Source organism: Metaplanococcus flavidus (assembly GCF_042675885.1).
Taxonomy (GTDB): domain Bacteria; phylum Bacillota; class Bacilli; order Bacillales_A; family Planococcaceae; genus Planococcus; species Planococcus flavidus.
Map to the genome: position 1 here is coordinate 1 of NZ_JBHTKI010000015.1, position 57671 is coordinate 57671.

Here is a 57671-nt window from a genome sequence, read left to right on the forward strand (position 1 = left end):
TGTTATGTCCAAAAGAAAAAATAACAAAAATGCCTTTCCGACAAAAAATCGGAAAGGCATTTTCTTTTCTAAGAAACTAGGTGTTCATTATTGGACGCTTACTTTTAATGTCCCTGAATAATAAAAAAACCCCTGTCCGCAGACAGGAGATTTCAGTTATTGACGGGTTCATATACACGGATCGCATCGAGGAAAGCTTCTCCGTATTTCTCGAGTTTATTGGCTCCTACACCATTGACCTCCAGGAATTCTTCAGCGGACTTAGGTTTTCTTGCGCACATATCCTGCAATGATTTATCGGAAAATATAACAAATGGCGGAACACCGCCCTGATCGGCCAGTTCCTTCCGTATTCTACGCAATTCCTCGAAAAGCGGATCGTTTTCGGAAATCTGCCTGGTGGCGACTGCGCCTTTGCGGAGAACCTGACGCTTGCCAAGCAATACATCTCTTCCGCCATCAGGAACATAGATGGTCGGGAACGAACCTTGTTCAACTGCCAGCAATTCCTGCGAAATCATAAATTCAATAAAATTGGACACTTCTTTTGCGCTGTGATGCTTCAGAATGCCATAAGTGGACAATTTATCAAAACCGAAATCCAGAATTTTTTTATTTCGCGAGCCGGTCAGCACCTGTGCCGTCATCATCTTGCCGAATTTCTGGCCCATCCGGATAACACAGGACAAGACCATTTGAACGTCTTTTGTGACATCGAGGCTTTCACGGTCATCGATGCAGTTTCCGCAATGGCCGCAATGCCCGGCTGCAGTGTCACCAAAGTAATGAATGATGAATTGCTGCAGACAGTTTTCAGTGTGGCAATAATCGACCATCCCCTGCAATTTAACGAGTTCACCCGGAATGCGGCTTGGATCCTGTGCCTGGTCGATGAGAAAGCGCTGGGTCTGAACATCCTGCGACGCGTAAAGAACGATGCATTCACTCGGCAAACCGTCACGACCCGCACGGCCCGCTTCCTGATAATAACTTTCCATATTCTTCGGCAACTGATAATGGATGACGTACCTGATATTGCTTTTATCGATCCCCATACCAAAGGCATTAGTCGCCACCATGACCGTCACTTCGTCGTTGAGGAATTGTTCCTGGCCCGCTCTGCGCTGAGCATCCGGCATTCCGGCATGATATTTCGCAGCTTTAATGCCTTTTTTCAACAGCATCTCATAAACAGAATCAACCGTTTTGCGCGTAGCGGCATAAATGATTCCCGCTTCCTTATCATTTTTCTGAACGTATTCTTTCAGGAACCGTTCCCGGTCCTGGCCGCGGATTACAGAAAATGTGAGATTTGCCCGTTCAAAACCGGTCATGATGGTATGACGTTCTTCTATATTAAGGATGCGGCAAATGTCTTCCCGCACTTGCGGAGTCGCTGTTGCCGTGAGAGCCAGCACTGTCGGATTGTTCGGAAACAGATCCATCATACGGCTGATGAGGCGGTAGCTGGGACGGAAATCATGGCCCCATTGGGAAATACAATGCGCTTCGTCCACGGCAATGAGCGGAACATGGACACCCTGCAATTCATTGAGGAACATTTCCGAATCAAGCCGCTCCGGAGCAATATACAATAATTTTACAGCTCCACGCTGCACATCGTACAGAGTTTCCCGCACTTCATCGAAATCCATCGAGCTATTTATATAAGCAGCCGGAATTCCAGCTGCAAGAAGTGCATCCACTTGGTCTTTCATCAATGAAATCAAAGGTGATACAACAATCGTCGTTCCTTCCATGACCATGGCCGGAATCTGATAGCACATCGATTTCCCGCCGCCTGTCGGCATGACACAAATCGAATTGGAGCCTTCAAAAACTTGTGAAATCGCTTGTTCCTGGCCGGTGCGGAATGTTTCATAACCAAAATAGGTCTGCAGTAATTCTCTTGCTTTTTCCAACAATAGTAAACACTCCTAATACTCGTTTCGTACTGGCTAGCTTACCATATTTCCGGTGTTTTTTCTTTCCTCCAACATTAAAAATCGCCGGAAGCAAAAGCCTCCGGCGACATTAATTGCTATATAAGTTAAACTAAATAATTAACACAAATATAACGCTTTTGCGCTATGGCCAGGGCAAAGCTTATGCTCCTGCGCAAGCTCGTCGCAAAGGTGCTCCATCTTCGTATGGCGACCTTGGTTCCCGCAATAAGCTGAGAAAATAGCTTAGATATGGAGCAAAACAGCGAAGACGCCCAGGGAACCAAGCGAAGTGCTGAGATCCACTCGAGCGAAGTGTAACGAGCTCGAGTTAGCTCAGCGCGAGCCAAGAGTTGGCCGAAGGGAGTTCGGCCGAATCTTTGCGACGAAGCTAGCGCAGCGATGCAGGAGCAGCCTTAAAATCGTGCTCCTGCAGTGCTGCGCACTTCGTCGCAAAGACAGTATCCGTGCAGGACACGCCTACTGTCTTCGAAGCTGTTTTGCGGAATATCGGTTATTTTAAATTATCTTGTTCAACATTTAGATATTCAAATTTCAAGATCCCAATGCATTTGTTCTTCCTCTTTCATCTGTTTTTCGGTTTCAGGCGGATAAGCCGTACGGAATTTGTGGTGGTCCTGCGGTATTATTTCCACCATTTTATCGATCATATCTTTGGGGTCATATTGATCCTCCAAAGCCTGATCAGCTTCTTCCATATCTTCTTTTTTCGTGAAATGAATTTTCTCATCATACCATTTCCATTTTGCTTCAGCGCTGCGGTCGTTGAATCCTGTTGCAAATGCACCGGGATTGATGGTCGCAACTTGAACGCCGAAGCCTTCCAATTCTTTTCTCATCGTTTTGGCAATTGCTTCTATTGTATGCTTGGTGGCAGTATATGGACCCACATACGGAGTGGACATGATGCCTGCCATTGAAGACAGGAAGATGATCTTGCCCTTTCCATTTTCGACAAATTTCCGGGCTGCTATCTGCGCGGTTTCCAGTGTGCTGAAGACATTCACTTCAAAGAGTTCGCGGAAGTTCATCATCGGCACTTCGCCGAGTGGACCGCCTTCATTGACTGCAGCATTCGCTACGAAAATATCAAAATCATAGTCGTACATCTGAGCAAGATCCTGCGGATTCTTTATATCCATTTTGAATATTTCCAGTTTTACGTTTTCGGCTTCTGCCGCTTCCATCAAAGATGTAACTTGAGGCGCAGTTTCCACTGGCGCGATTACACGATGGCCTTTCTTTGCAAGACCCAGAGCCGTCCCTTTGGCAAGCCCGCTTCCGGCGCCTGTAATGAATATTGTTTTCGTCATTAATAATCCCTCCTGAATTTTCTGTTCCTACTGGATATCTTCCCGCCAGTACTCGGACTAAACAAAAAAATCCGGCAGAATGCTAATTGAGCATCTTGCCGGATTTTTTTGAATTCGGGTCAATTCCCCCAATTTTTATTGTCAAATTCATCTGCATACTTTGCGTATTTCGCCAATGCGTCTCTTAATGTTTTTTCATTTTTGGCCAACATTCGTTCTCTTGTTTTCTTTCGTTTAAAACGCATTCCATATGCCAATTGCGCTTCTTCAAACGCCTCGTATAAATTTCTGAACTCCCAAGCCACATCACCGTCAGGGTCTTTGAGCAGCGATGCCAGCAAAGATGTTTTCCTGTAGAGTTCTTCTATTGTGCATCGCTCCTGATCCCGGTGCAGAAGGCCTGCTATGATGCTCGCTGGACCCTCTTCGTCAACACCCTGTGAAAGATCGGTCAATAACTGGATCATGGTGCGCCTGTCGCTCGCAAGAGAAAGGACATAGAAGACATGGGGGATGTTTTCGGTAGGGGTATTTTCGATAAATTCATCTATCTCATTTATCAATTCTTTGGGCTTGATGTAATCGATGAGTATTCCAAGCCGGTATGTTTCGTATAAGGAGTATCGTTCCATGGATTAATCGCCTGCTTTTCAAGAAATTAGCTGATCTCTCTAAACGCATGCAGCAGAAGACCATTCAACCACATCGTTTATATCCTTATATTGACTTTATCACAAAAACGGGCAATACCGACAGCGTGAAGCCTGTTGCGCGAGCGTTCATGCGGGTTGATTGCCGTACTGATAAAAAGGAACCGGGAGTTTCCACAAAAAAGCTCACCCCAGACAATGGAATGAGCAATTGTGGCAAAAATCCACATATTTATGAAGTAGCCATACCGAAATTCCCCATGCGCCGCTTTACTTTAATATAAGAGGCGGCTTCTGCTATTTCGTCCCGGTTCAGAGGTTTATCATCCAGCAGTAAATTGTAGTCCGTGGCGTTTTTCGGATTTTGAAGATCCAGGTTGATAGTACGTTCTTCTCTGTTCAATAAATTATCGATCGAGACTTCAAAGTAATCTGCCAAACGGGCAAGATGACTGACAGAAACCTGTTTCTTACCACTTTCGTAAGCCCACACTGTACTTTTTGCAAAACCGATTTCTTCTGCAAGCTCTTCAGTAGAAACTCCTTTTTCCTCTCGTAATTGCTTTATCTTTTTGCTTAAATCATTCATTTGAACTTATGCTCCTTTTTTAATTAAAATTCTAACTATTTAAAATATACTGCAGATTGTATAATTTTACAATATCTTTGAATAATATTTTTTTATATTTTTGAATATTGTGTGAACTTTTTTAATGAATTTTTTTAAAATAAAACTTAATAACCACGCCTATAGAATCAAATCTAAAGGAAAAACCTGGTTATTCATGTTCACTATATAATTATATCAATAAAAAATAATAAGAAGTTAATACCATTACCTTTATTTTAATAAATGTTTAATATATACATATATAGAAAATAAAAAGCAAGAGCTTTCCGCTCTTGCTTTAACTTTTATTAAAATTCACCTTCATTTATGATCATACCCAGCTGCCTTGCGAATGCCATAGCCTGGTTTGGAGAAACTGTGCAGCCCGCCAGCTTTTCGACGGTGACCTGGATCCGCTCAAAACGGTTTGTACTGAAATCAATGCCATTCAGATCGGTTTCGGCAAAACTTGTTTCTTCTAAATCACAGCCTGTAAATCTTGTTTCCTTCAACTCCGCTTCATAAAAATCCGCCTGCCGCAAGGAACAACTTTCAAATTGGGTGAATGTCCAGAGTGAAAATCCGAATGTGGCATAGTTTAATACACTGTCAATAAATAACGTGTGCCGGACTCCTGCTTCTGCAAAATTGGTTCCCATTAACTTGGAGTTTCGAAATTCTGCACGGTGAAACACACACCGGGAAAAGTCAGCGTTTGACAGATCACAATTTATGAAAACAACATCCACAAATTCACTGCGCGGCCAGGCTATGCCGACGAAATTAACGTTTTCGAAAACCACCGTGTCGATGTGCAAAGCGCCAGATGGTTCAAATTCAATAGATTCATGCTGGATTTTGCAATTTGTGATGTAATGGTCGTCAAGCGCCTCTTCAAACAGACTGTGTTTCAATTCTGCCGGTATTTTGGGTTCTGCTCTTTTTAATTTGCTCATAGCGATCCTCCTGCTTTATGTAAATCAATATACTTTCTGGTCCTTCTCTCATACTGTTTTTCAGTAAGTTTACAGCAAAATTCCGTAGGGAATAACAGGAAAAAGCAGAAAAGGAGAGACAGGATGGATAATGTAAAAAGCACCTTTAAAGAAGTAGTTGCTGCCATTATGCCTGTTACCATTGTAGTCATCTTGCTGCAGATTGCAATTATACGCCTGCCGCTGGAAGCTGTGCTTCAATTCCTTATTGGTGTCTTTTTTGTCAGCATTGGATTTTTTCTATTCCTCCTGGGAGTCAATGCAGGTCTTTTGCCGATCGGCGAGTTAATCGGCAAACGCCTTCCGAAAACGAAAAATGCCTGGCTGATCATCGGCACAGGATTTTTACTTGGGATTGTTGTAACGGTTGCAGAGCCTGACCTTCGTGTCTTGGCAACTCAGATCGATAATGTTTCCGAAGGGGAAATCAGTGCGACCATCCTGATTCTTTCCGTTTCACTCGGATTGGCTATTTTTGTGGGCCTCGCAATGGTCCGAACACTTTTTAACATCCCGCTCCACTGGGTATTGATCGGGGGATATGCAGCCATTTTCGGATTATCCTTCTTTGTGCCCGAAGCATTTGTTCCAATTTCCTTTGATGCGGGCGGAGTGACAACTGGTCCAATGGCAGTTCCTTTTATCCTCGCGCTCGGTGTAGGTGTCGCTTCTTCCCTCAGATCCCGTGATTCTGAAGACGGAACAGAAGGTTTCGGCCTGATTGGCCTTGCCTCTATCGGACCAGTTCTGGCAGTCATGATCCTGGGGGTGATTTTCTAATGGAAATCCATGTTTTCCAGGGATTCGGCGAAGTGCTGCAGGAAGTTGCACTGGCGCTCGTGCCTCTGCTCATCTTCTTTGCCATCTTTCAAATCTTCATGCTCCATTTGCCGGTCCAAAGGCTCGTACAGGTGGGCATCGGCTTTATATCGACCTTTCTAGGACTGTCATTCTTCCTGCAAGGCGTGCATGTCGGATTTATGCCGGTCGGCGAATTGATGGGCCAATCGCTCGGTGAAGGAAACACAAGATGGTTTCTCATCTTCATCGGTTTCATTCTCGGATTTGCCGCTACATTTGCTGAGCCTGCCGTCAGCATTATGAACAAAGAGGTCGATGAAGTGACAGGCGGTTATATTTCCGAAAGAGTGATGCTCTATACTTTATCGATTGGCGTAGGTATTTCCATCGCCTTGTCGATGCTGCGGATTCTAGCAGGAATTTCACTATGGTATTTTTTAATTCCCGGATATGCGATCGTTCTCATACTGATCTTCATGTCGAGGGATATTTTTATCGCAATCGCTTTCGATTCCGGCGGAGTTGCAACCGGTCCGATGACTGTCACTTTTATCTCCTCCCTTGCAGTAGGTGTCGCATCTGTGACAGATGGACGGGATGCTTTGGCAGACGGGTTCGGCATGATTGCGCTGGTGGCACTGACGCCGATAATAGCGGTCCTTTTTCTGGGACTTATCTTCAGTAGGAAAGGCGGGAAAAAAACCGATGAATCTCAACCATAAATTAATGATTGCGATCGTTAAAAGAGGCTATTCAAGGCCTGTAATAACTGAAGCGAAAAAAGCCGGTGCCGATGGAGCCACAATCGTTTACGCGGAAGGAGTCGGAAGAAACGAAAAACCCACTTTCCTCGGCCTTCCCCTGACACATGAGAAAGACGTGATTTTCATCGCTTTTGACGGAGACAATGAAGCTCCGATCACCGAAGCCGTAAACCGCGAAGGAAAGCTGGGCAAACCGGGATACGGTCTTGGCTTTACTGTTCACCTCAGCCAATTGCTGGGTGTTCCACACTTGTCCCATCGTGCAGACGATCGAAGAAAAAAGAAAGGGGAGAAAATCATGGACAATGCATTGAATGAATTTCAATTGATTGTGACCATCGTCAATACAGGCGATTCCCAAAAGGTCATCAAGGCGGCCTCAGATGCTGGCGCAGAAGGCGGCACAATTATAAATGGACGCGGCACCGGCGTCAACGAACAGCAATCCTTCATGAATTTCACCATCGATCCCGAGAAAGATGTAATTTTGACTTTAGTGCCTGCCACCTATACCGCTAAAGTGGTCAGCCATATCGAACGGGCAGTCGACCTGAATGCCCCGGGACGTGGAATCGCCTTTCTCATAGATGTCGAAAATGTCTTCGGGGTCAATCATTCATCGTTGGATTTTAAGTAAGCAATTATGTAAGCAAAAGCGCCGCGAATATTTCGCGGCGCTTTCCTTATTTCCGGAACAATGTGATCAACACGATCCAAATGGGATTGTGTTTCCCTTTATCTTTTTTGTGTTTTTTTCGGCGGCCCGCTTCCACTTCCAGGCGAATGTCTTCCATTCTTTGTTTCACTGCCATTTCATCTGTCCGAAACATTAATTTTCCTCCTCAGGCTAATGATTCACAGCATTCTGATTCTTTGCCTCTCTCATTAAGATAACGGATGAAGCCACAAAAGTGTTTGAAGTAAATAAAAAAATCCGGCAAACCGTCGAAACGGCTTGCCGGATTTTCAATTCATCTTATTAATAACGCTCTGCTTCGTGCCCTTTTTTGGAAGCTCCCTGCGCCAATTTATTGGAAGCCGGTTGGCCCATCAATTTTGGTTCGGAATCTTTCATATTATTCATCACTTCCAGTTTTTCCTCGAGATTTTCCCGTACACGGCGACCGTAATCTTCATCCGCTTTTGTGAAATGCTCAATCATTTCGTCCTGAATGCGCGGATCGCAGACAGACAATGCATCGCCAAGGTTATTGATCAGTTCATCGCGTTCCCAATCCTCAAAGCTGCGGTATGTCTCACCCGCCTGCCCGAAGTTATTGGTGCGATCAATCGGCGCTTTGACAAGTTTTGCATTGTACGCCGGCTCATGATCCGGTGTGCCGGTTTTATCCGCTTCCGTAAACCCGCCGAGCACCGAAGGCTCATAGTTGATGGACGGATTTGATGGATTTTCATGCGGATTCTTAACATCCATCATGCCGCGTTGCTGATTGGTGGCAACACGTTTTTTCGGTGCGTTGACCGGAAGTTTCAGGTAATTGGCACCTAAACGGTAACGCTGGGTATCCGAATATGAGAATGTGCGGCCCTGCAGCATTTTATCATCTGAGAAATCAAGACCGTCAACAAGGACACCTGTTCCGAATGCAGCCTGTTCGATTTCAGCATGGTGGTCGACCGGGTTGCGGTTCAGCACCATTTTACCGACTGGCAGGAACGGGAATTGATCCTGCGGCCATAACTTCGTATCATCCAACGGATCAAAATCGAGTTCCGCATGTTCATCATCGCTCATGATCTGAACGAATAATTCCCATTCCGGATAATCTCCATTCTCGATGGCTTCATAAAGGTCCTGAGTTGCATGACCAACATTTTTCGCCTGGATTTCACCAGCTTCTTTCTGCGTCAGATTGCGGATACCCTGTTTCGGCTCCCAGTGATATTTGACGAGAACGGCTTCCCCTTTGTCATTGACCCATTTATAGGTGTTGACGCCGGATCCTTGCATATGCCGGTAAGTTGCCGGTATACCCCACGGTGAAAACAGCAACGTTATCATGTGAGTCGCTTCCGGCGAACGTGCCACGAAGTCGAACATTCGCTGAGGATCAGGAATATTCGATGCAGGATCTGTTTTGAATGCATGAATCATATCCGGGAATTTCATCGCATCACGGATAAAGAATATTTTAAGATTGTTCCCGACCAAATCCCAGTTGCCGTCTTCTGTATACATCTTCACCGCAAAACCGCGTGGGTCGCGTTCGGTTTCCGGTGAATGACGAGATCCCGCCACTGTAGAAAAGCGGACCATTAATGGCGTCTGCTTCCCTTCGCCTGAAAATACTTTGGCGCGCGTATATTTTTCCACGGGCTCATCGCCGACTTTTCCATAAGTTTCAAAATAACCGAAAGCCCCCGTACCGCGTGCATGGACGATGCGTTCCGGAATTTCTTCACGGTCGAAATGAGAAATTTTTTCTATGAAATGATAATTTTCCAATGTAGCCGGTCCCCGATTGCCGACAGATCGTGTATTCTGATTGTCTTTAACCGGATGGCCTTGCCGGGTTGTCAGAGTTTCTTCGTTCTCTCCAGTTCCCATTTTCCGGTGAGTGTCTTCATTGTTTCCTTTCATAATTTGAAACCTCCTCCGCATTCTTGTATCAACTTATAATCTTCCCATTATTGAAATTATTAAACCTGTCTTCCATTGAAAAATCAATATTTGTCTGCAGATGGACAAAGTCGCCCCAATATGAAAAAATTAGAATCAGAACAACCTTAGGAAAGCAGGGCTAATTATGAGTATCGATTTAAAAGAAAGAGGGAGATTCGATCCCCTGAAAGTTTTTTTGAAAGTCTCCGCAGCCTATTTACTCTCTTTATTCCCCTCCCCAAAAGCTGATAAGAAAATTGTCTTGGTCGGTGGCAATCTTGGTGAAAAATACGAGGACAATGCAGCCGTCTTCCATAAATACCTGATCGAAAACCATCACGATAAAGTAACAGCTTACTGGCTGTATGACCCGAAAAAGTCATACGCACAGGATAAGAAACTATCCAATGCGGTTCCTCTCGGCAGTTTCCGCAACTATCGCCTGTTCTTCAAAGCCGATTATTCATTCCACGGACATTCCCTGATGTATGATATAGCACCATCCGTCGATAAATTCCTTTTTTTGAACCGGAAAACCATCATCACCCATGTCAGCCATGGAATTGAAGGCTTTAAAAAAATCCTCATCCAGAAAGAGGACGTACCTTTACTGAAACGGACGGATTTCTTTAATTGCGCCTCCGAATACGAAAAAGATTTAAAGCTGAATGAATGGAAGATTCCCGAGAAGAAATTAATTGTTACCGGTTTCCCCCGTTTCGATCGTTTTGAAACGAATAAACCCGCGCCGGAAGTGAAAAGAATCTTAATGATGATGACATGGCGCGAATGGCTTTTCGACTTAACCGAAGAAGAATTTGTCGAAAGCGATTATTTCAAAAACACATTGGGTCTTGTAAGTCACGAAGGCATACGGAAGTTGATATCGGAAAACGATATGCACATGCGCGTCGCGCTTCACCCGTTTATGCGGAAGTTCGAAAAACATTTCACCGGCCTCGATCATCCCGAAAGCGGCATCGAATTTCAGGATTTCAACCACGCCTCCATCGAAAAGGCCATTGTCGAAAACGATATGCTTCTGACCGATATCACCAGCGTCTCATGGGATTTCCTTTATCTGAATAAACCGATCATCTTCAATATGTTCGATAAAGAGGAATACATGGCGCGCCGAGGCACTTACCTCAGTCTCGATACAGACCTTTACGGCTACAAAGCTGATTCTTTGGAGGAAGTCTATCAATACATGAAGAAAATTGTTGAAGAAAACATCACCACGAACGATTGGTATCCAAAAGCACCGCTGTTCATCGATTATTACGACCAGAACAATTGCCAGCGACTGGCGCAGCGGGTTATGGGGATATAAGAAAAGCGGCGGCGCCCGTTAAGCTCTGAAAGGCATAAGACGATTTGGCGAAGCGGCGTGTTTTCAGCAGCACAGCCAAAGTGGCTTATGACCCGAAGAGCTGGGCCGCTGGAGTCTGGACACAGAAAAGCGACAGCGGCCGGAGAAAATCTCCGGCCGCTCTTTTCATTGGATTACCAGTTCGATCGGGCAATGGTCCGAGCCTTCGATTTCGCTGTGGATTTTCGCATTCTTCATAATCGGTGCCATGCGGTCCGATACGAGGAAATAATCGATGCGCCATCCGATATTGCGCGGTCTGCAATCAGTGCGGTAAGACCACCATGTATAAGCCCCACTCAAGTCCGGATGAAAATAACGGAACGAATCCGTGAATCCGCGTTTCAGGAACTCTGTCATTTTCCCCCGCTCTTCCGGCGTGAAGCCTGAATTCTTTCGGTTCGCTTTCGGATTTTTGAGGTCGATTTCCTGATGCGCCACATTCAAATCACCGCACAGGACGACCGGCTTCAGGCTATCCAGTTCGCTCACATAATCGAGCACAGCTTCCTCCCACTCCAGCCGGTAATCAAGCCGCAGCAAGCCATGCTGGGAGTTTGGCGTATAGACATTCACCAGATAGAAATCATCGAATTCCAGCGTGAGGGCCCGCCCTTCATTCGCATGATTCACGTGGTTTATTCCGTAATGTACGGTCAGCGGCTCCTGCCGGGTGAATACGGCTGTCCCCGAATACCCTTTCTTTTCCGCATAATTCCAGTAAAGATGATAACCGGGCAGATCCATTACGATTTGCCCTTCCTGCAATTTTATTTCCTGCAGACAGAAGACATCCGCGTCTGCTGTCTTAAAAAAATCCATAAATCCTTTTTTTACTACAGCCCGTAAGCCGTTGACGTTCCATGAAATCATTTTCAATGCCATTCTCCTCATTTCACAATCTTTACTCAGTTTACTGGAATTAAAGATTCGGCTCAAATGTTTGTGTTTTATTGCCATCAAACATTTAATTATGTAAAATTTCAGTAAATTTTTTAAAATTGATCTTTTCAGTCTGCAGTTCTTGTACAATGAAAATATCACTCATGAAGGGGAATCAGGAGATGAAAAAGTTCACTAAAACAGAGAAAAGTTGGGCGCTCTATGATTGGGGCAACTCAGCTTATTCCATCATCATCACTACCGCAGTCTTTCCGCTGTATTATAAAGCATCCGCAACGGAGGCCGGAATCAGTTTATCCGACTCCACCGCATATCTGGGATATACAATTGCCATTTTCACATTTATCCTGGCAATGCTCGGGCCGATCCTTGGCACCCTCGCCGATTACGAAGGCTTGAAAAAGAAATTCTTCACCGCCTTCTTCCTGCTCGGCACGATCTCGACAGCGCTGCTGGCTTTCGTGCCTGTCGATAACTGGCTGCTGATGCTGACCTGTTATGTATTTGCCGCACTCGGAGCGACCGGCGCCAATCTTTTCTACGATGCTTTTATCGTCGACGTCACCACAGAAAAACGCATGAACAGGGTTTCCGCTTTCGGTTATGGGCTCGGTTATATCGGCTCAACGATTCCATTTGCAATAGCAATTGCCATTATCCTGCTTGCGCAAAATGAAATCATTCCATTATCAGTAACCAACGCCAGCCGCGCCGCTTTCTTAATCACGGCACTTTGGTGGGTTTCTTTCTCGATTCCGTTGTTCAAAAATGTGCGTCAACGCTATTACATTAAACGTGAACCGAATCCAGTAGCGCAGAGCTTTAAGCGCCTTGGCAAAACCTTGAAAGAAATTCGCCAATACCGGGCGATCGTACTGTTTTTGATCGCCTACTTCTTCTACATTGACGGCGTCGGCACAATTATATCGATGTCGACGGCTTACGGCACGGACTTGGGACTGACTTCAACAAGCCTGCTGATCGTCCTGTTCGCAACGCAAGTTGTTGCGGCGCCTTTCGCAATTCTTTACGGCCGGCTCGCTGATCGCTTTACCGGCAAAAAGATGCTGTATGTGGGGATTTGTGTATACATCGTTGTCTGCATTTACGCGATGTTTATGGAAACAATCGGAGACTTTTGGGTGCTCGCCATGCTGGTTGCTTCCAGCCAAGGGGGCATCCAGGCTTTGAGCCGCTCTTATTTCGGAAAACTGGTGCCGAAAGAAAACTCCAACGAATTTTTCGGTTTCTATAATGTCTTCGGCAAATTCGCCGCCATCACAGGACCGGTTCTTGTGGCCGTCACTTCGCAAATCACCGGCGATTCACGTTATGGTGTATTCAGTCTTGTGATTCTCTTCATTCTCGGGTTGATCGTCCTGTCGCGTGTACCGGAACCGGTTGTGCATGAACCGGTTGATGAGGTTGCGGCTAAATCTTAATATTCATTTTTGCTTGGCTCCCGCCGGAGAATTCTGGCGGGTTTTTTTAGTGACGCAAATTTGGGATTTGATGCCTATCGAGCGTTCAAATTTTTATTTTCAATGAAAGTATAGGCACTTCTTATTTTAAATGCTATGTTCAAAACAAAAAGAGGGATGCCGGTGATTTGGAAAGAGCGTGGAGTTTCGCAGAACAAAGAGAAGTTGGAAGTGCTGCTGCGGCGGCTGCCGAAGCGGCATGCAATGTATGGACAAGCGGAAAATGAAAGTTATGCGGAAGCCGCAGGAATCGGCGGCGAAGAACGGTTCGACCATTATTTCGCCCGGAGTCCGGTGGCTTTCCCGCATATTATGATGCATAACGTCATGCTCCGTTCGTTCCGGGCATTCCAATTGGATTCGCTGATGATTACGCCCTGGTGCATCTATGTATTCGAAATCAAAAATATGAACGGACGCCTGCAGTTCATGGATGCCCCCGTCCAGCTGCTGCAGACAAAAGAAGACGGAACGGTAATCGGCCGCAAATCCCCGATCGAACAAATCATTGAAAATGAATGGCTCCTTGGCGAATGGCTGGAAACGCGCAGAATCATGATGCCAGTGCGCTCAGTATTGGTATTGTCTTATCCTAAGCAAATCGCTGAAAATGTGCCTGCGTCGCAGCCAGTCATCTTCTCTCATCAATTGCCGCGGTTCCTTCACCAGCTGTCCGAAGAACCCCCCATTTTCAATTGGGAGGAAATGAAGTCACTGGCTCGCATGATAGTGGCTGCTTTAGTCACTTTGGACTCGCGGCCGATCTGTACCAATCCGAAATATTCAATAGAGGTGATGCTGCGAGGCGTCTGGTGTTCAGCGTGTGACCGGATTGGCATGGTGCGGCGTTATGGCAACTGGTTCTGTCCTGGTTGCTGTGTCTCAGATAAAAACGCACATCTGCGAACAATCCGCGATTGGTTGCTGCTGACTGGTGAGCCCATGACGAATAAGTTGGGGCGGGAGATTTTGTGTGTGGATGACCGAAGATTAGTGACCCGTTTATTAAAAGACATGAACTTGAAAAAATCGGGTTCTTTCAAAGATTCTAATTATAGTCTGTAGGTTATTTCGAAGTGTTTTATTGGAGTTGGGCGTATTTCGGTCGAAGTTGGGCGTATTCCTATGAAAGTTGGGCGTATTCCTATGAAAGTTGGGCGTATTTCCATAAAAGTTGGGCATAAGTTAAAATCACAGCGATTTCTTGTCCCCGTATCGCATCAAAAAACCGGCACCCCCATATGGAGGCGCCGGTTTTCATATTATTTTTTATCTTTGTCGACAGATTGGACTGTTACATTGCCGCTGTCATTTTTTTCAACAGCTGAGTCGCCAAATTCGACAACTTCGATGCCGCCGCTTTCTTTCTTCTCTTCTTTTTCTGCTTTCTTCTCTTCTTTTTCTGCTTGTTTCACAGCTTTTTCATGTTCTTTTTTTGCTTTCTCTTCTTCTTTTGATTCTTTTTCAACAGCTTTCTGCTGCTTTTTCAACTCTTTATCTTCTTTTTTCTCTTCGCGCTTAGCTTTTAACTCATCAGCCTTGCCTTTGGCTTTTTCAGTCACACCATTGGTCTTTTCTTTGACCTGGCCGACCTTTTCTTTCACTTGATCCAGCTTGCCGGGACCGGAATTTTCATCCGACTGTGACTTCTCTTCTTTCTTTTCTTTCATTTCGGCAGCTTTTTCTTTCACTGTCTGCTGCAATTCCTTGCCGCTTTTCGGTGCCAGCATTAAGCCGGCAGCTGCGCCGATCAAAGCACCAGTAGCCGCTCCGGCGATAAATCCGCCAGCACCGCCGCCTGATTTATTGTTTGACTCGATAGGTGGGGGAGGCATAATTTTCTCGGTCCGAACAAGACGTTCTTCAACCTCTTGGATGATTTCGAATAATGTACGGCCTTTTGCTTCCACTATTGGTACATTCATGTGAAAATCGGCCAAATCCTCCGAATCGCGTACAACTACACAATCATAATCCATGGCGTCTGTTTTATCCTTAAGCATTTCTGCCTTATACCCCAAACTCGCCAATGCGTCCTTGACGGATGTAAACGGCTCTTCAACTGCGATTTTTACCATCAATATCACCACTCCTTTTCCAAAAATGTCTATTACTTTAGTTTCCCTATTGAAGAAAACTTAAACACCAGCAAACCATAATGATTGAAAATTCTTTAAAATAAACCTATATTCTCTAAAAATAAACACCCGCCCCTTCCAAAGGAGCAGGTTGCATATGCATTACGTGGCTTTTGCAGCAGATTGCAATTCTGCAGCTTTCACCCGTTCGCCGGTTTCCATATCGAAGAAATGGACATGCGACATATCAAAAGCGAGAGTCGCTGTGTGTCCTGCTTCGATCAATGTATCCGCATCAACACGTGCGATGAATTCCTGATTGGCATAAATGGCATAGAGGATGGTTTCCGCCCCTGTAAGTTCTGCCACCGTAATTTCCGCTTCAAATTCACTTGCCGGCACACCGGAAAGATCTTCATTGTTTACATGGATATGTTCCGGACGGATTCCGAGTGCAATCGGCTTGCCGTCATAACCAAGATCTTTCAGCATAGCTGATGCTTCAGCCGGAATCGCCACTGATTTATCGTCGACGAGAAAATTGCCGTTTGAAATTGTCCCTTCGAAAAAGTTCATCGCCGGCGAACCGATAAAACCGCCGACAAAACGGTTCGCCGGGAAATCATAAACTTCTTTCGGCGAACCGACCTGTTGAATTAAACCGTCTTTCATAATGACAATTCGTGTCGCCATCGTCATTGCCTCAGTTTGATCATGCGTTACATAAATCGTTGTCGTTTTGAGTCGCTGGTGCAACTTGGCGATTTCCGCGCGCATCTGCACACGCAGTTTGGCGTCAAGATTCGATAAAGGTTCATCCATCAGGAACACTTTTGCATCCCGCACAATTGCGCGCCCAAGAGCGACACGCTGGCGCTGACCGCCTGACAACGCCTTCGGTTTCCGGTCCAGGTAATCTTCCAGCCCCAGGATTTTGGCGGCTTCTTCAACACGCCTTTTAATTTCAGGCTTCTTGAATTTCCGCAATTTCAGGCCAAAAGCCATGTTTTCATAGACTGTCATGTGGGGATATAAAGCATAGTTCTGAAAAACCATCGCGATATCGCGTTCCTTCGGTTCGACGTCATTCATACGCTTGCCGTCGATGAAAAACTCGCCTTCCGAAATTTCTTCCAAACCTGCAATCATACGTAGTGTGGTTGATTTACCGCAACCGGATGGTCCGACAAAAACAATGAATTCTTCATTTTTAATATCGAGATTGAAATCAGTCACAGCCAACGGACCTTTGTCATATCTCTTACCCAGATTTCTGATTTCTATCTCAGCCATGTACCTCGCCCCTTCAAATTCGTTTTCTTTTAATTATAGAGAGTTATTTGTAAATTACAAATACGGGTTGGAATTGGAAAGAGATTGACATATTCTGCAGGGCACTAAAGGTGTCTGATTTTCTATAATATCTTTTGTGAAAAATAAAATCACTCCACCTCTTTCAGTTGATTTGGAAATGTGATTAGAAATCACAAAATATTTCCCAGTATATTCAACTATAAAAGCCCCCCGAATTTTTATTCGGGGGGCTGTTTCGTTATATTATTATACGGTAACTTTAGCCGGCTTTTTCTCTTTTGTGATCTGTTTGCTTCGAAGCTGGCCGCAAGCCGCGTCGATGTCCGCCCCTTGTTCGTGGCGCACTCCGCAATTGATCCCTTTTTTCTTCAATGCATCATAGAAAGCGGCAATCGCTTCCGGTGTGCTTTGCTGATACTGATCGTGTTCGCTGACCGCGTTGTACGGAATCAGGTTTACGTATGAAAGATGGCGCTTGTCTTCAAGCAGTTTCGCCAAATTATTCGCTTCCTCAACATGGTCGTTGACGTCACGCAGCATAATATATTCGAACGTAATGCGGCGGTTGGATTTTTCCAGGTAATAATCGATGGCTGCCATCAATTTCTCAACCGGGTACGCTTTATTGATTTTCATGATGCGTGTACGCAATTCATTTGTCGGTGCATGGATTGAAATTGCCAGGTTAACCTGCAGGCCTTCATCCGCGTAATCATAGATTTTCGGAACGATTCCGCTTGTTGAAACTGTGATGTGGCGAGCGCCTATGGCAAGGCCTTTTTGTGAGTTGACTACATGCAGGAAGTCCATCATGTTAGCATAATTATCAAATGGCTCGCCGATACCCATGATTACGATATGGCTGACGCGATCTCCTTTTTGCTGAGCATCGAAATGTGCCTGCACCTGAACGATCTGTTCAACGATTTCGCCCGCGGTTAAATCGCGGCTCTTTTTCAAAAGTCCGCTGGCGCAGAAACTGCAGCCGATATTACAGCCGACCTGTGTCGTAACACAGACGGAGTTTCCGTATTTAAAACGCATCAAAACCGTTTCAATCAAGTTGCCGTCCTGCAGCCTGAAGAGGAATTTAATCGTGCCGTCAGCAGATTCCTGCTTGACCGCTTCTTCCAATGTGCGAATCGCGAAATTGTCTTCCAATAACTGAATAACTTCCTTGCTCAGGTTATTCATCTCTGAAAACTTCTCGACGCGTTTAATATATAACCAGTCCCATACCTGTTCGGCACGGTACTTTTTCTGTCCATTTTCCAAAAACCATTCTTTTAGTTGGTCTATCGTTAGTCCATATATGGAATTTTTCATTTAAGAGCCCTCATTTCGAATTTCACAATTGCTTATTATAATACTAAAGATCGCGGTTTACAACAACTATTTTCGTTTAAACAGAAAAGTCTGCTTTTTTACAGGCTTAAAAGCCTATGCCTGCGGGTATCAGAATTTATAGAGGAGGTTTTACATATGACTGCAACAGTCACTCACATCGGTCTGGCAGTGCCTGACCTGGACCAGGCCATTGACTGGTACTGCAAAGTTTTCGGCTTTTATGTTTTGGCCGGTCCATATGATTTCGACGAAAGGAATGAACAATTATTTTCCATGACACAGGACCTTCAGGGTTCCGAGGTGAAAAAGATGCGGAATGTCCATCTGATGAGCAATAGCGGCGTCGGAATTGAACTGTTTGAATTTCAGCAACCTGATTTCAACGATGAAAAACCATCGCCGCACGCCGGTTTTTTCCACATTTGCCTGATTGTCGAAGATATTGTGGAATCGATTGAAAAAGTCGTGGTCCACGGCGGCAAGCAGCGCAGCAAAATCTGGAACATCAACGAAGGCAAACCGCATTATCTTGTGTACGCTGAAGATCCCTTCGGCCACATCATTGAACTTTATACCCGCAGCACTGCGGAAGTTTACGGCAATAAATGAAATAAAAAAAACCAGCTTTCTTCCATTAAGAAGAAAGCTGGTTTTTTTAAGTTTGAGAATGTTTTGCTTCCCCTTACACCAATTGCTCTTTCTTTTGCAGCATGGTGCCTTTTTCAGCAAGTGCTGTATGCCATGAGAAAGCTTTTTCGAGTACATGCGGCGTTTGGCCCCCGCGCGTCAGTGCTTCTTCATAATACTCACGCATTTGCGCTCGGTAAGTCGGATGGACGCAGTTTTCGATAACGACTTCAACACGCTGGCGCGGAGCCAGGCCGCGCAGATCCGCATAACCTTGTTCAGTTACGAGCACATCAACATCATGTTCCGTGTGGTCAATATGTGAGACAAATGGAACGACACTGGAGATATTTCCGCCTTTCGCCACCGATTTCGTAACGAAAATTGCCAGTCGCGCATTACGTGCGAAATCGCCTGAACCACCGATGCCATTCATCATTTTCGTGCCGGACACATGCGTCGAGTTCACATTGCCATAGATATCGAATTCAAGTGCCGTATTGATGGAAATCAAACCGAGGCGACGGATAATTTCCGGATGATTTGAAATTTCCTGCGGACGCATGATGATTTTATTGCGGTAATTTTCGAATTCACCGAAGACCTGCTCCATTTTCTGTTCGGAAAGCGTAATCGAACAGCAAGAAGCGAAATCGACTTTTCCTGCGTCGATCAAATCGAATACTGCATCCTGCAGCACTTCCGAGTAGACTTCGAGGTGTTCAAACTCCGAGTCGATCATGCCGTGCAGCACCGCGTTGGCGACAGAACCGATACCCGATTGCAGCGGCGCCAGCTTTTCGGTCAGGCGGCCGTCACGGATTTCTGAACGGAAAAACTCCAGGAGATGGTCGGCCATGATTTTCGTTTCCGCATCCGGCGGCACGATGTTCGAAGGCGAATCTTTCTGCTCCGTAAAGACGATGCCGCGGATTCTTTCCATGTCGACCGGAATACCAATTGTGCCGATGCGGTCTTCAACAGATGTCAGGGGAATCGGATCGCGCTCGCCTTGTTTCCCGGTATCGTAAATATCATGCAAGCCTTCGAAAAGTTCCGGCTGCGCCAAGTTGATCTCAACAATGATATTGCGTGCATGCTTTGCAAAGATAGCCGAGTTCCCGACTGAAGTCGTCGGAATGATCATGCCGTCCGCGGTAATGGATAAGGCTTCGATGATGGCAAAGTCGATTGTTTCAATAACATTGGTACGCACCCATTCCGCCGTATGCGAAAGATGGTGATCAACAAAAAGCATTTCACCGGCATTGATTTTATTGCGCATCGCAGGTTCGGCCTGAAATGGCAGGCGCTTGCCGACAATTCCCGCTTCCGCGAACAGCCGGTCGATATCCGAGCCGAGAGATGCACCGGTAAACACATTGACTTTGAAACTTTCCGTTGCTGCGCGTTCCACCAATGCGAAAGGCACCGCCTTCACATCGCCCGCCCGCGTAAATCCGCTGAGGCCTAGCGTCATGCCGTCCTGTATCCAGGAAGCCGCCTCTTTCGGAGACACCACACGCTCCTGTAATTCTGCTGCTTTGATGCGATCATTATTTTTTGTCATATCAATCACTCGCTTTCTCGAATTTTTTAAGGGAATAAAATCGGTCTGCTTGTAAAAATAAAGCGTTTTCATTATGCCTCTGGCAAATGTAAGCAGATTCCGGCGTTAATTATTAGATAATTTTAATATATTCCGAGAGAGATTTGAGTGATTGATGCGTCGAATAGCAGTTATGCCGCTAAAGCAGAGGATTTAATGCGTGAGCCAGTGGATCCCTTAAAATCTACTGATGATATAAAGAATAAGCATACATATAACGCTTCGGCGCTTTGGACAGTGCAAAGATTATGCTCCTGCGCTAGCTCGTCGCAAAGGAGGCGCCATCTTCGTGGCGCACCTTAGCTCCCGCAATAAGCCGAGAAGATCACTCGTCTTATTGCTCCGCTCAGTCCTAAGCCGCGCCGGTGCTGGGATAATAACTTAGATATGGAGCAAAACAGCGAAGACGCCCAGGGGACCAAGCGAAGTGCTGAGATCCACTTGGGCGAAGTGAAACGAGACCGAGTTAGCTCAGCGCAAGCCCCCAGGCAAGCGAAGCTGTTTTGCGGAATATCGGCTATTATAAATTCTTGGTTCAACTTATATAGTTATTTTCTCAAAACCCCAGCAGCTTCCTGAAATAGCTCGAATAGGTTTGGCTGACCGGTATTCGGCTGCCGTTGTCCATCGCCAGCACGAAAGTCGAGTGCGTGTCCGGATAGATTTCTTCTATATGATGGACGTTGACGATGAACGAGCGGTGGCAGCGGATGAACGTTTCCCGCGGCAATAAAAATTCAAAATCCTGCAGCGAGTTTTTATTGGTGCCGGAAAAGTTTGCCGCGTGCACATGTGTCTTACGGTCTTTCACTTCGAGAGACACCACATCCGCGAACGGCAGCGGCTTCCAGCCATCTGGACTTCTCACAGTTACGACGGACTTGCCTTCCGTATAGGATGGATAAATCGCCATGACACAGCCCGCCAACTTCCCATTTTCTTCAAATGGCACCGCCATGCCGTGATAAGGGACGCCGAACACTTCCCGATCGATGAATTCGGAAGCTTTCTGATTTGTCATTAGCGCTTTATAGGCGATGGTACCTTCTTTTACGGGATCGCCCGCTTTTATTTTCAGATCGACGCGTTTGCTCGGCCTGTAATAGATGTATTGTTCCGTGTCCGAAACTGCGATGGAAATTTCATCGGAAAAGAGCTCTCCCATGACGTCCAGCAGCGAACCGAATGTGAATTTTTCCATACTGGTCCTCCTGTATGCACTGATTGCTTCATTATAAAGCATTTTGGCAATCGATGGTGCAGGAAGAACTATTGTTCACGCATACTGCCTTCTTCAGCAAGGCGCTGATGCCAGGAGAATGCCTTTTCAAGGACATGAGGTGTGTGCCCTCCACGAGTCAACGCTTCCTCATAATATGCGCGTAATTGATCGCGGTAAGCCGGATCGGCGCATTTTTCAATGATCAAACCGGCGCGTTCTCTGGGTGCAAGTCCCCGGAGATCGGCATAACCGAATTCGGTTATAAGCACATGAACATCGTGTTCCGTGTGGTCGACGTGGCTCACAAATGGCACGACACTGGAAATTTTGCCGTCTTTCACCGTCGCTTTTGTCACAAAAATCGACAACCTGGAGTTGCGTGCAAAGTCTCCCGAGCCGCCGATGCCATTCATCATCTTCGTGCCGGACACATGGGTCGAATTGACATTGCCGTAAATATCAAATTCAAGCGCCGTATTGACGGCAATCAAACCAAGACGGCGGATGATTCCCGGATGATTGGTGATTTCCTGGGGACGCAGTACGATTTTATCTTCGTACTTGCCAAAATTTGAATACACTTGCGCCATCTTCTCTTTTGACAATGTGATCGCTGAGCCTGAAGCAAAACGAAGTTTATCTGCGTCGATCAAATCGAACACAGCATCCTGCAGCACTTCCGAATACATTTCCAAATCGTGAAATTCCGAGTCGATCAACCCGTGCAAGGCAGAGTTGGCAACTGAACCAACACCAGATTGAATTGGCGCCAGCTTTTCAGTCAGCCTACCCGCCCGGATTTCCGAACGCATTAATTCCAAAAGGTGGGATGCGATGGCTTCGGTTTCACTGTCCGGCGGAACGATCATTGACGGTGAATCGATCTGGTCCGTAAAGACGATACCACGGATTTTTTCCACATCCACCGGGATGCCAGTCGTTCCGATACGATCTGCAACATGGGTCAGCGGAATCGGCAGGCGTCCTTCGTGTTTGCCGGTATCGTATATATCATGGAGACGGTAAAGCCGCTCCGGCTGTTCCGTATTGATTTCAACAATGACATTTTTTGCGTATTGGGCGAAAATTGGTGAATTGCCGACAGAAGTTGTCGGGATGATCATGCCGTCTTTTGTAATCGAGATCGCCTCGATGATGGCAAAATCCACAGGACCCAGGACGCCGTCACGGATCCATTCGGCTGTATGGGATAAATGATGATCCGTATAAAGCATTGCGCCTTCATTAATTTTTCTGCGCATTACCGGATCCGATTGAAATGGCAGGCGTTTGTTTACGATGCCCGCTTGCGCAAATACGGTATCGATATTGGAACCGAGAGAAGCTCCGGTGTAGACATTCACTTTAAAGGTTTCCTTTTCTGCGCGTTTTGCCAATGCGAGAGGGACCGCTTTTGCATCTCCCGCCTGCGTGAAACCGCTGAGGCCGAGTGTCATGCCGTCCTTTATCCAAGCTGCTGCTTCTTCCGCGCTTATTACGCGTCCCTTTAATTGTTCCACTCCAATGCGCGCCAGTCGATTATCCATTATTCCACACACCTTTCTCATCAGAATGAAATCTGTGATTTGGTTTATCTATACCCACATTGATACCACTTCAATATACCCTTTTACTCTTCCTTCAGAATTCTCCGTTCATTCACAAAATCGCAACATATTTTAAGTATTTTTCTATAACTTAGAGACCCGAAAAAAGTCAAAAAGCCCTTAAATCAAGGTTTCTTAAATTATGAGAAAATTCCTTTTATACAATAACATTTTATCCTTAAATTATGATAAAAAATTGAGTTAAACTCATTGACTTTAACATTTACCTATCATACTATATGAAAAGTTGTCAAAACGATTAGCGTTTGCACAATAATTTTAAAGTGAAAGAGGGCTACTTAATTGTCTAACAGCCAACGTAAAAAAATGTCCATATTGATGATCAATATGTTTATTGCTATAGCAAGTTTCGGAATTGTTGTCCCTATTCTCCCGGCTTATCTATTATCCATTGGCCAAGGCGGCACCGCAGCCGGTCTGATGATCGCGATTTTCGCAGGTGCACAGCTTCTGTTTTCTCCACTCGGAGGCAATTGGGCCGATAAATACGGTCCCCGCAAAGTAATTATTCTTGGTCTTGCCTTATTGACCATCTCGATGCTGATGTTCTTTTCCACCGATTCAATCTGGGTCATCTATGCTTCCCGCGTAGTGGGCGGAATCGGCGATGCCTTCCTGATTCCCGGCGTCTTCACTTATGTGGCCGGCATCACAACTGCAAAGCAGCGCGCAAAAGGTACCGGAATGGTCACTGCCGCCATGTCTCTTGGCCTGGTCATCGGACCTGGATTCGGTGGATTTCTTGCCGACATCAGTTTGAAACTGCCGTTTTTGATCGCCGCTATGGTGACATTCAGTGCTATGATTTTCTCTTTCTTCATGCTGAAGGAAATTCAAGCGAATGAAGAAACCAAAAAACAGGCGGAAGAATTTTCTAAAGATGAGTCGATGCTCGAACAAATCGTCCGCTCTACTAAAATGCCTTATTTCATTCCTTTGGTTATCATTTTCATCATGAGTTTTGGCCTTGTCGCTTATGAATCCGTCATCGGTATGTATTTGACGACGCAATTCGGTTCAACCTCGTCGGACATCGCCTTGATGATCACCGCGACAGGTATCGTCAGCGTGACAGTCCAGTTCTTCGTGGTCGACCGGCTTGTTCGCCGATTCGGCGAAGTCAAAACATTGATCGCTTTTCTTGGACTTGCAACAACCGGCTTCCTGATTTCATTGACTGCAGGAAGCTACGGCGCCTTTTTCGGTGTCTCCCTCGTGATTTTCCTTGCGATGGCCATTCTTCGCCCGGTTCTCAATATTCTGGTGTCGAAAATGGCCGCTGGTGAAATCGGCTTTGCAATGGGCATGGCCACTGCCTATATGAGCCTCGGCAATGTCCTGGGCCCGATTTCTGCAGGCATGCTGTTTGATGTCAACATCAACTACCCGTTCATCCTTGGCCTTGGTCTGTTGGTCGTGACTCTCTCGATTGCCATGGCTTGGCGCAAAACGAATAATGCAAAAACAATGGGCGACGATGCGAACAATGAAACCCACGAAGCTGAACCTTTAACATAAAGGTTCAGTTTTTTATTGGGACCGAGTTTACCTGATTGACAAGAAGTTCGAGCCGGCATAACATGGTAAATTGAGTGTAAAAAATCATGGCTTATTAACGGTAAATGGGGGAGTTTTTTCCTCTCCTCTCGTACATAAATAAAACCTTTTTAAAAAATCGGTCCTCCCTGTTTATTTTATTCACTTATATATAGAAGAAACTCCAACTGCACAACCATCTACAATAAGAAAAGGGGCGCACCATGTCACCAGATCAACGCAAAAAGATCATTATTTTGATGATCAATATGTTCATAGCCATTGCCAGTTTTGGCATCATTATCCCCATTCTCCCGTCCTATCTGCAATCCATCGGCCAGGGAGGCATGGCTGCCGGTCTAATGATTGCGATATTCGCAGCAGCGCAATTCCTGTTCTCGCCGATAGCCGGCAAATGGGCGGATCAGTACGGCCGCAGAAGAATGATCATCTACGGACTGGTCGGCTTGACCCTTTCCATGTTCGTTTTCTACGCATCCGATTTCATCTGGGTGCTTTACTTCTCCCGTGTTATCGGGGGAATCGGCGCAGCCATGCTCGTGCCGGCCATTTTCGCCTATATTGCAGACATCACGACTTTCGACCAGCGCGCAAAAGGCACAAGCCTTGTGTCCGCAGCTATGTCCCTCGGCATCGTCGTCGGTCCGGGAATCGGCGGATTCCTGGCTGATTACAGCTTAAAATTGCCGTTTCTTGTATCGGCATTCGTTTCACTTGGCGCCGTTGTATTTTCCCTCATCCTATTGAAGGACAGCGACGCTGAAAATGCGGACGCCGGACTTGCTATCGACATGACGCAAAAGGAATCCATGCTGTCAAAAATTGCGTCATCCACGAAAAAACAGTATTTCATTCCATTGATCATCACGCTTGTCATGAGCTTCGGTTTGCTCGCCTACGAATCAATCGTCGGTCTTTACCTTGATAATCAATTCAACTCGACTGCCAAAGATATTGCCTTTATGATTACGGCAACCGGTATTGTCAGTGTCATCGTCCAATTGTTCATCGTCGACCGCATCGTCCGCCGTTTTGGTGAAGTGACGATTCTCATCGCATTTCTCGGTGTTGCGGCGTTCGGCTTCCTGTTATCGTTGTTTGCAGGCAGCTACGCGATGTTCTTCGGCGTATCGCTCGTCATATTCCTGGCAACGTCGATTCTTCGTCCAGTGCTGAACACGCTGATTTCCAAAATGGCGGAAGGTGAAGTCGGATTTGCAATGGGCATGAACAATGCCTATATGAGCATCGGCAACGTCATGGGACCTTTGCTTGCGGGCGCCCTCTACGATGTCAACATCATTTTCCCGTTCATCCTCGGTTTGATCATGCTGATGATCACCATTTTCATCACCATGGTATGGCAGCGTTCACGAGCAGTGAAGGTTAAAATTGCAGAAGAGTATTAATTGACTATTTATGTTGAACTAAATAATCAGCATTTATATGACGCTTCGGCGCTTAGAACAAGGGCAAAGATTATGCTCCTGCATCGCTACGCTGCTTCGTCGCAGAAGAGCCAAAGCAAAGATTATGCTCCTGCATCGCTACGCTGCTTCGTCGCAGAAGAGCCAAAGCAAAGATTATGCTCCTGCATCGCTACGCTGCTTCGTCGCAGAAGAGCCAAAGCAAAGATTATGCTCCTGCGCAAGCTCGGCGCTGAGAGGACTCTCTAGAGATATGGAGTAAAACAGCGCAGACGCCCAGGGGACCAAGCGAAGTGCTGAGATCCACTCGGGCGAAGTGAAACGAGACCGAGTTAGCTCAGCGCGAGCCCCCAGGCAAGCAAGCTGTTTTGCGGAATATCGGCTACTATAGATTTATTAGCTCAATAATATGTTAAAAGCAGAAGGAGCCCCGTCTCTTTCTGCTTTTTTTGATGCAAGCCCCCAACCCTCACGCTTTACGCATTGTATAAGTACTTGTATAATTAATATACAACTAACTTATAGAAATGTGGGTCCTGCCATGTACAATATAAAAGCTGCCGCAAAGATCCTCGATATGCCAAAAGTGACCATCCGATCGTGGGAAACACGGTACAATGCGATTACTCCAGCTCGAACAGAGTCAGGCCACCGCCTCTACTCTGACCAGAATCTGGAGGATTTGCAGTGGCTGAAAATCCAGGTTCAAAATAACGGCATCAAAATTAGCGAAGCCGTTAAACTCTTGCATGCATCACGCAAAAAATTCGTGAAGCCTGCCAGTGAGTTGACGGCTCCCACTATGGGATCTCAACCATACGACAAGCAGATCGAAGAACTTTATACCGCCGGAGCCGAAATGGACAGTGACCGTTTCCAGTATTTATTGGATTTGAATTTCTCGATGTTCCATTACCGCACGGTGTTCTTTTCGATTTTGGCGCCATTGATGGTCCGCATCGGTAATGAATGGGAAAACGGCACCATCACTGTGGCCCATGAGCATATGCTGAGCCATCTGGTGCTTCAGCGTTTCACTCAGTTTTTCCGCATCTTCCCGACATCGGATAGTTTGCCAAAAGTGCTGGCGTTCTGTCCGAGCGGCGAACATCATCAGCTCGGCTTGTTGCTGTTCACTTTATTCCTCCGGGAAAATGGGTATTCAGTGGCGTATATCGGTCCGGACACCCCGCTCGAAGGGCTTCCGGAACTTATTGAAAAACAGGATTTCAAATTGGTCGCCATGTCCATCGGGCATAAACGGTTGATGCCTGCTGTTGAAAATTATATTGCCACATTGAAAGCCACCAAGCCCGATCTGCAATTTGTCATTGGCGGACGGTGCCTTGGCCACAATGAAAATAATACAAACCAGTATTATCTTGGCAATACTTATGAAGAGTGGCAGCGCTGGTTGGACGAAACCCAGCCCAGAAGAGCCTGACGCAACCCTTTTCAGACACAGTTGTCTGAAAAGGGTTTTTTTATTTCAAATTAAAAAGAAAAAAAAAGACCTGCTCTTTAGAGCAAGTCGAGGTCCTGATAGGCGGACTGGTATGGTCCGTTGTCTGTCACTTCTGAATGGTAGAGAGCTTTCAAGGCAAAGCCCTTTTCAAGTTCCATGTCTTTCATCAGCGTTTTCAGGCGCTTTTTCAGCTCCGGATTTTCACTGACGAGACGTTCCATCTTCGTTTTCGTATATTTCATAATGCGGTCGCTCCTTTCAGTTGCTGCCGGTTTTATTGTATTGTATCATCCTGCAGCGCTATTTAACGAAAAAACGCACTTGCTATCGGGCAAGTGCGTTTCCTGCTTTATCCCGTATTAACATTTAGTGGGGATGAAGAACCCCACTGAATGAAGTTTCGCTTTATTGCCATAAATCAGCCAAACACCTGGAAAACGTAATTCGCGAGGAACAGCGCGGCGATCACATAAAGCGCCGGTGTAACTTCGCGCCATTTGCCGAGGCCGACTTTCAATACCGGATACATGATAAAGCCAATGGCAATGCCGTCAGCGATACTGTACGTAAACGGGATGAGGACGATGATCAGAAATGCCGGAATGCTCTCGCTCATGTCTTTCATGTCGAGGTTCTTGATGTTCTGCAGCATTAGCGCACCAATGATGATCAGAATCGGCGCAATTGCGCTGTCCGGGATCAATTTGATGACGGGAACGAAAAATGCGGCACCAAGAAACAGCAAGCCGGTTGTAATAGCCGTCAAACCTGTGCGTCCGCCTGCTGCCATGCCAGCCAATGTCTCCACACTGGCGACAGTCGGGCTCGTTCCGAAAATGCCGGAAGCCATCGATCCGATCGACGTTGCCTGGAAAGCGCGCTTGTACTTCTCGGGACGGTCGATGAAATTGACCTGTCCGTGGACGAGACCGATATTCTCAAATATCAACACCATCGACAGCGAGAAAACCGCCACCCAAAATCCCATAGTCAGGAAGCTGGTGAAACTTAGCGCACCGAATCCTGCAAAAGCTTCTGAAGCGCTCATCGCCGGTTCATCCAGTCCGCCGAGATCGATCATGCCGAAGAAAAAGGCGATCAATGTTCCTGCCACAATCGTGATGAGGAAATTTCCCGGCACGTTGCGGATGAACAGGATGATGGCGATGAGGAATGTCAAAGCTGTTGCTAATAGCAGTGGATCGGAAATCGATCCCAACGCCAAAATCGAACCTTCGCCGTTGATGACGATTCCACCTTTTTCAAGGCCCAGCAGCATCAGGAATAATCCCAAACCGACTGTGATCGCCTCTTTCAGCGAATGCGGCACCGCAGCACTCAGCACTTTGGCAAAACGGGTAAACGCCACAGCGACAAAAATGACGCCGGAAACAAATACGACTGCCAAAGCCTCCTGCCACGTGAGGCCCATCGATTGCACCATTGTGTATGAAAACAGCGCGTTGATGCCCATGCCCGGAATCAGCAGAATCGGCACATTGCCCCAGAATCCCATAACCAATGCGCCGAAAACGGAAGCCGCAATCGTGGCGATGATCGCCGCTTCAATCGGCATGCCCGACTCCGACAGGATCAACGAATTAACCGCGATGATGTAGACCACTGTGAAGAAGCCGATCAAACCTGCCAGTAACTCCCGTTTCACCGAAGTACCATTTTCTTCAAGACCGAAAAAACGGTCCATCCATTTATTCATATACATAACCTTCTATTAAATTAGCCCTCTCCCTACCCGCTCTGCCTGAATAAATCCAGGTGAGCCAAGATAGAATTGTAATTCATAAAGGGGGTTCCGTCAAGGGTTTGGGGTTGACAGGTGTGGAGGTTAAAGAAGTGCTGGTTTTCCACCGTTCCCCTGGACGAATTGCAGGATATTTCAAGGTCGGTTTTTCGCATTTCGCTGGTGCGAAATGCTTTGCATTCAGTTTTTAATTCTTCTAAAAATATATTTCCCGGGAAATATATTTTCCTTTTCAAGAAATGCTATACTTCAATTAATCTGTAGAAATGAGGTGTTATATGGAAAGAGAAAAAATGGAATTACTGTCTATGGAAACAGCGCTCAGTTCGTTGATAGGCCGAATGCCTGCAGTTCATTCACAGCTGAACTATCTTAAAGGAAAACTGCACCGGACTGTTGCCGGGAGTCGCGGCGAGGAACGGATGCGTCAGCGATTTATCGAATTCCAGCCGGAAGAAGAAGTTCATGCGCTGTGGGATGTCGGTTTGGCAATCGGGTCATGGAAAACGCAGTTTGACGGCATTGTGCTGACACGGAGAGGCGCCATCGTCATCGATTCAAAGAACATCAGCGGCAAACTCCATTTTGACGACAAGACCGGCGAGTTCTATCGATTTGACGACAATGATGTGAAAGAAGTTTTTGATGATCCGCGCATCCAATTAAATAAAAATATCCGCTTCCTGTCGAAATGGTTTACCCGGAAAAAGATAAATTTGCCAGTCAGCGGTCTAATCGTCTTCACACCCAAGAACTGTGAATTTATTGTCCGGCCAAAAGGCAAACACCTCTGCAAAGTCTATCAAATGCCCGAGTATTTATTTCAAATCCTAAAGGCTTTCCCCCTCGAAGCCAAACCGTCGAATCTGCCGAAAATAAAAAAGCAGATTGTTGGCGGCCATGTCCCCTACCTGAGAACCCCTTTATGTGCTAAATATTATATTGAAGCGAGTGAAATACGGCGCGGCGTTCAATGTATGGCTTGCCGGAATTATGGAATGAAACGAATAAAGAAGAGCTGGCAATGCCCGGGTTGCGCCCACCGCGACCGGCAAGCGCATAAGTTTGCCTTGCGTGAATACTTTTCTCTGATCGATACGCATATCACGAATCAGGCGTTTCGTGAGTGGTGTGGTGTGAGTTCAAGGTCCGTTGCTACCAGATTATTGTCACAGTTTGATTTTGTGATTGATGGAGAATCCAAAGCTAGGAGATACAGTTTAAAGAAGAGAGACTGAAGCGTCTCTCTTTTTTATTTTTGCTGATATTAACGGAACGCGCATAAGTGTCTGCTAATCGCGCGTAAAATGTTTTAACCGTGCATATTTTTTTCTAATCGCGCATATAATTTTTTAATCGCGCGTATTTTTTTCTAATCGCGCATAACATTCCTGTAGAAACAAAATAACCAAAAAAGGAAGCTTTTCGCCAAGTAAAAAGACCCTCATCAACACCTAAATCACTTATTTTCAATAAATTGCCCCTTCTCTACCCCCATTTCTTTTAAAACCCTACTCTTTCCTTAAGATTTTCAATCTTCATCGTATTTCGCCTCAGCGAAATGCAGGCATTCTGCGCTCTTCAGGTTTTTTACAAGCTACAATTCACCCTTCCTGAGAATTGCTTCCAAAATCAAAAACAAAAAACCAAATAATGGATGCTTTTCGCCGGGCGAAAAGCGATAAAACCTGAAGCCCGTACGTTAATACGTTGTGCTGTTTCATCCCATCAAAAAAAGCCACACGCAATTTGCGTGTGGCTTCAGCATTCATTGTTTAAAAGAACATTCCCGCAATCGAGGCGCTCAGCAGTGAAGCAAGTGCTCCGGCAGCAACTGCGCGCATGCCAAGTTTGGCGATATCGGGACGGCGATTTGGAGCGAGTGAACCGAGTCCGCCCAGCAGGATAGCCAGTGAGCTCAAGTTAGCGAAACCACAAAGCGCAAAGCTGACAATAAGGACTGTTTTCGGTGACAGATCCGCCATTTGATCCGTGAAGGATACGTAAGCGACAAACTCGTTAAGAACAAGCTTCTGGCCGATGAAGCTCCCCGCTTGAACAGCTTCCACCCAAGGCACACCGATTGCAAACGCGAGTGGCGCAAAAATGAATCCGAGAATCCCCTGGATTGTCAGGTCTTCAAATCCGACAAAGCCTCCAACAAAGCCAAGTACACCATTCGCTAAAGCGATTAATGCGATGAACGCCAGAAGCATTGCACCAACATTCAACGCTAATTGCAGACCGTCGGATGCACCGCGTGCAGCAGCGTCGACTACGTTTGTGGATTCTTTATCTTTTTCCATTACAAAATCTTTTTCATCGACTTCCTCACGTTCCGGAATCATGATTTTCGCCATGATTAACCCGGCTGGAGCCGCCATGAAACTGGCCGCAAGAAGATATTCAAGCGGAACGCCAAGAAGTGCGTAACCCGCCAGTGTCGAACCTGCAACTGAAGCAAGTCCCCCGGTCATGACTGCAAACAACTCGGATTTCGTCATCGTCGGCAGGAACGGGCGCACGACTAATGGTGCTTCCGTCTGGCCGACAAAGATGTTGGCTGAGGCGGAAATCGATTCCGCTTTGCTTGTACCAAGCAGTTTTGATAACGCACCTCCAAGAAAGCGGATAACAATCTGCATGATGCCTAGATAATAAAGGACCGAGATTAAAGATGAGAAGAAGATGATGATCGTCAGTACCTGGAAAGCGAAGACGAAACCGAATCCTTCTGTATCGGCTGCTGGACCAAACACGAAGGCAATCCCCTCGCCCGCGTAACCGATTACATTATTGACCACTCCGGACAACCAAAGCAGTCCCTGGCGCCCTGTTTCCCATTCAAGTACGATGAACGCGAAACTGATCTGAATCGCCAATCCACCTAAAATTGTCCGTGGCTTAATGGATTTTTTTCCGTCCGACATAAGGAAGGCAAGTCCCAGAACAACGAAGATGCCGAAGATGCCCCATAATATATTCACAACTTCACCTCATAATTAGTATTTTCTCAGAAAATTAGGCAAATAAAACGCTTAACTCATCCGTCGTCTGACATCTTACCAAAGCTATTTAGAGAAGTAAATGTATAATATGTTACAAATCCAGATAAAGTACGTATTTCCAATGACTCCAAATTTGACAATTAAACTGAACCCCGGCAACATGATCTCATTTTTATGCTACTCCGCTTTTATTGATCCTCAGCCGGAGGGTCTGCTTTCTTCAGGAAAAAGGACAAAAAGACACCGACGAGACTAAGAATTCCAGCAACAATAAAGGAGATATTGACGCCACGGATCAAACCTTGGACGCCATATTCCTGCGGATCGAGAGCGGTGCTGGTCATAATCGTGACCAGCAAAGCGGTGCCAATCGAACCCGATACCTGGCGCATCGTATTGCTCATCGCCGTACCATGCGGAATCAGGCGTTCGGGCAACTGATTGAGTCCTGCGGTCGTAACCGGCATCATGACCATCGCAACGCCGAACATCCGGATGGCGTGCATGATCGTCAAATAGGTGAACGAGGTTTCGGCGGTCAGTACCGTAAATTGGAACGTGCTGACCGTGACAATGAGCAAACCGATAATGGCCAGCCATTTCCCGCCGAATGCATCAAAGACCCGCCCGGTGATCGGATTCATGATTCCCATAATAATGGCGCCGGGCAAGAGCATCAGTCCGGATTCCAGAGCGGTGAAACCGTGCATGTCCTGCATATAAATCGGCAGGATCGTCGCGCTGCCGATCATTGAAATGAATACGATGACACTCAGAATGGTAGACACCGTAAAAATTTTATATTGAAAAACTCTGAATTCGAGCAACGGTTCTTTCAATATCGACTGGCGCCGAATAAAGAAGAACAGTGAAACGACGCCAATAGCGATTGACAGAAGAACTGGCAGACTGCCCCAGCCGGTCGTGCCGGCGCTGGAGAAGCCGTAAAGAATCCCCCCAAAACCAGCCGTCGAGAGCATGACTGAAAAGATATCCAATTTCGGAAATGTCTGTTTCGTGACGTTTTTCAAAAAGAAATAAGCAAAAATCAGATCGATCAACGCAATTGGAATCACAATATAAAACAAAGCGCGCCAAGGATATTGGCCGACAATCCAGCCGGAGAGGGTCGGACCGATTGCCGGGGCAAAGGAAATGACAAGGCCGAACAAGCCCATCGCCTGCCCCCTTTTCTCAATCGGGAAAACGACAAACAAAATCGTCTGTGTCAGCGGTATCATGATTCCGGCTCCCGAGGCTTGAATTATGCGACCGAGCATCAAAACAGAAAAACCCGGCGCAAACGCCGCCACGATTGTTCCGACGGTGAACAGCCCCATCGCTGTCAGGAATAAAGTGCGCGTGGAAAATTTGCCAATTAAAAAGGCAGTGACCGGAATCATCACGCCATTTACAAGCATGAAAACAGTCGTCAGCCACTGAGCGGTATTTGCCGTTATTTGAAGATCTTCCATAATATGCGGCAAAGCCGTTGCAAGCAAGGTCTGGTTGAGGATGGCGACAAAAACGCCGGCCATCAGCACCGCAAGCAGCGGCGCAATTTTTATATCTTTCTTATCTTCTACATCATGCTTATTCGCCAATGGCTTCCCCCCGCTCTTTCAGACAGTCTCAGTAAAGCATAATTTGCGTTCTATTATCCTCGTTACCCTCATCGCTTTCAACTAATCCGGGTTCTTCCAAACAACAATAAAAAACAGCACAGCCTCAATCGGCTGTGCTGCAGGAAATCATGCTTTCGCTTTCTCCCCACGATGGCTGATGCGGTAAAACACCAGGTAAAGGGCGGGAATCATCACCAATGTGAACAGACTGGAGAATGCCAGTCCTGCGATGATTGTCACCGCCAGCGGTTCGAATAGCGGGTCTCCCGACAAGGCAACCGGAATCAGCGCTACAATTGAGGTTACCGAAGTCAAAATAATCGGTTTGATGCGCGCATAACCCGATTCCATGATTGCTTCTTTAATGGAAAAATTACCAGACAAGCGGCGCGTTTCCACAAAGTCGATGAGCACGACTGCGTTCCGGACCACAATCCCCGTCAGCGACACAATCCCCATAACTCCGAGGAAGCTGAGCGGCGTCTGTGTCAGGAACAAGCCGAGAATGGCACCGGAAATTCCGAGGTAAACCGCGATCAATACCAGGAATGGCAGACTGAACGATTTGAATTGGAAGGCGATGACGAGATAGACCAACAGCAACACTACCAGGAACAGGATGCCGATTTCGGCAAAGAATGCTTCCTGATCAGTATTCTCACCACCTGTGGAAATTTCGTACCCTTCCGTAAGGTCAGCTCTTACTTCATCGACCACTTCAAGCATTGTGGCTTCAAAATCATCTGCACTGCCAAAGGCGCGCAGCGTGATTGCACGGTCGCCATCCTGATGTGGCACTTGCGCAATGGCAGTTGTTCGTTCTTCATCCAATAATTCATTCAGCGGAATTAATTGTGGCGGGCCCTGCTGGCCGCCTTGCCCGCTCGCAGCCGGAACTGCAAATTCGGAGAGGTCAATTTCCTGGCCTTCTTCAATTCCAGATTGTTTCAGTACGACCTCATAGAATTCATTGTCTTCGAAAATACGGTAAAGCGGAACTCCCTGCGTCAGCAGCTGAAGCTGATTCGTGACCGTATTTAGCGCGATACTGTTGTTTTCAAGCGCATCACGATTCGGCGCGTATTCAATCGCAGGAACCGGATCACCCAGATTATCGGTAACAATATCCGCACCGTTATCGAGCATCTGCTGTTTCAGCGTATCACGTAAAGCTTCAAGTTCTGCAATCTCTTCTCCCGTAACCGTTACGGTCACCGGAGCTCCAACTGGAGGCCCCTGAACAATCGTGTCGAGGAAGATCTCGGCCTCCGGATAACGTTCACGCAGCTCAGGCTCCCATTTATCGATAAACGCAGAAGCCGACGTATTGTCGCGGTTGACACGTATAGCCACCTGGCCGGTATTGGAGCCGGTGTTATCCAATGATGATGCAAACAGATTCGGCAAGCCGTCCCCAGTGAAAATTGCCAGTTCGTTAATATTTTCATCTTCTTCCGCGAGTTCTTCCGTAATACCTGCCAGGAATGCATCGGTCTCTTCAATCGGAGTTCCTTCTGCAAGACGGACATTCATCGTCACTTCCTCACGGTCAGCTTCCGGGAAAAACTCAAACGGTGTGAATAAAGCGAGTGACAGCAAGCCGGTTGCAATCAGCAAGCCGCCGGCTCCCACCCATATCGGGCGTTTCAGAACGCCGCGCAACACTTTCTCAGAATAAAATACAGCCAACTTCTCGAGCGGTTTTCCGAGAAAGCCCGGTGTGTCGGAAATTTTCTTGACTTTTCGTTTCGTCTTCAAATACTGCATCATCGGCACCAATGTAATCGACAACACGGTCGATGCAATGATGGTCGTGATGAGGATACTTGGCAGTGCTTTGATAAACGCGCCGTTGCCGCCCGATAACAGCAGTAACGGAGAAAATGTCACGACAATCGCCAGACTGGACGAAATGATCGACGGGTAAACTTCGCGGACGCCCCGAATGGCGCCGTCACGTGCCGAATCCCCCAATTTATAGCGCCGCTGGATATTGTCATTGACGACAATGCTGTCATCAACGAGTATCCCGATGGCGATGATGAGCCCAATCACGGAAATCTGGTTCAAATCGACGCCCATATACGGAATCGGAATCAGCCCGATTAAAACAGAAGCCAGCACCGTCAAGGCAACCGCGAATGCCCCAAAAAGAGTCAAGCCGGCTGTCGTTGCAATCAATACGGCCAATACTGCAATCAACAACGACACATATAGGCCGCTGAAGATTTCATTGACATTATCAGCCTGTGATTCGTATTTGTTTGCTTCCACACCAGCCGGCAGCGTTTCGTTGAACGCTTCAATCACTTCCGTCACCCGCTCATCGACAGCCGGCACATCCTGGCCGGTCTGCAGAAAGACGGTATAGGATATGGCATCGCTGCCTTCAAAAGTGACAATGTCGACCGTCTCCTGGTCGACCGTTTCAATCGTTGCTACGTCACTCAACGGAACTGCAGATGCTCCCACCTGCAATTGCTCGAGTTTCTCAATGCCTTCTGCCTCGCTGACAGTCAACACGAGCCGCTCATTGCCATTGTCATGCGTGCCGAGTGACAGCGGCTGATTGGCCTGCTGCAAGGATTCGAGCACGGCAAACGGCTGAAGGTTATTTTCAGCGAGCGCGTCCCCGTCCAGTTCAATGAGAATCTGCTGGTCGTTGAGGCCTTTGACAGTCGTTCCTGCCACGCCCGGCACCGCTTCCACATCTTCAGATAAACCGGCCAAGTCCTGTTTCATCCCATCCAGTTCTGCACGGTCGCCGTAGAACATATACGACACCAGCGGAAAGGTCAGGTCGAGCTTCTCGACAGACGTTTCCTGTGCCTGTTCCGGGAAATTTGCAGATGCGCTCTGTGCTTCCTGCTGGATTGAATTGATCAGCGCATCCGGCTCGACTCCGTCTTCAATTTCCAATGTGATGATGGAGGCTGAATTGGAAGAAATGGATTGAATGGATGAAATGCCATCCACTTTCTGAATTTCATTTTCCAGCGGCGTCGTAATCGAGCGTTCCACTTCCTGGGGTCCAGCTCCCGGTAAAATCGTCGACACGAGCACGAGACCCGGCGGCGTTTCCGGAATTTCCCGCTGAGGCAGGGTCAGAAATGTATAAACACCGACCAGCATAAAGATAAAAATCAGGAATATAAACAGTTTGCTCCGCTCTAATATGTAATTCATAAAGAAACCTTCTTTCCATATTTGTATAACTATTGTATAACCAAATGATTCCGAATGTCCAATCCGGAATGTCGAGAAAAATAAAAATCCCCGTCCAGCTGAAAGCTTTGACAGGGATGTTCATTATTAGATGTTTTCGAGGAACAGGCGGATGACATCAGCACCGCCGATAAATGTGCCGAGTGAGCTGCCGAGGTTCGTCAGAACGACAACCAGCAGGACACGCGTAACTTTATTGTCCCAAAAACCTTTAAGGGTAAAAACATCCTTCGATAATGTTTCGAAATCGCCGATATTCGGTTTGCGGATCGAAGCCTGGGTTAAACCTGAGAACCAGCCTGCCGCTACAAGCGGATTGAGCGACGAAACCGGTGCGGCCACGAATGCCGTCAAAATTGCGAGTGGATGGCCAAATGCAATGGTCGCGCCAATCGCCGCCAAGGTTCCGTTCCACAGAATCCAGCTGATTGTCTGATCAAGGCCGGCTGCCGGGTTGGCAATAAATGTATAGGCAATGATTCCGATGATAATGAACGGAATTGCCCAGCCGATGATTTTGGGCCATTTGGATTTTGGCGGCACTTCCGAAAGTTTATCAAGATCATGCTCATTATGAATCTCTCTCGTAATGCCTGGAACATGTGCGGCACCGAGCACTGCAACGATTTTATTGCCCGGAGCCTCTTTGATTTTCTGCGCAAGATATTGATCGCGTTCATCAATCAGCGGTGTTTTCAGCCGTGGAAAGGCTTTAGTGAAATCGTCCATGACGGCACTCAGCGTGTCCTGCGATTTCATTTTCTCGAGGTCTTCCTCTGAAATCGTCTCTTTGCTGAAGATGCTGAAGAATACCGACATCAGCAATTGCACTTTGCCCCATAGGCCGATATTGCCCCAGATGCGGGAAAATGTCACCTGGATGTTACGGTCAGCAAGCACCAGTTCTGCACCGGTTTCTTTTGCGGACTCGATTCCCTGGATCATTTCCTGTCCCGGTTTGATGCCGAATTGGTCGGCCAAGCGGTTCTGGAATGAAGAGATGGCCAGGTTCATCAATAACAGACTCGACTTTTTCTCTTTGATTACTTTAAAGATGTCGGTTTCTTTCCATTTGCTGTTTTCAGTGACCGATTGATAACGCTGCGCATCCAATTCAATGCAGATCGAGTCTGGCTGCTCGGCGTCAATCACTTCTTTGACCTGCTCCGCGCTCCGTTTGGAAACATGGGCCGTTCCGATCAGGATCAATTCTTTATCGCCATATTGCAGGCGTGTGATATTTTCTTCTTGCATGAGTTTACTTCCTTCATAGAATTTATTTCTTTTCACAGATATACATGAAAAGACTGTCTATTCTATATAATGGATGACTGGAGGAAAAATATCAATCCTGCGCCACCGTTTTCGGCAAGTTTCACACAAGCGCCTCAAAATCCTGCAACGATGAAAATTTATAAACCAGAAATTGTTCCGCCGGATCTTTGACAATGGTCGGCAAGTCGATTGACTCAGACAGTTCAAATACAGTGCTGCGATCTAAAAAATCGATGTACTCAGCGGTGGGGTAATAAAGGATGATTTTCACCTCACGCGGATAAGTTTCTTCAGAACGCAGAATATTATCAATCACTTTCATGAAAATCTGCACGGAAAATGGATTGAAGAAATAGAAAACTGTGTCTTCAGCCTGCACTTCATAGTCCTGCGCCATGCCACATTGGATCCGGAGACGATCCAGTCCGGTACGATGATTGCGGCCATAATCCGCCAGATTCTGCTTCGCTTCACCGCAAAAATTCGTATTCAGTTCCACACCTGTTGTCCGGCAGCCAAACCGGTCATGGGCATAGAAATTCAAACGTCCTTTGCCGGATCCGAAATCAACCAGTCCGTCACCCTCCTCGATCGGGTGACGGTTAAATAATTGTTTCAAATGTTCATATGGAGTCGGTTCATAACGGTTATGATGCAATGTAGCTTCGGATATCCACTGTGTTCCTGCTGTTTGTATATTCAGATATTTGTCTCCTTCATGCTCTTTCATCTCTGTCACCCTCTTCTCTCGCCGTAATCTTGTCACTTGCCTATCAATACCCATCTTCCACTTGCAAATAACAATGAATTTTGATAAAGTCGAGCTAATTCAATAGTTCTTGCTCTTTATCATCGGAGTGAGGATAGAGGCGCAATCACCATCAGTAAGCAGAATGAGGAGCACGGGCTCCCCGGACTTCTGCCGGAAGGGGTGTTTGCCGAAGTGGCAGGAAACCCTGGTTCCTGCTGCTGGTCCTGCATTTAAGAAATGCAGGATTGTCATGCGGATTTCCGCATGGAGGGCTATCTGGCGTTCATCGACACACGTTGTTTGTGTCGATGCAGCAGCAGCGGAACCTCCGCTGCTGCTTTTTTGTTTTGTGAAGCTGGGGGATGGAGCGAAAATCGGCTGACCGCACCTCGCAGACTCAAAACCGCACCACGGATGCATTGGCTCAGGATTTTATTGCCAAAACATAAAATGCTTTAGAAAAATTTGAAAAGGACGGGATACTATGAATTTCGGAAAAATTATTACAGCAATGGTGACTCCTTTAGATACAAACGGTGACATCGATTTTGCCGCAACGGAGAAGCTGATCGAACATCTTATTGCCAATGGTTCGGATGCCCTTGTTGTGGCTGGCACAACAGGCGAGTCGCCGACGTTGACGGCAACCGAGAAAGTCGAGTTGTTCAAATTTACGGCAGGCAAAGTGAATGGCAGAATTCCAGTCATCGCAGGGACCGGATCGAACGATACCCGCTCGTCAATCGTGCTGACAAAACAGGCTGAAGAAGCTGGGGTCGACGGCATTATGCTTGTGACTCCTTATTACAACAAGCCTGCACAGAACGGTTTGTTCGAGCACTTCAAGGCGATTGCAGAAGCTACACAGCTGCCGATCATGCTCTATAATATCCCGGGGCGCAGCGCCGTCAATATAGCGCCAGAAACAATCATCCGCCTGTCAAAAGTCAGCAATATCGTTTCCGTCAAAGAGGCGAGCGGCAACCTTGACGCAGCGTCATTGATTATTGAAGAGACGCCTGAAGATTTTACCGTCTATAGTGGCGACGACGGATTGACCCTGCCGCTGATGGCAATCGGAGCAGATGGCATCGTCTCTGTAGCCTCCCATATTATCGGCAATGAAATGCAGGCGATGGTCTCGGACTTCATTTCCGGAAAAGTCAAAGAAGCGGCTGCCCAGCACCGCAAACTGCTGCCGGTGATGAATGCCCTGTTTGCGGCACCCAATCCCGTGCCGGTCAAAACAGCATTGCAATTAATCGGCATCCAGACAGGAACTGTCCGCCTTCCGATGATTCCGTTGAACGACGAAGAAACTGCTGCGTTACGTCAGCTTCTTGAGGCCGGCAATATAAAAATTTCTGTTTAAAAGAAAAACGCTGAAGCGACATGCTTCAGCGTTTTTTGCTTGTTGAGAAAGAAACATTAAAACCGATATTCCGCAAAACAGCTTCGCTTGCCTGGGGGCTCGCGCTGAGCTAACTCGGTCTCGTTTCACTTCGTCCGAGTGGATCTCAGCACTTCGCTTGGTCCCCTGGGCGTCTGCGCTGTTTTGCTCCATATCTCAGATTGTTTTCTCTAAAAGCATAGACTTTTAAGCCAATTTCAAGAAACAAGCATTTCGATTTTACCTTGAACACGAGGGAAGCGTCCGTCTAAAGCCAAATGATTTGAGAAGTAGACAGTTTCTCGACAGCCGAAAAACGCTGAAGCGGCATGCTTCAGCGTTTTTTCTATAAATTTTCAGTTACAGTTTCGCAAAATCGAGTTTCTCGAGGGTCTGCTTCAAACTGCCCCCAATCACCAGTGAACGGGTATCAATACCGAGCTGGGAAAGTGTAATTGCAATTTCCGAACGGATACCTGTAAGGATCGCCTTTACACCAACCATATTCAATGCCTGGACAATTTTAATGATTTGTTCGGCAATCATCGAATCGACTTTTACTACGCCGGATAAATCGATGACCAACGTGGAAATCCGTAATTTATTGGCCGCTATCAGTGTCTTCTCCAATATAAACTGTGCCCGGTCAAACTCGATTTCGCCGACAAGCGGCAAGATTGCAACGTTTTCCGCAATCGGCACAACCGGCGCGGACAGTTCAAAGAATTCTTTGCGCGCTGAGGAAAGCCTCTCCTGGTAAGCCTTGATATAGGCGTTGCTGTAGGAATACATCGCATGGTCCAGCAATCCATGGAAAAATTCCAACGCTTCAAACAGCGTCTCCATTGAAATCCCCTGACGCTTGCTTTCGGATTTAATGATTTTTGCAAAATGCTTGCGGTAAAGCGAAGACTCAGCAAGCGCGCTGTCGAGCATCACATCGGCTTCGAGGAAATACATACCGGTGACGTTGCCCCAGTTGCTGATATCTTCATAGACAGCCTGTTCATTGCAGATATTCTTCAGCGATTCCCCAAGAAGTTCGACGAAACCGGCTCTTGCTTCGATCACTTGTTTGATGAATGCTTCATGGCCGGCGATATCTTCCTGACTACTGTCCTTCATGACTTCTTCGTTAATCAATTCCGCTACCAGGTATTTATCTTCAATTATACGCTGCCCCAGTATTTCATAATCTCTATTCATCAGTACCTCCATGAGTTTACAGTTAATCTGTTGGTTGAATTTATTATACCTGTAAGGCCAGCATTCTTGTACTTCTTTTTGCAAAATGGAATAAAGGGTTCTATTAAAGCAAGGATTTTATGAAACTGACAGATATTCCGAAATTTTGCTGATCGTTTCTTCTGCATCGCTTACATGTGGGCTGTGACCTTCTGCGTCCATAAGTTTGTATTCGCTATTTTCAATCCGGCTATGTACATATCTGCCGACTGCCTCCGAAGCCACTGCATCATTGCGGGTCTGCAGGATCAGAGTCGGCACTGTCACTTTATCCAGATCCTCACGGACATCCGCCAGGAAAGTGGCTTCTGCAAAGTCACGGATTATGTCCGGATCATTCGAGCATAATAATTCTTCGAATTCGGAGGCCAAATGAGGGCGTTCTGCATTTTTCATGACAAGAGGCGACAGAAAACGTGCAAACTCGTTATAATTCCCCTCAATCATCTGCAGCATCCCTTCGATTTCCTCCTTTTCAAAACTTCCCTCATAATCTTCTTCATTCAGAAAATAGGGGGAAGGGCCGATCATAATCAGATTCTTCATCAATTGCGGACGCTCGATCGCAGCCAGCGCGCCGATCATACTGCTGACTGAATGTCCGATAAAAACTATATTTTCAAGGGATAGGGCATCACATAATTCCAGAAAATCCTGCTTATAGCCCTCCAGTGTCCGGTACCGTTCCTTATTATATGCGGTTTTATCACTTTTCCCGGAGCCTACATAGTCGAACAGCACGACCCGGTATTTGGTCTCAAAAGCGGGGGCAATTTTGTCCCAGACATATTGATCACAGCCAAAGCCGTGCGCAAATACCAGAACTTTCTGGCCCTGCCCTACGATCCTGACGTTATTTCGTTGAATTATTTGTTCAGCTGTATCTTTTGTTTTTGCCATCTCTTTAGTCACTCCCAGTGAAAAAATAAAAAACCTGATAGTCAAGATAACTACATTTTACCAAATTAAGCTTACATCCCCTAAGAAAATCACTTATATATCCTAAATTTAACCAGTTATATAGCACAGAGAATATGAAGTAATCAAATATATTGCAGCGCACAGGAAAACCCTGCCATATGGTCAGGGTTTCAATTCAAGAAGCAACTGTGACCTTGTTGCGGCCAGCATTTTTGGATTCATACAAAGCGGCATCCGCATGCTGCAGCATTTCAGATATAGAGTGGCCTTTCAAACCTTGTGCCACTCCAATGCTGACGGTTATCGGTTGATACGGCCAATCATGGAGTTCCACTCTCTCACGGATATGTTCCGCAAGATCTTCGGCTCGCTCCAGGTTGATTGCCGGCAGCACCACAACAAATTCCTCGCCGCCGACTCTTGTGGCAAATCCGGCTTTCCCAATCGCAGCCTCCAGCACTTCAGCCAAATTTTTTAAAACAATATCACCGGCATGATGGCCATATGAATCGTTGACCTTTTTGAAAAAATCGATGTCGATCATCAGGAGGGCTGTACCGCCATCTTCAATGAGCTCAGGCAGAAATTCTTCCAGATAGCGCCGGTTTTTCAGGCCGGTCAAAACGTCAGTCACTGTCAGTTCTTTCAGCCGATTATTCAGCACATTCAATTCCGACTTCCTGTATTCCACTTCATCAAGCAATGTTGTAAGTTTTCGGTTCGCTTCTGCTGTTGCCCGGCTTACCTGCTCCGCATTACGTTTCGCATTGAGCATTTCAGTTTCGTATTCATTGCGCACAGGAACATGCATCAAAGCACATTCAAAAAGTCCATTTCGCTTTCGGGTATTCATCAGGACAGGAATCGGTCCTTTTGAACTTTTCATACTCAAATACATCTCACTTACTGCTCCATGCGCCATAATCGAGGGGATGAAGTAGGTTTGGAAATAAACCCTGGAGGCAATCGTCAGTAAATCATGCATATGGGATGGTGCTGTTTCAAGACCGGTCATTTCAAGCATCGTCTTGTTAATTTGCACTATTCTCAAGCCGTGGTCCATCACCAAATAGCCGACAGGTGCCACATCCAATTGTTCTTCCATCTTTACACCCCCTAGCCAGCCAGATAATCCTTTATGACAGCCACTGTTTCCGCAGCATCGCTGATATGCGGATTATGTCCCATCGCTTCCATAACAACGAGCCGGCTTTTCGGGATATGATTATGAACGTATTCCCCCACTTCCACCGGGGCAATCGCATCAAACTGTGTTTGCATGATCAGCGTCGGCACAGCCAACTTTTCAAGCTCCGATCGCATATCCGAAGTGAAAGTCACTTCCGCAAATTGTCTCGCAACCAATGGGTCATTCGAACACAGCAGCTGCTCAAAGTTATCCGTGAGTTCCGGACGGTCTTCATTGCGCATAACCACCGGTGCCAGGTACTTTGCCCATTCCATATAATTCACTTCCATCATATCAAGCAATTCGTTGATGTCGGCTTTATCGAAACCGCCGCGGTAACCGGGTTCATTCATATAATAAGGTGACGGTCCGATCATAATGAGTTTGCTGAATAATTCCGGCTGTTCAATTGAAGCCAGCATGCCGATCATGCTGCTGACTGAATGGCCGACAAAGATGAATTCCTCACCTTCGAGCGCTGCACAAACCTCCAGCAAATCCTGTTTATAGCCGTGTAAGGAGCTATAGCGCTCCGGCGAATAAGACTGCCTGTCGCTTAGACCGGATCCTACGTAATCGAACGTGACTACCCGATTATCCGCTTTAAATTCCTCAATAACTTCTTTCCACACCAGTTGATCACAGCCGAAACCATGCGCAAAAATGATTGTTTTTTCACCCTGCCCGGAAATTTTCACATTATTTCGCTCCACAACATTCATCATTGTTACCCCATCTCTCCATCTCTCTGTTTATCCAGATTGAAACTATATTAGAAATATCATACCAAAAAAATGCGTTGGCCAATACGAACAATTCAACTTTATGTTAATAAAAAGAAATAATCATGGCCAATGACACTCCACTGACAAAATTGCTTCTTCTCTCAACTATTTATCTGGATTTTTATCTGAAGTTTCTCTGCCGTTTAAAACCAACCATAGAAAAAAGCCGGCCAAATTACAGCCGGCTCAATTTATTATTTATTGCTTACGTGCTCTTAGCGCCATAGTTGTCGTCAATGCTGCAAGCATCAGTCCAGCGAAGATCCACAGGTACGGAATTGTTCCGGCACCTTCAGCTCCACCAAGTCCTGTGGCAGGCATTTTGTCAGGCATTTCTGCACCGCCGAACTGTTCAGGGAATTGATCCGTGATCGCCGCTGATAATCCAGCTGCCGGCATTGTCATATGCGCATAAGCTGCGCGCATTTCAGAGTAAGCCGTTTCGTAATCACCCGCTACATAAGCGTCGAACGATCCAAGCAATTGGCTGACATGAGTTGTCAAACCTTCTTCCAAAGCATCAGCCGGTACGCGTCCTTCTGTTGCTGCATCAAGCAAGGCTGCCTGTTCGACGATGTATCCATCAAGATCAGCTTTTGCCTGTTCCTGGCCTTCAGCGTCGCCTTCTCCAGTTGCTGTTACATAGTCAACGAAGTAGCCGATGTGAGAGCCCCAGATCTCAGCGAATTGAGCGCCCGCTTCTTCACCATAGACTGAACCAACGGCTGCTGAAAGATCGTCGGCGTTCGCCATCAATGCGCCAGCTGCCTGATCAAAGCTTTCTGCTCCATCTGCACCATCTTGCATAGCCATTACAGCTAATCCAGCATGCTCAGTGAATGTGTAATTCAAAGTTGCGCGCAAGTCGATTGCCGGTGTATCGGGATTCGTTCCATCAACCAATTCAGGGAATTGATCCGCGATTGCGATTGACAGCGTTTCAGCAAACATGCTCATGTGTTGGATGGATTCGCGCTCCAGTGTATAAGATGTCTCGAAATCTCCTTCAACATATGCATCAAATGAGTTGATCAACTGATCCACGTGCATATCCAATCCTTCCTGGACTGCTGCTGCAGGCAAGCGCCCTTCAGTTGCAGAGTCGAAGAATGCCGATTGTTCTGTTTTGTACTCTTCAAGTTGCGCCAGTGCTTCGTCTTTTGCCGCCTGGTCGCCTTCACCTGTTGCCGTTACATAGTCAACAAAATAACCGATGTGCGAGTTCCAAATTTCCTGGAATGCAGTGCCGCCTTCTTCCCCGTACACAGAAGCTACCGCTGCTGTCAGATCATCCGAGTTTGCCAGCAATGCCGCTGATGCCTGATCGAAATCTTCTGCGCCGTCAGCACCTTTTCTCATTGTTTCAACTGCCAGGAAAGCATGTTCGGTAAGTACCGTATCCAATTGGATGCGAAGTTCAGCTGCTGCTGTAGCTGTACCCATTTCAGCTGTCTGTTCTGATTCGTTCGAATGTGAACCATGACTGTCTGCGAGGGCCGCCGTTGGAACCAACATTGCCAAGCTCAGTGGAAGTGCTACTAATAGTTTGTTCATTTTCATCATGAATCTCTCCTTTTTCCTGTTTTATTTTTTCGTTCTGACTTTATAACGCAGGAGGATTCTTTTTAGATCACAATTTTTTCAGATTTTTTTGGAGCAGGGGAATTTTGTTTGTTTCTCATCCATAAAAAAACAGCCCCTCTTATAGAAGGGCTGTTCGTTAAAATCATTTAATGCGTCGGCAGTTTTGCGTTATCACTCTTGAAGATTGCCAGCTGATCGATCAGTTTCTGGCTGCCTGCATCGAGACCGATAATCTCGACTGTATTGGCTTTCTCTCTAAATTTCAGAACGACTCGGTCAACAGCACCAACACCGGAATCATCCCAGATATGGGCATCTGTAAAATCGATGACAACCTTTTCTCTTTCAATATCGTAATCGAATTTATCAAGGAAATCTTCTACCGATGCGAAGAACAGCTGGCCCTCGACATTGTAATGTGTGGCATCCAGCAATCTCTTCTGCACTTTGATTTTCGAAATCTTTGATACGAAGAAAATCGCACTCAGCAGCACACCAGCCAGGACTCCAATTGATAGGTCATGTGTATAGACGACGATCGCAACAGTCGCGAGCATAACGATCGAGTCCGTTTTTGGCGCTTTTTTAAGATATTTGAATGACGACCAGTCGAAGGTACCGATTGACACCATTATCATGATCCCCACCAGAACCGGCATCGGAATTTGAATAACGACATTGCCGAGAACGATAATCAGGAACATCAGGAATGCACCGGCGACAAGAGCCGACAGACGGCCTCTTCCCCCGGATTTCACATTGATGATCGACTGTCCGATCATGGCACAGCCGGCCATTCCGCCGAAGAAACCGGTAACGAAATTGGCAATTCCCTGTCCTCTTGACTCTTTGTTCTTATCGCTTCCCGTTCCAGTCATATCATCGACGATATTCGCCGTCAGCAAGGACTCCAAAAGTCCGACAATCGCAAGTGCCAATGAATAAGGCAAAATGATCATCAATGTATCCAGATTGAACGGCACATCCGGCAACAGGAATGACGGCAGCGTCTGGCTGATCGTCCCCAGGTCGCCGACTGTACGCATTTCGAAACCTGAATAGATGGCAACGGCAGTCAGCACCACCAATGCGATCAAAGGCGCCGGAATTGCTTTGAAAAATCTCGGTACGATATAAACGATTGCCAGTGTAATGGCTACAAACACATATGTTATGTTATTGATACCAAGAAAATGCGGCACCTGCGCCATAAAAATTAGGATTGCCAGTGCATTCACGAAACCGATCATAACCGCGCGCGGAATAAACTTCATGACTTTCGCCACTTTGAACACGCCGAACAGGATTTGAATTACACCTGTGAGAACAGTTGCAGCAAGTAAATACTCCAGTCCGTGGTCGCGGACCAGCGGCACCATAAGGAGGGCCATCGCACCTGTTGCTGCGGAAATCATACCGGGACGTCCGCCGACAAAGGCGATAATCACAGCAATACTGAACGAAGCATATAATCCGACCATCGGATCGACGCCTGCAATTATTGAGAATGCAATGGCTTCAGGAATCAAAGCAAGGGCAACGACAATCCCTGCCAGGACGTCGCCGCGCACATTTCCGAACCACTCTTTTTTTATAGTTTCAACCACGTTATCTTTCTCCTCTTGTTTAATATTTTCGAAGGCCTTCCATCCAGCCAGAAAGCCATGATTTTTACACAATGTGAATAGTGTATCACCACCACTCCATAAATGGAACCTTTTTGGTCCTTTTTCGATAAAAAAATATGTTATAATAGAACGAATTTGAAAAGCGAGGAGTTTTTAACGTGCATATTGGCTATGCAAGGCCCATATATGGGGATTTAACTTGTGAAAAACAACAAGTGATACTTAATGAAATAGGCTGTGAAGAAGTTTTCATCGAATCTCATTCTTCTCCCAAAAAACGGGATGAACTGAAACTGCTGTTGGCGCGGCTGGAGAATGGAGACCGGCTCATCATCCAGAACCTTCATGTATTGGCAGACACCACCCGCCACCTGGTCGAGCTGCTCGAAGTGCTGAATCAAAAAGGCATCACACTTTACTCTGCCAATGAACAGATTGATACGGCCCCCGACAAATTGTTCACTTTTCAAAAAATTGTCCAATGCCTCGCTGATTTTCAGAGCGATTCGATCAGCGCAAAAACAAAAGCCGGACTCACGATGGCGAAAGAAAAAGGGATGCATGCGGGACGGCCGCGAAAACCGGATGCCAATGTAAAAAAAGCGATTGAGATGTATGAGAGCAAAAAGTTCAATCTGGCAGAAATCAAAGAAGAAACCGGCATCAGCAAGTCGACTCTGTACCGCTATCTGGAGAATTGAAATTCATTAATTGCACACAATGGAAAAGAGCGCCGCGGCGCTCTTTTTTTCTTTATCCATTTTATTCACTGATTTCTTTCACTGGCGGAACCGCAAGGGCTGCGGCCACTATACCAAAAGCCGGCAGCAATAACAGCAGCCACAAGACTTCATCATAACCGCCAAAACTGTCAAAGAACAATCCGAACGGCAACGGCCCAAGTGCCGAGCCGATGACCATTACCGCCATCGCGATGCCGTTGATGCTGCCGATGTATTGTCTGCCGTAATAATTTGGCCAGACCACGCTCAGCGTCACCCGTTCTATGCCGGAGATAAAGCCCCACACCACGCCGAACAGGATAGCTGTCGACAACACGTTTGCCTGCAACAGCAGCAGAATGAACACAATTTCTCCCGAAAACAGAACCACGAGCATCCAGCGGACCGCAATTTTATCCAGCAGGTAGCCTGCCAGAAATGTTACAGGAAATCCGATAACCGCCATCAAACTCAAAACAAGTGCTGCTGTTTCCGGAGCCAGTGACTTTTCCGAGAAGATGGAAACCAGATGGAATGTCATACCGGTATTCACCAATGCGGGTATCGCTACGCAAAATAACAGAAGCCAGAAAGCTTTTGTTTTCTGCGCCTCTTTAACAGTCCAGCTGATATCCGCTGATAGTGACTTTTGATGCTCTTCTTCCGTCAGCACATTTTCGCCGTCCGGCCTGAGGCCTATATCTTCGGGTTTATTGCGGATCAGCAGAATTGCCAATGGCGCAAAAATCAAGAGCACGGACAAACCGAGGATGACCCACGCCAAACGCCAGCCCACCATTTCAATCAGCCAGACGTTCAGCAGCGGAAAAACTGCAGATCCGATCATTGCCCCGAGTGCAGCGAGACTTAACGCGCGTCCTCTTTTTTTGATGAACCATTGCGGCACAAGTGATTTGGCAACAAGCGACATTGAGCCCTGACCCAATAAGCGGATAAAAAAGAATCCGATGAACAGCATGAATAAGTTAATAACGAGGCCATTGAACATACAGGCAATAGCCAGCAGGACAGCAACAATAACCGACATTTTTCTCGCACCCTGGCTGTCAATCAGCCGGCCAACCACAAACAGCAGAAAACCGGCGAGCAAAGTGGCTGCTGAGTATATTCCGGAGACAGTCGAACGGCTCCAGCCAAATTCTTCTATGTAATAATCGATGAAAATTGCATTGGAAAAGGTTTGGCCCGGTCCCGAAAAAAAATAGGACAGCGCTGCAATCGCTACAATGACCCAACCATAATAGAATTTCCCTTGCAGAGGCGGTGTGCTTTTCATGCTGAGATCTCCCTTCCGATGTTTTGCACATCAACGAAATAACAAGAGGGCTCCATGCGGAACCCCCTTGTTTTATTCGCATATTGTTTTATTTTACAATGAGAACCGGACAATTGGCACGTTTTACCACTTTGTGGCTGACGCTGCCGAGCACCATTTCCTGCAGTGAATTCAAGCCACGGCTGCCGATGACGAGGATGTCGAAATTTTCCTCATTGGCATATTCCACAATTGCAGGCCCCGGTGTGCCGTGCAGAATTTCAACACGGTATTTGATATTACCCGTGGCAATCGATTCTTCCACCGGCTGCAGTTTTTTACGGCGCTGAAGATCAAGTTCTGCAGAACTGCCGCTGTGCAGCACGTCGTTTTTCGCATTGGCGTGATCTGCTACGTAAACAATCGTGATCTGTGCATCCGGGTTCGCCCCGGCAACCTGGATTGCTTCCTTTGCGGCGCGGAGTGAATGATCGGAACCATCCACAGCCAATAAAATTTTGTTATACATATGTCGACACTCCCCTTTTCATCTTTTTAATGCGCTGGCAATTTCGCATTATCACTCTTGAATATGGCCAGCTGATCGATCAATTTCTGGCTTCCCGTATCCAGACCGACAACTTCGACCCTATTCGCGTTTTCCCTGAACTTCAGGACAACACGGTCGACAGCCCCGACGCCGGAATCATCCCAGATATGGGCATCCGTGAAATCAATCACGATATCTTTATCTTCCACTGCAAAATCGAATTTGTCCAGAAAATCATCGACAGAGGCAAAAAATAATTGACCCTGCACCTGATAATGAGTCGATTCCAGCAGCTTTTTCTCCACTTTAATTTTTGAAATCTTGGCGACAAAGAAGATGGCACTCAAGACGACACCGGCAATCACACCCTGCGACAAATCGTGTGTATAGACGACGATGGCAACCACCGCAACCATTACAACCGAATCGCTGAGTGGCGCTTTTTTCAAGTAAGTGAAGGATGACCAATCGAATGTGCCGATGGCTACCATGATCATGATGCCGACCAATACCGGCATCGGAATCTGCACGACCCATTCGCCCAGTACGATGATGAGGAACATCAGGTAAACACCTGCAAGCAGTGAAGACAGCCGGCCTCGGCCGCCGGATTTCACATTGATGATGGCCTGGCCGATCATGGCACAGCCCGCCATTCCGCCGAAGAAACCGGTAACGAAATTGGCAATTCCCTGTCCTCTCGACTCTTTGTTCTTATCGCTTCCCGTTCCAGTCATATCATCGACGATATTCGCCGTCAGCAACGATTCCAGCAAACCGACGATTGCGAGGGCAAATGAAAACGGCAGCACAATCAGGAATGTTTCAAATGTAAACGGCACATTCGGAAGGAGGAAAGACGGAAGTGCTTGTGTAATCGTTCCCAAATCCCCGACTGTCCGCAGTTCAAATCCGCCAAAAATCGCGGCGCCGGTTAGAAAGACCAAGGCAATCAATGGTGCTGGAATCGATTTAAAGAATCTCGGAACCAGATAGACAATCACAAGTGTAATCGCCACGAAAATATAAGTGACGTTATTAATACCCAGAAAATGCGGTACTTGCGCCATAAAGATTAGAATAGCTAACGCATTTACAAAGCCGATCATGACGGCGCGGGGAATGAATTTCATAACTTTCGCGACTTTGAAGACCCCAAAGAGAATTTGAATGACCCCCGTCAGAATGGTCGCTGCAAGGAGATATTCCACTCCGTGGTCCTGTACCAGTGGCACCATCAACAGGGCCATGGCACCGGTTGCACCGGAAATCATCCCGGGACGCCCTCCGACAAACGCAATGATTACGGCGATTAAAAAGGATGCATACAGGCCGACCATTGGGTCGACACCTGCGATTATTGAAAAGGCAATGGCTTCCGGTATCAGGGCGAGCGCAACGACCAATCCGGCCAGCGCATCTCCTTTGATATTGAAAAACCATTCTTTTTTGATTTTCTCTAACATGTCTTGCTCCTTTATATAGTGTATTTCATATGGCTTCGGTAAACGGAGCCAGCTGATATTGCAATGGGAACAGTGTAGCACCATTTTTCCCGAAATGTAACCATTATGGGAAAAAAGATTATTTTGTGTTAGAATGAAACTAGGTAATAATGAGAAAAATTTATTTTGAGATTGGCTATGCCAGCACATCTTTAGATGAAATATTCATAAAAGGAGTTTTTGCATGAACCGCAAGAAATGGCCAAGCCATAGCATATTGGCAATCGCAATTATAGCCACCTGGCTAAAAACCTATATTGTTTACAAGACCGGGTTTTCCATAACCATCGATAACCTTATGCAGGAATTCATCCTGTTACTCAGTCCGCTGAGTTTATTATTGTTCCTTTATGGTGCGGCTCTTTTCATTAAAAAGCCCGCCAACAGGAATCGCTTCCTTGTGGCGATGACATTGTTGACGTCCATTGTCCTGTACGCAAATATTGCGTTCTACCGGTTCTTTTCGGATTTCATAACACTGCCGGTGCTTTTCCAGACCAATAATTTCGGGGATCTGGGTACCAGTGCCGCTGCCAGCATCTTCATTACGGACATCTTTTACTTCTCAGATGTCATCCTTGTGCTGCTCGCCATTAAATTCCTGCCAGTGGTGCATGAAAAGGCGACCTCTGTGCCTTGGCGAAGAGCTTATTTCCTGCTGTCCGCCGCTACCCTGTTTTTGAATCTGGGTTTGGCGGAAGCAGAACGGCCGCAACTTCTGACGCGAAGCTTTGATCGTGAGATGCTCGTAAAAAATATCGGTGTCTATAATTACCATCTGTACGATATTTACATTCAATCCAAGTCACAGGCACAGCGGGCGTTTGCTGACAGCTCACAGCTGGTTGAGGTAAACAATCATGTGCGTACTCACCACGTGGATCCTTCAGAAGAAATGAAAGGAATTGCTGAAGGCAAAAACCTGATAATTGTAACTATGGAATCAATGCAGACGTTTACAATCAACGCAGAGATGAACGGCGAGACCGTCACTCCTTTCCTGAATGAATTGACGGAGGATGAAGATACGATTTATTTCCCGAACTTTTATCATCAAACAGGACTCGGGAAAACATCGGATTCTGAATTCCTGCTTGAAAACTCCCTTTATCCGTTGGGAGGCAGTGCCGTATTTTTCACGCATGCAGGGAATACCTACAATTCAATGGCTGAAAAACTTGGCAATGAAGGATATGCAACAAACGTCCAGCACGCCAACACGAAAAGTTTCTGGAATCGGGATATGATGTATGATTCCATGGGCATCGATGAATTCCATGACATTGAAAGCTACGAAATCGGCGAAGGCCAAGCCGTCAACTGGGGGATGAAAGACATTCCGTTCTTCGAGCAATCCGTTGCGCATATGAAAGAAATGCCGCAGCCATTCTACAGTCGTTTGATCACGCTGACGAATCACTTCCCTTTCACATTGGAAGAAGAAGATAAACTGATCCCGGAGTTCGACTCGAATTCCGGCACACTCAACCGCTTCTTCCAGACGACCCGTTATTTGGATGAAGCTGTGAAGGAATTATTCGATGAACTAAAAGAACAAGGATTGTATGAGAACTCTGTCATCATCCTGTACGGAGACCATTACGGAATTTCCGAAAACCATAACGCAGCAATGGCCCAATACCTGGGGAAAGAAATAACCCCTTATGAATCCGCTCAATTGCAGCGCGTACCTTTCTTCGTCCACATTCCCGGATCCGGAGAAGGCCATATAAATGAAAAAATTGGTGCCCAAATCGATTTGCGTCCGACATTGTTAAACCTGCTTGGAGTTGATGCGGGTTCTGATGTCCAATTCGGAAACGACTTGTTTGCACCGGATCACGAGGAATTCGTAATTTTCCGGGACGGGCGTTTTGTCACCGAAAATTATGTCTTTGCCGGAAATAAGTGTTACGAAAATGGCACCGGCGAAATCATGAATTTCGAATTTTGTGAGCCGCATATTGATGAAGCTATTGCGGAATTGGAATATTCTGATAATATGATTATTAAAGATCTATTAAGATTTTATGATGAGGAAACTGGGGAATTGATAGATTCTGAAAAGTGATTTACAAGAATAATCTGGTATTCAAAAAAACGGGGGGATCGATATGTATAAAGACGGCTTAATCCTCGAAGGTGGCGGGATGAAAGGGATTTATACTGCGGGTGTTCTGGAATACTTCATGGAGAAAGATCGTTACTTTTCCTATGTTATCGGGGTATCTGCAGGAGCCTGCAACGCCGCTTCCTATCTTTCCAGACAACGCGGACGAAACAGGTCGGTCATGATCGATTATGTTGGCCACCCTGATTACATCTCGTTCCGAAACCTGATTCAACGGAGGGAATTGTTCGGCATGGATTTGATTTTCGATCAGATCCCGAATGTGCTGCAGCCTTTTGATTTTCAAACATTCCACGCAGCTGAGGAACGCTTTGTCATTGGCACAACAGATTGCCTTACCGGAGAACCTGTCTATTTCGAGAAAAGCGGACATCCGAGCGACATTCTGTCGATTATCCGGGCATCCAGCTCCATTCCCTTCATGTCTAAAGCAGTCACTTACAGGGGCCATCAACTGATGGACGGCGGTGTTGCGGATCCGATTCCCATCCGTAAAGCGATCGCTGATGGTGTGGAAAAACCCGTTATCGTTCTGACGAAAAGCAAAGGCTTCCGTAAAAAGGCTTCCCCTTTCTCCAAGACAACCCGTTATTTCTACAAAGATTATATAGGACTCACCCATGCCATGGAAATACGCTGGAAACTTTATAATGATACGCTGGACGAAATCGACAAACTTGAAAGCGAAGGAAAAGTTTTCGTCATCCGTCCTTCGGAAGATTTTAAAGTTAAAGGAGCTGAACGCAATCCCGAAAAACTTGAACAAATGTTTAAGCAAGGTTATTCAGATGCGCAACACACCTTTGAAGCCATTGAAAACTGGCTGGAAGCAACTGCTGTCATCTCTTTATAAATTACGCACATAAAAAGAACCACAGGCCGTCCCATCTTTAGAGGGGAACGAGCTCGTGGTTCTTTTTATTCCGTTTGTGCAATTGCCATAAAACTATCAGCGACAATAGCCATTTCTTTGTCACTCACCGTACGGAAATCGATGCAAACCTTATTGTCCTGAATTCTGGTGATGACTGGTGGCCGGCATTCTCTAAGGTTTGATGCGACTTGATGCGCTGGAAGTATCTTATGGCTCACTGCTGCCATATAAGTGGGAATCTCCACTTCCGGCATCGTGCCGCCGCCTATTTGTGATGTACTTTCCATCAGTTCCAGCCGGTAAGCGTCAGTCCTGGATTCTAAATTCACAATGAATCTCTCTGCCTGTTGCCTGATGTCCTCGGGAGAGCGCAGAATATCTCTTACTGTCGGAATTTGCAGTACAGCCTCATCATTGGTTATATAAGCCTTCAAAGTTTCTTCCAAAGCTGCAAACGTCAGCTTATCGACTCTCAATACCCTCGCCAGTTGATGTTTTTTCAATTGGCTGATGATGTCTTTTTTGCCTGCAATGATGCCTGCCTGCGGTCCACCGAGCAATTTATCCCCGCTGAAGCTGACGATATCAATACCTGCAGCGATCACATCTCTCACATGCGGTTCATTTCCGATCCCATGCTTTTTAAAATCATATAAAGCCCCGCTGCCGAGATCTTCATAAAATATCACATCGCCATATCGGTTTTTCAAGTCGATCAACTCTTCTGTTTCCACGGTTTGTGTGAAACCGGTCATCTTGAAATTGCTTGTGTGCACTTTCATGACCATCGCCGTTTCTTCCTTCATGGCTGTTTCATAATCTAATAAATGCGTTTTATTGGTGGTGCCCACTTCCACCAGACGCGCACCGCTTTCTTCCATTATAGAAGAAACTCTGAACGAGCCCCCGATTTCAACCAGCTGGCCGCGTGATACAATCACTTCGCGATTTTTCGCCAAAGCACTTAATACCATAAACACTGCCGCAGCGTTATTGTTCACGACCATTGCCGCTTCCGCACCTGTCGCCTGAGTTATGAGCTCTTCCAAAATATCATGGCGGGAACCCCGTTTGCCTTCAGTGATCCGGTATTCCAGATTGGAGTAATCGCGTGCTGCCCGGCTAATATGGTCCACCGCCGGCTCACTCAGCCGCGCACGCCCCAAATTAGTGTGCAATACGGTTCCTGTTCCGTTAATGACCGGCATAAGACGGTCTTCTTTCCATCGCGCCGCTTTTTCACCGGCATTGCTGAAAATCAAATCTGTAAAATTTTCTTCGGATGGCGTAATGGCCACCTCGCCCTGCAGCAACCCTTCGCGCAACGCACTCAGCTCCTGCTGGAGATATTTTGTGCCTTGTTCTGCGCTTATTCCGAATACCTGCAGAAATTCATCAAAGCGATTGTCTTTCTGCAATTCATGTACGGGCGGTAATTGGCGTAAATATTGCTTCATCGCAGATCCTCCATCTTATTGGCCGCTCGCGCAGGCCGTCCGTTCTTTCCGGCGCCGGCCTATACTGCATTCATTTTTCAATTATCCGAATGATTTCACCAAGTTCCGGATACTGTTTGGTTTCCAGTTTCGAGTGGATTTTCTTTCCATCCACAGTAATTTCAAATGCCCCTCCGGAACTCGGGATCAATTCCAATGAAGTGATTTCATTCCGGAAATGTCTAAACAGCTGTTCCGCAAAACTTGCGGCTTTAGGTCCGTAATTTCACTGCATGCAAAATTCGATAATAACTTTTTTAGTCATGAAACTCCCTCCATTTCCTCTTTTTAACTGTCAGTCCATCGCCGTCGGTCGTCTTCACGGGCTGTCACCCCCATTGAATCGAGCAGCTCCAAAAACGGGATCAAGTATTTCCTTGAAACTTCCAGGCTGTCTTTCGCTTCCTTTAAGCCAAACACTGAGTCCGTTTCCTGCTTGAGCTTCGTAACTGCTTTTTCAAACGCATGGCGGTGGACCATCGCATCCTCCTGCAATCGGTAAACCTGTTTCGTTTCCAATAAATACAACGTCAAATCCGAAATCTCATCCTTCGGCAACGGCGTGCCTTCAAAATACTGCTCCCATTTCTTCACTTGGATGCCGTCCTTTTCAAGAGCCGAAATGATTCCTTCCATACGCACCTTCCATTGTTTCGGCAAATGCGGTTCGAATGTTCCGAGCGTGATGAATTGTTTGTTCTTCTTCAATTCTCCCTGATTGGCCAAAGCATTCAAGCTGTATTCAATAAAAGGCTTCGGATAGCCCGCGCTCAGTGACTGGCTCAACTCCGCCTTGCTTACACCTGGTCTCATCGGATAGTCTGTATGATAACTTTCCACACGCGCACCGATTTCCCCTTTGATCTTCGAAAAAGTTTTGGCCAGGCTGAATTTCTGCGGACCCACTTCCAGCACTCTGCCGTCTTCCAACCCTTCCGTAAGTGTCTTTTTCAGGACCGGTTCATCGAGTGAAGTTTGT

General features: G+C 46.5%; 47 protein-coding genes, 1 pseudogene and 1 riboswitch (1 of these 49 running past the window's edge). Of the genes and pseudogenes, 15 read left to right on the top strand and 33 right to left on the bottom strand.

The genetic code is table 11. The annotated features are described in order from the left end of the window. Positions 1-152 precede the first annotated feature (152 nt). The 5 genes from recQ to ACFQ1X_RS10840 all read right to left on the bottom strand — a co-directional run bounded on the left by recQ (position 153) and on the right by ACFQ1X_RS10840 (position 5493). Positions 153-1925 (bottom strand): DNA helicase RecQ, encoded by a 1773-nt coding sequence (recQ, locus tag ACFQ1X_RS10820; protein WP_144838105.1) that lies wholly within the window; start codon positions 1923-1925, stop codon positions 153-155. A gap of 566 nt (positions 1926-2491) precedes the next feature. Next, positions 2492-3277: an SDR family oxidoreductase gene (locus ACFQ1X_RS10825; protein WP_144838107.1), complete on the bottom strand. Its 786-nt coding sequence runs from the start codon at positions 3275-3277 to the stop codon at positions 2492-2494. A 119-nt stretch (positions 3278-3396) separates the two neighbouring features. Beyond that, the gene (locus tag ACFQ1X_RS10830; RefSeq protein WP_144838109.1) at positions 3397-3909 is read right to left on the bottom strand and encodes a hypothetical protein; all 513 of its coding nucleotides are present in this window, start codon (positions 3907-3909) and stop codon (positions 3397-3399) included. Between the two features lie 250 nt (positions 3910-4159). Continuing rightward, on the bottom strand, positions 4160-4516 hold the full coding sequence (locus tag ACFQ1X_RS10835) for a helix-turn-helix domain-containing protein (RefSeq protein WP_144838111.1): 357 nt from the start codon (positions 4514-4516) through the stop codon (positions 4160-4162). A 329-nt stretch (positions 4517-4845) separates the two neighbouring features. Beyond that, positions 4846-5493 (bottom strand): pentapeptide repeat-containing protein, encoded by a 648-nt coding sequence (locus ACFQ1X_RS10840; protein WP_144838114.1) that lies wholly within the window; start codon positions 5491-5493, stop codon positions 4846-4848. A 123-nt stretch (positions 5494-5616) separates the two neighbouring features. Between ACFQ1X_RS10840 and ACFQ1X_RS10845 the strand changes: the two genes are divergently transcribed. From ACFQ1X_RS10845 to ACFQ1X_RS10855, 3 genes are read left to right on the top strand one after another with little or no spacing between them, the layout of a single operon-like run. After that, positions 5617-6312 (top strand): DUF1538 domain-containing protein, encoded by a 696-nt coding sequence (locus ACFQ1X_RS10845; RefSeq protein ID WP_144838115.1) that lies wholly within the window; start codon positions 5617-5619, stop codon positions 6310-6312. Then, positions 6312-7055, top strand: a complete 744-nt coding sequence (locus ACFQ1X_RS10850) for a DUF1538 domain-containing protein (RefSeq protein ID WP_144838117.1) — start codon at positions 6312-6314, stop codon at positions 7053-7055. Before ACFQ1X_RS10845 ends, ACFQ1X_RS10850 begins: the two co-directional genes overlap by 1 nt. After that, positions 7039-7734 carry a P-II family nitrogen regulator gene (locus tag ACFQ1X_RS10855; RefSeq protein WP_144838119.1) on the top strand — a complete coding sequence of 232 codons (696 nt, stop codon included), beginning with the start codon at positions 7039-7041 and terminating at the stop codon, positions 7732-7734. The genes ACFQ1X_RS10850 and ACFQ1X_RS10855 overlap by 17 nt, the downstream gene beginning before the upstream one ends. A gap of 46 nt (positions 7735-7780) precedes the next feature. Here ACFQ1X_RS10855 and ACFQ1X_RS10860 read toward each other — a convergent pair whose 3' ends face one another. Both ACFQ1X_RS10860 and ACFQ1X_RS10865 read right to left on the bottom strand, forming a co-directional pair. After that, entirely contained in the window at positions 7781-7927 is a 147-nt protein-coding gene (locus ACFQ1X_RS10860; RefSeq protein WP_379082539.1) for a hypothetical protein, read from the bottom strand. Between the two features lie 149 nt (positions 7928-8076). Next, entirely contained in the window at positions 8077-9699 is a 1623-nt protein-coding gene (locus tag ACFQ1X_RS10865; RefSeq protein WP_379082541.1) for a catalase, read from the bottom strand. Positions 9700-9865: 166 nt separating this feature from the next. Between ACFQ1X_RS10865 and ACFQ1X_RS10870 the strand changes: the two genes are divergently transcribed. Further along, entirely contained in the window at positions 9866-11053 is a 1188-nt protein-coding gene (locus ACFQ1X_RS10870; RefSeq protein ID WP_144838120.1) for a CDP-glycerol glycerophosphotransferase family protein, read from the top strand. 165 nt (positions 11054-11218) lie between these two features. Here the strand turns inward: ACFQ1X_RS10870 and ACFQ1X_RS10875 are convergent, their stop codons facing one another. Then, positions 11219-11971 carry an exodeoxyribonuclease III gene (locus ACFQ1X_RS10875; RefSeq protein ID WP_144838122.1) on the bottom strand — a complete coding sequence of 251 codons (753 nt, stop codon included), beginning with the start codon at positions 11969-11971 and terminating at the stop codon, positions 11219-11221. 185 nt (positions 11972-12156) lie between these two features. On the opposite strand from ACFQ1X_RS10875, the gene ACFQ1X_RS10880 reads away from it, so the two are divergent. After that, positions 12157-13437 (top strand): MFS transporter, encoded by a 1281-nt coding sequence (locus ACFQ1X_RS10880; RefSeq protein ID WP_144838124.1) that lies wholly within the window; start codon positions 12157-12159, stop codon positions 13435-13437. Positions 13438-13599: 162 nt separating this feature from the next. After that, positions 13600-14541, top strand: coding sequence for a nuclease-related domain-containing protein (locus tag ACFQ1X_RS10885; RefSeq protein ID WP_379082545.1), 942 nt, complete (start codon positions 13600-13602; stop codon positions 14539-14541). A gap of 197 nt (positions 14542-14738) precedes the next feature. Here the strand turns inward: ACFQ1X_RS10885 and ACFQ1X_RS10890 are convergent, their stop codons facing one another. From ACFQ1X_RS10890 to rlmN, 3 genes are all read right to left on the bottom strand, one after another. Continuing rightward, a complete protein-coding gene (locus ACFQ1X_RS10890; protein ID WP_379082581.1) occupies positions 14739-15554 on the bottom strand; it encodes a YkuS family protein in 816 nt (271 codons plus the stop codon). A gap of 162 nt (positions 15555-15716) precedes the next feature. Next, complete coding sequence (locus tag ACFQ1X_RS10895) at positions 15717-16847, bottom strand: ABC transporter ATP-binding protein (RefSeq protein ID WP_144838128.1); 1131 nt, start codon at positions 16845-16847, stop codon at positions 15717-15719. A 267-nt stretch (positions 16848-17114) separates the two neighbouring features. Further along, positions 17115-18194 carry a 23S rRNA (adenine(2503)-C(2))-methyltransferase RlmN gene (gene rlmN, locus ACFQ1X_RS10900; RefSeq protein ID WP_144838130.1) on the bottom strand — a complete coding sequence of 360 codons (1080 nt, stop codon included), beginning with the start codon at positions 18192-18194 and terminating at the stop codon, positions 17115-17117. Positions 18195-18350: 156 nt separating this feature from the next. Between rlmN and ACFQ1X_RS10905 the strand changes: the two genes are divergently transcribed. Beyond that, positions 18351-18824 carry a VOC family protein gene (locus tag ACFQ1X_RS10905; protein ID WP_144838132.1) on the top strand — a complete coding sequence of 158 codons (474 nt, stop codon included), beginning with the start codon at positions 18351-18353 and terminating at the stop codon, positions 18822-18824. Positions 18825-18897: 73 nt separating this feature from the next. On the opposite strand, the gene ACFQ1X_RS10910 is transcribed toward ACFQ1X_RS10905, so the two are convergent. From ACFQ1X_RS10910 to ACFQ1X_RS10920, 3 genes are all read right to left on the bottom strand, one after another. Continuing rightward, positions 18898-20412, bottom strand: coding sequence for an acetyl-CoA hydrolase/transferase family protein (locus ACFQ1X_RS10910; protein WP_144838134.1), 1515 nt, complete (start codon positions 20410-20412; stop codon positions 18898-18900). A 595-nt stretch (positions 20413-21007) separates the two neighbouring features. Continuing rightward, positions 21008-21652, bottom strand: coding sequence for a LytTR family DNA-binding domain-containing protein (locus tag ACFQ1X_RS10915; RefSeq protein ID WP_144838136.1), 645 nt, complete (start codon positions 21650-21652; stop codon positions 21008-21010). 68 nt (positions 21653-21720) lie between these two features. After that, positions 21721-23220, bottom strand: coding sequence for an acetyl-CoA hydrolase/transferase family protein (locus ACFQ1X_RS10920; RefSeq protein ID WP_144838138.1), 1500 nt, complete (start codon positions 23218-23220; stop codon positions 21721-21723). A gap of 363 nt (positions 23221-23583) precedes the next feature. On the opposite strand from ACFQ1X_RS10920, the gene ACFQ1X_RS10925 reads away from it, so the two are divergent. The 3 genes from ACFQ1X_RS10925 to ACFQ1X_RS10935 all read left to right on the top strand — a co-directional run bounded on the left by ACFQ1X_RS10925 (position 23584) and on the right by ACFQ1X_RS10935 (position 27729). Beyond that, entirely contained in the window at positions 23584-24819 is a 1236-nt protein-coding gene (locus ACFQ1X_RS10925) for an MFS transporter (protein ID WP_144838140.1), read from the top strand. A gap of 242 nt (positions 24820-25061) precedes the next feature. Further along, positions 25062-26267: an MFS transporter gene (locus ACFQ1X_RS10930; protein WP_144838142.1), complete on the top strand. Its 1206-nt coding sequence runs from the start codon at positions 25062-25064 to the stop codon at positions 26265-26267. 559 nt (positions 26268-26826) lie between these two features. Further along, positions 26827-27729, top strand: coding sequence for a MerR family transcriptional regulator (locus tag ACFQ1X_RS10935; RefSeq protein ID WP_144838146.1), 903 nt, complete (start codon positions 26827-26829; stop codon positions 27727-27729). A 77-nt stretch (positions 27730-27806) separates the two neighbouring features. Here the strand turns inward: ACFQ1X_RS10935 and ACFQ1X_RS10940 are convergent, their stop codons facing one another. Together ACFQ1X_RS10940 and ACFQ1X_RS10945 are read right to left on the bottom strand one after the other, a co-directional pair. Continuing rightward, a complete protein-coding gene (locus ACFQ1X_RS10940) occupies positions 27807-27992 on the bottom strand; it encodes a hypothetical protein (RefSeq protein WP_144838148.1) in 186 nt (61 codons plus the stop codon). A 176-nt stretch (positions 27993-28168) separates the two neighbouring features. After that, positions 28169-29467 (bottom strand): NCS2 family permease, encoded by a 1299-nt coding sequence (locus tag ACFQ1X_RS10945; RefSeq protein WP_144838150.1) that lies wholly within the window; start codon positions 29465-29467, stop codon positions 28169-28171. Positions 29468-29790: 323 nt separating this feature from the next. On the opposite strand from ACFQ1X_RS10945, the gene ACFQ1X_RS10950 reads away from it, so the two are divergent. After that, positions 29791-30750 carry a nuclease-related domain-containing protein gene (locus ACFQ1X_RS10950; protein WP_379082555.1) on the top strand — a complete coding sequence of 320 codons (960 nt, stop codon included), beginning with the start codon at positions 29791-29793 and terminating at the stop codon, positions 30748-30750. Positions 30751-31287: 537 nt separating this feature from the next. Here the strand turns inward: ACFQ1X_RS10950 and ACFQ1X_RS10955 are convergent. The 5 genes from ACFQ1X_RS10955 to ACFQ1X_RS10975 form a co-directional block, all read right to left on the bottom strand. Further along, positions 31288-32499: a NupC/NupG family nucleoside CNT transporter gene (locus tag ACFQ1X_RS10955; protein ID WP_144838152.1), complete on the bottom strand. Its 1212-nt coding sequence runs from the start codon at positions 32497-32499 to the stop codon at positions 31288-31290. 209 nt (positions 32500-32708) lie between these two features. Beyond that, entirely contained in the window at positions 32709-34058 is a 1350-nt protein-coding gene (locus ACFQ1X_RS10960) for an MDR family MFS transporter (protein WP_144838472.1), read from the bottom strand. 213 nt (positions 34059-34271) lie between these two features. Further along, entirely contained in the window at positions 34272-37331 is a 3060-nt protein-coding gene (locus ACFQ1X_RS10965) for an efflux RND transporter permease subunit (RefSeq protein WP_144838154.1), read from the bottom strand. Between the two features lie 126 nt (positions 37332-37457). Continuing rightward, positions 37458-38624, bottom strand: coding sequence for a TraB/GumN family protein (locus ACFQ1X_RS10970; RefSeq protein WP_144838157.1), 1167 nt, complete (start codon positions 38622-38624; stop codon positions 37458-37460). Positions 38625-38745: 121 nt separating this feature from the next. Then, positions 38746-39375: an SAM-dependent methyltransferase gene (locus tag ACFQ1X_RS10975; protein ID WP_379082560.1), complete on the bottom strand. Its 630-nt coding sequence runs from the start codon at positions 39373-39375 to the stop codon at positions 38746-38748. Between the two features lie 126 nt (positions 39376-39501). Then, a riboswitch (Lysine riboswitch) is annotated at positions 39502-39679 on the top strand. Positions 39680-39880: 201 nt separating this feature from the next. Here ACFQ1X_RS10975 and dapA point away from each other — a divergent pair. Then, positions 39881-40768, top strand: coding sequence for a 4-hydroxy-tetrahydrodipicolinate synthase (dapA, locus tag ACFQ1X_RS10980; RefSeq protein WP_144838160.1), 888 nt, complete (start codon positions 39881-39883; stop codon positions 40766-40768). A 378-nt stretch (positions 40769-41146) separates the two neighbouring features. On the opposite strand, the gene ACFQ1X_RS10985 is transcribed toward dapA, so the two are convergent. The 6 genes from ACFQ1X_RS10985 to ACFQ1X_RS11010 all read right to left on the bottom strand — a co-directional run bounded on the left by ACFQ1X_RS10985 (position 41147) and on the right by ACFQ1X_RS11010 (position 48117). Next, on the bottom strand, positions 41147-41992 hold the full coding sequence (locus ACFQ1X_RS10985) for an STAS domain-containing protein (RefSeq protein ID WP_379082564.1): 846 nt from the start codon (positions 41990-41992) through the stop codon (positions 41147-41149). 117 nt (positions 41993-42109) lie between these two features. Next, entirely contained in the window at positions 42110-42931 is an 822-nt protein-coding gene (locus ACFQ1X_RS10990; RefSeq protein WP_144838163.1) for an alpha/beta fold hydrolase, read from the bottom strand. 196 nt (positions 42932-43127) lie between these two features. Beyond that, a complete protein-coding gene (locus ACFQ1X_RS10995; protein WP_144838164.1) occupies positions 43128-44057 on the bottom strand; it encodes a sensor domain-containing diguanylate cyclase in 930 nt (309 codons plus the stop codon). 11 nt (positions 44058-44068) lie between these two features. Next, positions 44069-44866, bottom strand: coding sequence for an alpha/beta fold hydrolase (locus tag ACFQ1X_RS11000; protein WP_144838166.1), 798 nt, complete (start codon positions 44864-44866; stop codon positions 44069-44071). A 258-nt stretch (positions 44867-45124) separates the two neighbouring features. Continuing rightward, the gene (locus ACFQ1X_RS11005; RefSeq protein ID WP_144838168.1) at positions 45125-46486 is read right to left on the bottom strand and encodes a copper amine oxidase; all 1362 of its coding nucleotides are present in this window, start codon (positions 46484-46486) and stop codon (positions 45125-45127) included. A 170-nt stretch (positions 46487-46656) separates the two neighbouring features. Further along, positions 46657-48117, bottom strand: a complete 1461-nt coding sequence (locus tag ACFQ1X_RS11010) for a SulP family inorganic anion transporter (RefSeq protein WP_144838170.1) — start codon at positions 48115-48117, stop codon at positions 46657-46659. Between the two features lie 179 nt (positions 48118-48296). Between ACFQ1X_RS11010 and ACFQ1X_RS11015 the strand changes: the two genes are divergently transcribed. Then, a complete protein-coding gene (locus tag ACFQ1X_RS11015) occupies positions 48297-48839 on the top strand; it encodes a recombinase family protein (RefSeq protein WP_144838172.1) in 543 nt (180 codons plus the stop codon). Positions 48840-48900: 61 nt separating this feature from the next. Here ACFQ1X_RS11015 and ACFQ1X_RS11020 read toward each other — a convergent pair whose 3' ends face one another. The 3 genes from ACFQ1X_RS11020 to ACFQ1X_RS11030 form a co-directional block, all read right to left on the bottom strand. Further along, complete coding sequence (locus ACFQ1X_RS11020) at positions 48901-50157, bottom strand: MFS transporter (RefSeq protein WP_144838174.1); 1257 nt, start codon at positions 50155-50157, stop codon at positions 48901-48903. Between the two features lie 88 nt (positions 50158-50245). After that, the gene (locus ACFQ1X_RS11025) at positions 50246-50665 is read right to left on the bottom strand and encodes a universal stress protein (RefSeq protein ID WP_144838176.1); all 420 of its coding nucleotides are present in this window, start codon (positions 50663-50665) and stop codon (positions 50246-50248) included. Between the two features lie 26 nt (positions 50666-50691). Continuing rightward, entirely contained in the window at positions 50692-52152 is a 1461-nt protein-coding gene (locus tag ACFQ1X_RS11030) for a SulP family inorganic anion transporter (protein WP_144838178.1), read from the bottom strand. Between the two features lie 223 nt (positions 52153-52375). Here ACFQ1X_RS11030 and ACFQ1X_RS11035 point away from each other — a divergent pair, with 223 nt between their 5' ends. Both ACFQ1X_RS11035 and ACFQ1X_RS11040 read left to right on the top strand, forming a co-directional pair. Then, on the top strand, positions 52376-54262 hold the full coding sequence (locus tag ACFQ1X_RS11035) for an LTA synthase family protein (RefSeq protein WP_144838180.1): 1887 nt from the start codon (positions 52376-52378) through the stop codon (positions 54260-54262). 43 nt (positions 54263-54305) lie between these two features. Continuing rightward, a complete protein-coding gene (locus ACFQ1X_RS11040; protein WP_144838182.1) occupies positions 54306-55175 on the top strand; it encodes a patatin-like phospholipase family protein in 870 nt (289 codons plus the stop codon). A 65-nt stretch (positions 55176-55240) separates the two neighbouring features. Here the strand turns inward: ACFQ1X_RS11040 and selA are convergent, their stop codons facing one another. The 3 genes and pseudogenes from selA to selB form a co-directional block, all read right to left on the bottom strand. After that, positions 55241-56653, bottom strand: a complete 1413-nt coding sequence (gene selA / locus ACFQ1X_RS11045) for an L-seryl-tRNA(Sec) selenium transferase (protein ID WP_144838184.1) — start codon at positions 56651-56653, stop codon at positions 55241-55243. Between the two features lie 70 nt (positions 56654-56723). Beyond that, a pseudogene (locus tag ACFQ1X_RS11050) lies at positions 56724-56906 on the bottom strand (Rdx family protein); the annotation flags it as partial. A 74-nt stretch (positions 56907-56980) separates the two neighbouring features. Then, positions 56981-57671: the final stretch of a selenocysteine-specific translation elongation factor gene (gene selB, locus ACFQ1X_RS11055; RefSeq protein ID WP_144838187.1), read on the bottom strand. Its footprint extends 1208 nt past the window's final position; 691 of the gene's 1899 nt are visible here — the last part of the coding sequence; the start codon falls outside the window, past its right edge; its stop codon occupies positions 56981-56983.

Bases quoted from the DNA above. Each gene is read 5' to 3' on its own strand.
- ACFQ1X_RS10825 (WP_144838107.1), bottom strand. From the start codon at position 3,277: ATGACGAAAACAATATTCATTACAGGCGCCGGAAGCGGGCTTGCCAAA.
- ACFQ1X_RS10830 (WP_144838109.1), bottom strand. From the start codon at position 3,909: ATGGAACGATACTCCTTATACGAAACATACCGGCTTGGAATACTCATC.
- ACFQ1X_RS10835 (WP_144838111.1), bottom strand. From the start codon at position 4,516: ATGAATGATTTAAGCAAAAAGATAAAGCAATTACGAGAGGAAAAAGGA.
- ACFQ1X_RS10840 (WP_144838114.1), bottom strand. From the start codon at position 5,493: ATGAGCAAATTAAAAAGAGCAGAACCCAAAATACCGGCAGAATTGAAA.
- ACFQ1X_RS10845 (WP_144838115.1), top strand. From the start codon at position 5,617: ATGGATAATGTAAAAAGCACCTTTAAAGAAGTAGTTGCTGCCATTATG.
- ACFQ1X_RS10850 (WP_144838117.1), top strand. From the start codon at position 6,312: ATGGAAATCCATGTTTTCCAGGGATTCGGCGAAGTGCTGCAGGAAGTT.
- ACFQ1X_RS10855 (WP_144838119.1), top strand. From the start codon at position 7,039: ATGAATCTCAACCATAAATTAATGATTGCGATCGTTAAAAGAGGCTAT.
- ACFQ1X_RS10860 (WP_379082539.1), bottom strand. From the start codon at position 7,927: ATGTTTCGGACAGATGAAATGGCAGTGAAACAAAGAATGGAAGACATT.
- ACFQ1X_RS10865 (WP_379082541.1), bottom strand. From the start codon at position 9,699: ATGAAAGGAAACAATGAAGACACTCACCGGAAAATGGGAACTGGAGAG.
- ACFQ1X_RS10870 (WP_144838120.1), top strand. From the start codon at position 9,866: ATGAGTATCGATTTAAAAGAAAGAGGGAGATTCGATCCCCTGAAAGTT.
- ACFQ1X_RS10880 (WP_144838124.1), top strand. From the start codon at position 12,157: ATGAAAAAGTTCACTAAAACAGAGAAAAGTTGGGCGCTCTATGATTGG.
- ACFQ1X_RS10890 (WP_379082581.1), bottom strand. From the start codon at position 15,554: ATGGTAAAAATCGCAGTTGAAGAGCCGTTTACATCCGTCAAGGACGCA.
- ACFQ1X_RS10895 (WP_144838128.1), bottom strand. From the start codon at position 16,847: ATGGCTGAGATAGAAATCAGAAATCTGGGTAAGAGATATGACAAAGGT.
- rlmN (WP_144838130.1), bottom strand. From the start codon at position 18,194: ATGAAAAATTCCATATATGGACTAACGATAGACCAACTAAAAGAATGG.
- ACFQ1X_RS10905 (WP_144838132.1), top strand. From the start codon at position 18,351: ATGACTGCAACAGTCACTCACATCGGTCTGGCAGTGCCTGACCTGGAC.
- ACFQ1X_RS10910 (WP_144838134.1), bottom strand. From the start codon at position 20,412: ATGACAAAAAATAATGATCGCATCAAAGCAGCAGAATTACAGGAGCGT.
- ACFQ1X_RS10915 (WP_144838136.1), bottom strand. From the start codon at position 21,652: ATGGAAAAATTCACATTCGGTTCGCTGCTGGACGTCATGGGAGAGCTC.
- ACFQ1X_RS10920 (WP_144838138.1), bottom strand. From the start codon at position 23,220: ATGGATAATCGACTGGCGCGCATTGGAGTGGAACAATTAAAGGGACGC.
- ACFQ1X_RS10930 (WP_144838142.1), top strand. From the start codon at position 25,062: ATGTCACCAGATCAACGCAAAAAGATCATTATTTTGATGATCAATATG.
- ACFQ1X_RS10935 (WP_144838146.1), top strand. From the start codon at position 26,827: ATGTACAATATAAAAGCTGCCGCAAAGATCCTCGATATGCCAAAAGTG.
- ACFQ1X_RS10940 (WP_144838148.1), bottom strand. From the start codon at position 27,992: ATGAAATATACGAAAACGAAGATGGAACGTCTCGTCAGTGAAAATCCG.
- ACFQ1X_RS10945 (WP_144838150.1), bottom strand. From the start codon at position 29,467: ATGAATAAATGGATGGACCGTTTTTTCGGTCTTGAAGAAAATGGTACT.
- ACFQ1X_RS10950 (WP_379082555.1), top strand. From the start codon at position 29,791: ATGGAAAGAGAAAAAATGGAATTACTGTCTATGGAAACAGCGCTCAGT.
- ACFQ1X_RS10960 (WP_144838472.1), bottom strand. From the start codon at position 34,058: ATGGCCGGCGTTTTTGTCGCCATCCTCAACCAGACCTTGCTTGCAACG.
- ACFQ1X_RS10965 (WP_144838154.1), bottom strand. From the start codon at position 37,331: ATGAATTACATATTAGAGCGGAGCAAACTGTTTATATTCCTGATTTTT.
- ACFQ1X_RS10970 (WP_144838157.1), bottom strand. From the start codon at position 38,624: ATGCAAGAAGAAAATATCACACGCCTGCAATATGGCGATAAAGAATTG.
- ACFQ1X_RS10975 (WP_379082560.1), bottom strand. From the start codon at position 39,375: ATGAAAGAGCATGAAGGAGACAAATATCTGAATATACAAACAGCAGGA.
- dapA (WP_144838160.1), top strand. From the start codon at position 39,881: ATGAATTTCGGAAAAATTATTACAGCAATGGTGACTCCTTTAGATACA.
- ACFQ1X_RS10985 (WP_379082564.1), bottom strand. From the start codon at position 41,992: ATGAATAGAGATTATGAAATACTGGGGCAGCGTATAATTGAAGATAAA.
- ACFQ1X_RS10990 (WP_144838163.1), bottom strand. From the start codon at position 42,931: ATGGCAAAAACAAAAGATACAGCTGAACAAATAATTCAACGAAATAAC.
- ACFQ1X_RS10995 (WP_144838164.1), bottom strand. From the start codon at position 44,057: ATGGAAGAACAATTGGATGTGGCACCTGTCGGCTATTTGGTGATGGAC.
- ACFQ1X_RS11000 (WP_144838166.1), bottom strand. From the start codon at position 44,866: ATGATGAATGTTGTGGAGCGAAATAATGTGAAAATTTCCGGGCAGGGT.
- ACFQ1X_RS11005 (WP_144838168.1), bottom strand. From the start codon at position 46,486: ATGAAAATGAACAAACTATTAGTAGCACTTCCACTGAGCTTGGCAATG.
- ACFQ1X_RS11020 (WP_144838174.1), bottom strand. From the start codon at position 50,157: ATGAAAAGCACACCGCCTCTGCAAGGGAAATTCTATTATGGTTGGGTC.
- ACFQ1X_RS11025 (WP_144838176.1), bottom strand. From the start codon at position 50,665: ATGTATAACAAAATTTTATTGGCTGTGGATGGTTCCGATCATTCACTC.
- ACFQ1X_RS11030 (WP_144838178.1), bottom strand. From the start codon at position 52,152: ATGTTAGAGAAAATCAAAAAAGAATGGTTTTTCAATATCAAAGGAGAT.
- ACFQ1X_RS11035 (WP_144838180.1), top strand. From the start codon at position 52,376: ATGAACCGCAAGAAATGGCCAAGCCATAGCATATTGGCAATCGCAATT.
- ACFQ1X_RS11040 (WP_144838182.1), top strand. From the start codon at position 54,306: ATGTATAAAGACGGCTTAATCCTCGAAGGTGGCGGGATGAAAGGGATT.
- selA (WP_144838184.1), bottom strand. From the start codon at position 56,653: ATGAAGCAATATTTACGCCAATTACCGCCCGTACATGAATTGCAGAAA.